Source organism: Nocardioides sp. NPDC047086, from assembly GCF_040643685.1.
GTDB lineage: Bacteria > Actinomycetota > Actinomycetes > Propionibacteriales > Nocardioidaceae > Nocardioides.
Map to the genome: position 1 here is coordinate 55459 of NZ_JBEYUV010000019.1, position 44160 is coordinate 99618.

Annotated in this window: 38 protein-coding genes (1 of these 38 only partly in view); 8 read left to right on the top strand and 30 right to left on the bottom strand. The window is 69.0% G+C overall.

The window, feature by feature from the left end:
* From ABZ796_RS15315 to pafA, 9 genes are all read right to left on the bottom strand, one after another.
* Window positions 1-273, bottom strand: partial view of a ferrochelatase gene (locus ABZ796_RS15315; protein WP_357337917.1) — the start only. 834 nt of this gene lie to the left of the window's left edge; only the first 273 of its 1107 coding nucleotides appear in the window; it begins with the start codon at window positions 271-273; its stop codon lies off the left edge, out of view.
* A gap of 148 nt (window positions 274-421) precedes the next feature.
* Entirely contained in the window at window positions 422-3202 is a 2781-nt protein-coding gene (locus ABZ796_RS15320) for a DEAD/DEAH box helicase (RefSeq protein ID WP_357337919.1), read from the bottom strand.
* A gap of 30 nt (window positions 3203-3232) precedes the next feature.
* Entirely contained in the window at window positions 3233-4117 is an 885-nt protein-coding gene (locus ABZ796_RS15325) for a YegS/Rv2252/BmrU family lipid kinase (protein WP_357337920.1), read from the bottom strand.
* Between the two features lie 17 nt (window positions 4118-4134).
* Window positions 4135-4980 (bottom strand): twin-arginine translocase subunit TatC, encoded by an 846-nt coding sequence (gene tatC, locus ABZ796_RS15330; RefSeq protein ID WP_357337921.1) that lies wholly within the window; start codon window positions 4978-4980, stop codon window positions 4135-4137.
* A gap of 8 nt (window positions 4981-4988) precedes the next feature.
* Window positions 4989-5282, bottom strand: coding sequence for a twin-arginine translocase TatA/TatE family subunit (tatA, locus tag ABZ796_RS15335; RefSeq protein WP_357337923.1), 294 nt, complete (start codon window positions 5280-5282; stop codon window positions 4989-4991).
* Window positions 5283-5321: 39 nt separating this feature from the next.
* A complete protein-coding gene (locus ABZ796_RS15340; protein WP_357337924.1) occupies window positions 5322-6329 on the bottom strand; it encodes a WYL domain-containing protein in 1008 nt (335 codons plus the stop codon).
* A complete protein-coding gene (locus ABZ796_RS15345) occupies window positions 6326-7309 on the bottom strand; it encodes a WYL domain-containing protein (RefSeq protein ID WP_357337926.1) in 984 nt (327 codons plus the stop codon). The genes ABZ796_RS15340 and ABZ796_RS15345 overlap by 4 nt, the downstream gene beginning before the upstream one ends.
* Window positions 7310-7333: 24 nt before the next feature.
* Window positions 7334-8314 carry an FKBP-type peptidyl-prolyl cis-trans isomerase gene (locus ABZ796_RS15350; RefSeq protein WP_357337928.1) on the bottom strand — a complete coding sequence of 327 codons (981 nt, stop codon included), beginning with the start codon at window positions 8312-8314 and terminating at the stop codon, window positions 7334-7336.
* Window positions 8315-8410: 96 nt separating this feature from the next.
* Window positions 8411-9772, bottom strand: a complete 1362-nt coding sequence (gene pafA / locus ABZ796_RS15355) for a Pup--protein ligase (RefSeq protein WP_357337930.1) — start codon at window positions 9770-9772, stop codon at window positions 8411-8413.
* Between the two features lie 167 nt (window positions 9773-9939).
* On the opposite strand from pafA, the gene ABZ796_RS15360 reads away from it, so the two are divergent.
* Window positions 9940-11451 (top strand): SulP family inorganic anion transporter, encoded by a 1512-nt coding sequence (locus ABZ796_RS15360; protein WP_357337931.1) that lies wholly within the window; start codon window positions 9940-9942, stop codon window positions 11449-11451.
* Here the strand turns inward: ABZ796_RS15360 and ABZ796_RS15365 are convergent.
* A complete protein-coding gene (locus ABZ796_RS15365; protein WP_357337932.1) occupies window positions 11445-12386 on the bottom strand; it encodes an endonuclease/exonuclease/phosphatase family protein in 942 nt (313 codons plus the stop codon). The two genes, ABZ796_RS15360 and ABZ796_RS15365, sit on opposite strands and share 7 nt — an antisense overlap.
* Before the next feature lie 99 nt (window positions 12387-12485).
* On the opposite strand from ABZ796_RS15365, the gene ABZ796_RS15370 reads away from it, so the two are divergent.
* Window positions 12486-12926: a VOC family protein gene (locus ABZ796_RS15370; RefSeq protein WP_357337934.1), complete on the top strand. Its 441-nt coding sequence runs from the start codon at window positions 12486-12488 to the stop codon at window positions 12924-12926.
* A gap of 66 nt (window positions 12927-12992) precedes the next feature.
* On the opposite strand, the gene prcA is transcribed toward ABZ796_RS15370, so the two are convergent.
* The 4 genes from prcA to dop all read right to left on the bottom strand — a co-directional run bounded on the left by prcA (window position 12993) and on the right by dop (window position 16586).
* Complete coding sequence (prcA, locus tag ABZ796_RS15375) at window positions 12993-13847, bottom strand: proteasome subunit alpha (protein ID WP_357337936.1); 855 nt, start codon at window positions 13845-13847, stop codon at window positions 12993-12995.
* A 76-nt stretch (window positions 13848-13923) separates the two neighbouring features.
* Window positions 13924-14757: a proteasome subunit beta gene (gene prcB, locus ABZ796_RS15380; RefSeq protein WP_357337937.1), complete on the bottom strand. Its 834-nt coding sequence runs from the start codon at window positions 14755-14757 to the stop codon at window positions 13924-13926.
* A 3-nt stretch (window positions 14758-14760) separates the two neighbouring features.
* Window positions 14761-14958, bottom strand: a complete 198-nt coding sequence (locus tag ABZ796_RS15385; RefSeq protein ID WP_008356645.1) for a ubiquitin-like protein Pup — start codon at window positions 14956-14958, stop codon at window positions 14761-14763.
* 116 nt (window positions 14959-15074) lie between these two features.
* Window positions 15075-16586, bottom strand: coding sequence for a depupylase/deamidase Dop (gene dop / locus ABZ796_RS15390; RefSeq protein ID WP_357337940.1), 1512 nt, complete (start codon window positions 16584-16586; stop codon window positions 15075-15077).
* 191 nt (window positions 16587-16777) lie between these two features.
* On the opposite strand from dop, the gene ABZ796_RS15395 reads away from it, so the two are divergent.
* Window positions 16778-17404, top strand: coding sequence for a GNAT family N-acetyltransferase (locus ABZ796_RS15395; protein ID WP_357337941.1), 627 nt, complete (start codon window positions 16778-16780; stop codon window positions 17402-17404).
* Window positions 17405-17410: 6 nt separating this feature from the next.
* A complete protein-coding gene (locus ABZ796_RS15400) occupies window positions 17411-18031 on the top strand; it encodes a class I SAM-dependent methyltransferase (RefSeq protein ID WP_357337943.1) in 621 nt (206 codons plus the stop codon).
* Between the two features lie 144 nt (window positions 18032-18175).
* Here the strand turns inward: ABZ796_RS15400 and ABZ796_RS15405 are convergent, their stop codons facing one another.
* Both ABZ796_RS15405 and ABZ796_RS15410 read right to left on the bottom strand, forming a co-directional pair.
* Complete coding sequence (locus tag ABZ796_RS15405; RefSeq protein WP_357337945.1) at window positions 18176-18517, bottom strand: hypothetical protein; 342 nt, start codon at window positions 18515-18517, stop codon at window positions 18176-18178.
* A 68-nt stretch (window positions 18518-18585) separates the two neighbouring features.
* Window positions 18586-19626 carry an aldo/keto reductase gene (locus ABZ796_RS15410; RefSeq protein ID WP_357337947.1) on the bottom strand — a complete coding sequence of 347 codons (1041 nt, stop codon included), beginning with the start codon at window positions 19624-19626 and terminating at the stop codon, window positions 18586-18588.
* 236 nt (window positions 19627-19862) lie between these two features.
* On the opposite strand from ABZ796_RS15410, the gene ABZ796_RS15415 reads away from it, so the two are divergent.
* Window positions 19863-20798, top strand: coding sequence for an arginase family protein (locus ABZ796_RS15415; protein WP_357337949.1), 936 nt, complete (start codon window positions 19863-19865; stop codon window positions 20796-20798).
* Window positions 20799-21643: 845 nt separating this feature from the next.
* Here ABZ796_RS15415 and ABZ796_RS15420 read toward each other — a convergent pair.
* From ABZ796_RS15420 to ABZ796_RS15460, 9 genes are all read right to left on the bottom strand, one after another.
* Window positions 21644-22231 (bottom strand): PIN domain-containing protein, encoded by a 588-nt coding sequence (locus ABZ796_RS15420; RefSeq protein WP_357337950.1) that lies wholly within the window; start codon window positions 22229-22231, stop codon window positions 21644-21646.
* Entirely contained in the window at window positions 22231-22785 is a 555-nt protein-coding gene (locus ABZ796_RS15425) for a helix-turn-helix domain-containing protein (protein WP_357337952.1), read from the bottom strand. Before ABZ796_RS15425 ends, ABZ796_RS15420 begins: the two co-directional genes overlap by 1 nt.
* A gap of 106 nt (window positions 22786-22891) precedes the next feature.
* The gene (locus ABZ796_RS15430; RefSeq protein WP_357337954.1) at window positions 22892-24010 is read right to left on the bottom strand and encodes a Wadjet anti-phage system protein JetD domain-containing protein; all 1119 of its coding nucleotides are present in this window, start codon (window positions 24008-24010) and stop codon (window positions 22892-22894) included.
* A 20-nt stretch (window positions 24011-24030) separates the two neighbouring features.
* A complete protein-coding gene (locus tag ABZ796_RS15435) occupies window positions 24031-27435 on the bottom strand; it encodes an ATP-binding protein (protein WP_357337956.1) in 3405 nt (1134 codons plus the stop codon).
* On the bottom strand, window positions 27428-28018 hold the full coding sequence (locus ABZ796_RS15440) for a DUF4194 domain-containing protein (RefSeq protein WP_357337957.1): 591 nt from the start codon (window positions 28016-28018) through the stop codon (window positions 27428-27430). Before ABZ796_RS15440 ends, ABZ796_RS15435 begins: the two co-directional genes overlap by 8 nt.
* A complete protein-coding gene (locus tag ABZ796_RS15445) occupies window positions 28015-29448 on the bottom strand; it encodes a DUF3375 domain-containing protein (RefSeq protein WP_357337959.1) in 1434 nt (477 codons plus the stop codon). The genes ABZ796_RS15440 and ABZ796_RS15445 overlap by 4 nt, the downstream gene beginning before the upstream one ends.
* A gap of 366 nt (window positions 29449-29814) precedes the next feature.
* On the bottom strand, window positions 29815-31578 hold the full coding sequence (arc, locus tag ABZ796_RS15450; RefSeq protein ID WP_091041342.1) for a proteasome ATPase: 1764 nt from the start codon (window positions 31576-31578) through the stop codon (window positions 29815-29817).
* A 148-nt stretch (window positions 31579-31726) separates the two neighbouring features.
* A complete protein-coding gene (locus tag ABZ796_RS15455; RefSeq protein ID WP_357337961.1) occupies window positions 31727-32728 on the bottom strand; it encodes a tRNA (adenine-N1)-methyltransferase in 1002 nt (333 codons plus the stop codon).
* Window positions 32729-32776: 48 nt separating this feature from the next.
* Window positions 32777-33949 carry a site-2 protease family protein gene (locus tag ABZ796_RS15460; protein WP_357337963.1) on the bottom strand — a complete coding sequence of 391 codons (1173 nt, stop codon included), beginning with the start codon at window positions 33947-33949 and terminating at the stop codon, window positions 32777-32779.
* Window positions 33950-34026: 77 nt separating this feature from the next.
* Between ABZ796_RS15460 and ABZ796_RS15465 the strand changes: the two genes are divergently transcribed.
* Window positions 34027-34917 (top strand): PD-(D/E)XK nuclease family protein, encoded by an 891-nt coding sequence (locus tag ABZ796_RS15465; protein ID WP_357337964.1) that lies wholly within the window; start codon window positions 34027-34029, stop codon window positions 34915-34917.
* Between the two features lie 64 nt (window positions 34918-34981).
* Window positions 34982-37255 carry an acyltransferase family protein gene (locus tag ABZ796_RS15470; RefSeq protein ID WP_357337966.1) on the top strand — a complete coding sequence of 758 codons (2274 nt, stop codon included), beginning with the start codon at window positions 34982-34984 and terminating at the stop codon, window positions 37253-37255.
* A 3-nt stretch (window positions 37256-37258) separates the two neighbouring features.
* Here ABZ796_RS15470 and ligD read toward each other — a convergent pair whose 3' ends face one another.
* On the bottom strand, window positions 37259-38233 hold the full coding sequence (gene ligD / locus ABZ796_RS15475; protein ID WP_357337968.1) for a non-homologous end-joining DNA ligase: 975 nt from the start codon (window positions 38231-38233) through the stop codon (window positions 37259-37261).
* A gap of 103 nt (window positions 38234-38336) precedes the next feature.
* Here ligD and ABZ796_RS15480 point away from each other — a divergent pair, with 103 nt between their 5' ends.
* Window positions 38337-38873, top strand: coding sequence for a sigma factor (locus ABZ796_RS15480; RefSeq protein ID WP_357337969.1), 537 nt, complete (start codon window positions 38337-38339; stop codon window positions 38871-38873).
* A gap of 4 nt (window positions 38874-38877) precedes the next feature.
* On the opposite strand, the gene ABZ796_RS15485 is transcribed toward ABZ796_RS15480, so the two are convergent.
* From ABZ796_RS15485 to ABZ796_RS15500, 4 genes are read right to left on the bottom strand one after another with little or no spacing between them, the layout of a single operon-like run.
* Window positions 38878-40326, bottom strand: a complete 1449-nt coding sequence (locus ABZ796_RS15485; RefSeq protein WP_357337970.1) for a transcription antitermination factor NusB — start codon at window positions 40324-40326, stop codon at window positions 38878-38880.
* Window positions 40310-41230: a methionyl-tRNA formyltransferase gene (gene fmt / locus ABZ796_RS15490; protein WP_357337971.1), complete on the bottom strand. Its 921-nt coding sequence runs from the start codon at window positions 41228-41230 to the stop codon at window positions 40310-40312. Before fmt ends, ABZ796_RS15485 begins: the two co-directional genes overlap by 17 nt.
* Complete coding sequence (gene def / locus ABZ796_RS15495; protein ID WP_357337972.1) at window positions 41230-41775, bottom strand: peptide deformylase; 546 nt, start codon at window positions 41773-41775, stop codon at window positions 41230-41232. Before def ends, fmt begins: the two co-directional genes overlap by 1 nt.
* A 55-nt stretch (window positions 41776-41830) precedes the next feature.
* Complete coding sequence (locus tag ABZ796_RS15500) at window positions 41831-43900, bottom strand: primosomal protein N' (RefSeq protein WP_357337973.1); 2070 nt, start codon at window positions 43898-43900, stop codon at window positions 41831-41833.
* Window positions 43901-44160: the final 260 nt, after the last annotated feature.

Consider the following 44160-nt stretch of genomic DNA (forward strand, 5'->3'; position numbering starts at 1 on the left):
ATAGGGGTCCCAGTTGCGGTTGCCCCAGTAGACCGGCAGATCGATCCCGTGCTCGGCCAGATCGCTGCGCAGCGCCGCCAGGAAGGCCCGGTTCTGGTCGTTGATCGGCGACTTCCCGCCCCGGTCGAAGTAGTGCTGCCCCACCTCGACCAGCCGCTCCCGCGGGATCCCCCGCCCCCGGGTCACGTTCTCCAGGAACGGCACCACGTCCTCGGTCTTCTCCGGCCCCCCGAAAGAGACGAACAGCAGAGCATCATAGGGAGAGACATCCACCCGCCCATCGTATTTCCTCACGCCGAAGAGTCGAAATCTGGCGCCGAGAAGTCAGCCGCGCAGGCAGAGGCGTCACGTACGCAGGCCGAGCTGTCACGGCTGTGCCAACTCGGCCGACGTACCTGACGTCTCGGCGGGAGGGAACGGACTACTCCACGACGGAGGAGTACGCGACGACGCCGCGCTTGAGGAGATCCATGGTCTGACGGGCCGTACGGCGCAGGGGGACGTCGCCGGCGGCGTCGGCGACCTGGCCGCACATGTCGATGAGCTGCTTCATCCAACGTACGAAGTCGCCGGCGGCGAGATCGACGACCTCGAGGACGTCGTCGAGGTCGTCGCCCTCGGCCCAGCGGTAGGCGGCCCAGGCGAACCCGAGGTCGGGCTGGCGGAGGAAGTCGAGCTTGTGGTCGCGCTCGAGGGCGTCGAGCTGACCCCACAGCCGTACGGTCTCGGCGATGACGTCCTTGACCCGGCCGCCGGGGAGGCGGGGCGGGGTGGCGTCGTCGGCGCGACGGGCCTCGTAGACCAGCACCGAGAGCGCGGCGGCGAGCTCGGAGGGGGTCAAGTCGTCCCAGAGTCCCTCGCGGAGCGCCTCGGCGGCGACCAGGTCCATCTCGGAGTAGAGCCGCATCAGATGGGTGCCGCGCTCGGTGACCGTCTCGCCCTCGAGATAGTCGAGGGCGACCAGTACGTCGCAGACCCGGTCGAAGGTGCGCGCGACCGTGTTGGTGCGCGCCTCCACCCGGCGGCGCAGCGTGTCGGTGTCGCGCGAGAGCTTGAACCAGCGCTCCGCCCAGCGAGCGTGGTCCTCCCGGTCGGGGCAGTCGTGGCAGGGGTGCATCTTCAGCTCGCGCCGCAGCTCGGAGATCTGGGTCTCCACCGAGCTCTTGCGCTCCTTGCGAGCGGTCGGCGACCCCTCGTAGGGCACCGGTCGCAGGTCGCGGGTCTTCTCCCGCAGCCGGGAGGCCATGTCACGGCGCATCTGCGGGTTGCGGCCGTTGAACGACTTCGGCACCCGCAGCCGGGTCTGGGCGACGATCGGCACATTGAAGTCCATCATCGCCAAGCGGCGGGCCTGGCGGTCCTGGGTGATCACGTAGGGACGTGGCCCGTCCGGGTCGAAGCCCGGGTCGACGATGACCGCATAGCCGGCGAACTTGCCCGTCGGCACGTCGATCACGTCACCGATCTTGAGCTTGGAGAGCGACTCGATGATCTCCTCGCGGCGGTCGGCACGCCGCTCGCGGGAGGAGGACTTCTCGACGTCGGAGATCTTGCGGCGGATCGCGGCGTACTCCATGAAGTCGCCGCGGTCGCACCTCGCCGCCTCCTGGTAGCCCTCGAGCGCGTCCTCGGCCTTGCGCACCTGGCGGGCCAGCCCGACGACCGCCTTGTCGGCCTGGAACTGCGCGAAGGACTGCTCCAGCAGCTCGCGCGAGCGCGCCCGCCCGAACTGGTGCACCAGGTTGACGGCCATGTTGTAGGACGGCCTGAAGCTCGACCGCAGCGGATAGGTGCGCGTCGAGGCGAGACCGGCGAGCTCGCGCGGGTTGAGCCCCTGCTGCCAGAGCACGACGCCGTGGCCCTCGACGTCGAGGCCGCGACGTCCGGCGCGACCGACGAGCTGGGTGTACTCCCCCGGCGAGAGGTTGACGTGGGCCTCGCCGTTCCACTTCGAGAGCTTCTCGATGACCACGGTGCGGGCGGGCATGTTGATGCCCAGCGCGAGGGTCTCGGTGGCGAAGACGGCCTTGACCAGCCCGCGCAGGAACAGCTCCTCGACGACCTGCTTGAACGCCGGCAGCAGCCCGGCGTGGTGGGCGGCGACGCCGCGGGTCAGGCCGTCGATCCAGTCGTGGTAGCCGAGGACGTGACGGTCCTCGTCGGGCAGGTCGGCGCAGGCCTCCTCGACGTAGGCGAAGATCTCGTCGCGCTCCTCGGGTGTGGTCAGCCGCAGGTTGGCCTGGATGCACTGACTCACCGCGGCGTCACAGCCGACCCTGGAGAAGACGAAGTTGATCGCCGGCAGCAGGTTGTCGCGCTGCAGCGCGGTGATGACCTCGACTCGAGACGGGATCCAGACCCGGCGCCCGTTGCCCACGCGGCGGTTCCCGTTGCCCTTGCGTTTGTCCTTGGGCGTACGCCGGTCCGTCATCCGTCCGGCCGCCCAGTCGTCGCGCGCCAGCCTCATCAGCTCGCCGTTGACCGGGGCGCCCTCCTTGACGAACCCGGCCGCCGCGTCGACGTCGGAGGAGGCGAACAGGTCCATGATCCGCCGGCCGGCCATCACGTGCTGGTAGAGCGGCACCGGCCGCTTCTCCTCGATGATCGTGGTGGTCTCACCACGCACCGTGGTGAGCCACTCGCCGAACTCCTCGGCGTTGGAGACGGTGGCGCTCAGGGACACCACCGAGACCGACTCGGGCAGGTGGATGATGACCTCCTCCCAGACCGCGCCGCGGGAACGGTCGGCGAGGTAGTGGACCTCGTCCATGACCACGAACCCGAGGCCCATCAGGGTCTGCGAGCCCGCGTACAGCATGTTGCGCAGCACCTCGGTGGTCATCACCACGACCGGCGCCTCGCCGTTGACGACGTTGTCGCCGGTCAGCAGGCCGACCTTGTCGGATCCGTAGCGCTTGACCAGGTCGTTGTACTTCTGGTTGGAGAGCGCCTTGATCGGGGTGGTGTAGAACGCCTTGCGGCCGGTCGCGAGCGCCAGGTGGATGGCGAACTCACCGACGATCGTCTTGCCGGACCCGGTGGGTGCGGCGACCAGGACGCCCTTGCCCTCTTCGATCTCCTTGCACGCCTGGATCTGGAAATCGTCGAGCCCGAAGTCGTAGAGCGAGGCAAAGTCCCGGAAGACGGGAAAGTCCTTGTCACGCTTGAAAGCGGCGTACTTCTCCGCTGGCGAGGCGTCCATGGCCCCGAGCCTATCGACCGACGCCGACAATCAGGTGGGCGGCGGCACGAGTACGCCGAGAGCGGACGGCACGCACTCGACCTCCAGCGGCAGCGGCCCGAGGCGCTCCCCGTCGCTGTAGGCGATCACGCCCGGCGCGGAGGCGTTGATCCGGCGGGCACGGATGCGTTCGAAGGCCGGGTGGGTGAGGTGCTTGGCCTGACGTACGCCGGGGAAGACGCGCAGGAACTCCAGCCGCGAGACCGGCTTGATGAGGATGGCGTCCAGCAGCCCGTCGGCGGGGTCGCACTCCGCCGCGATCCGCAGACCTCCGCCGTACGACTCGGTGTTGGCGATCGCCAGCAGCATCGCCTCCTGCTCACGCACGACACCGTCGATCTCGAGCCGGTAGGGCACCGGCGTCCAGCTGCGGATCACCGCCAGCGCGGCGAGCGTGTAGCGAAGGTCGCCGTGCGGCCAACGCATCGCGTTGGCCCGTTCGTTGACCGCCGCGTCGAACCCGGCGGCCAGGACGGTCGCGAACCAGGTGTCCCCGCTGCGCCCCAGGTCGATGCGGCGGGAGTGGTGGCGTACGACGACGTCGGCGGCGGCCAGCGGGTCACCGGCCGGGATCCCGAGCGCCCGCGCGAAGTCGTTGCCGGTCCCGAGCGGAACGACGCCGAGGTCGACCTCGGTGCCGGCCAGCGCCTGGACGGCGACGTGGACCATGCCGTCACCGCCGAGGGTCACGACCGTGTCGACGCCCTCGGCAGCCGCCTTCCTGGCCAGCTCGAGAGCGTGGTCGGCGTCGTCACCGATCAGGTGCTCGACCACGGCCCCTGAGGCCGCCAGCCTCGCGGTGACGGCATCGAGGATCTGGTCGGCGTTGCCGCGGCCGGCGGTGGGGTTGGCGAGCAGGGCGATCTGGCGCGTCACCCGCCGAATCGTACTGGTCAGATCACCGACGGGACGTCCGGATCCCCGATCCTGTCCTCGCGCTTGGCGGCCTTGCGCTTGTCGTGGGACCGGGTGATGACCTCGGAGATCCCGAAGAGCAGGACCATCGGGATGGCCATGATGCTCATCGTGAAGGGGTCACCCGACGGTGTCGCCACAGCGGCGAAGACGAAGGAGCCGACGATGATCCAGGCACGGTACTTCCCGAGCGCGGCGCCGGGCAGGACCCCGATCCGGTTGAGCAGGATGCAGAAGACGGGGATCTCGAAGGCGATGCCGAAGACCAGCAGCGTCCGGCTGAGGAAGCTGAGGTACTCGCTGAACTCGACGATGTTGGTCAGACCGTCGGGGACGAAGGCGAACAGGATCTCCAGGCCCTTGGGGAGGGTGACGTAGCCCAGCACGACGCCGACCAGGAAGAGCGGTCCGGCGACGGCCACGAAGATCCGGGACATCCGCTTCTCGTGCGCGTGCAGGCCCGGCATCAGGAAGGCCCAGATCTGGTAGAGCCAGATCGGCGCGGTGCCGATCAGCGCCGCCAGACCGCACAGCTTCAGGTAGAGCATGAAGCCGCCCGCGGCACCGTTGACGGAGCTCAGCGAGGCAGCGCCGCCCTCCTGGTCCATCATCTTGACGGCCTGGAGGTAGGGGTCCATGACCAGGTCGAAGAGCTGCTCGAAGAAGAACAGCGAGACGACGAAACCGACGATCAGGGCCAACGACGCCTTGATCACCCGCGCGCGGAGCTCACGCAGGTGGTCGGAGAGCGCCATCCGGCCGTCGTCGCCGATGGCGTGCTTGGGGGTGCCGCGCAGGAGCGCGACAACACCGGCGATGGACAATGTCGGCCTCAGTTGCCGGAGAGGCGCTCGCGCTCGGCCTTGATCTCGGCCTCACGACGCTCGAGCTCGGCGATGCGCTCCTGCTCGGAGGCGGTGAGCTCGGCCGGCTTCTCGACCTTCTCGCCCTTCTCCTTCTCGTCCTCGTCGCGAAGACCCTTGGTCTCGGTCTTGAAGATGCGCAGCGCCTGACCGGTGCCGCGAGCGAGCTCGGGAAGCTTGGCGGCGCCGAAGACGAGGATCACGATCGCCAGGATGATGAGCCACTCGGCTCCCTGCGGCATACCGATCAATGGAGTGAACATGAACTACCTCATCTACGTCTTAGGGGGAACGCTTGAAGTCTACGCGTCCGAACGGTACAGGCCGAGTGCCTGCCGCGCAGCCGCGGCAAACGATTCGGTGAACGTTTCCTCATCGAGGATCTCAGCATAGGGAGCCAGCCGGAGCAGCAACCGGGTGAGCCAGCGCTGGTCGTAGACCCGCAGCCCCACCTCGAGCCCGCCGCCCGGCACCTCCACCGGGTCGATCACCGCATAGTATTCGCCGACCCAGCGGGCCTCGGGCGCCAGTCGCACCCGGACCACCGTCCCGGAGTCCGTACGCAGCGCGATCCCGCTCTCACCGTCGAGCTCCGCACGCTCGCCCGTCTCCGGCGCAACCGCTATCGGGGTGTCGAGCACCTCGGCGCCCCGGATCCGGTCGAGGCGGAAGCTGCGCGGCGCCTCGGCCGTGTGGCACCAGGCGTCGAGATACTCGATGTCGCGGATCGAGACCAGCGCGCGCGGATCGATGACCCGCGAAGACTCCTCGTCGCGCGCCGGGACCCAGTAGTCGATGCGAACCTGACGGCCCTGGTCGATCGCGGTCGCGATCGCGGCATGGATCTGGACGAGCGAGGTGTCGATCGACTCCTCGCCGGGGTCGACGCGCGCCGCGGCGCCCTCGGCGGCCGCCTGCTCGAGCTTGGCCAGCGTGCGGTCGACGACCTCCTTCGTCTCCGCACTCACCGCTCCGCCGCGCAGCGCGCGAAGCGCGACGATCACGGCGGTGGCCTCGATCGGGGTCAGCCGAAGCTGGCGATCGAGATAGTCGGCGTTGGAGATCCGGATGACCCGGTCGCCGTCGGGCTCGGTCAGCGCGTCGATGTCGACGTCGATCAGGTCGTCGGGGTAGCCACCGGGCAGGCCGCACATGAAGAGCACCTGCAGGTCCTTGACCAGCTGCTTCTCCTCGACACCGAGATCGGCGGCCGCCTTGTCGAGGCGTACGTCGTCCTCTTGGGAGTAGAGGTAGGGCACCAGCGTCAGCAGCCGCCCGACCTGTCCCTTGGCACCCGTGTTGGCGCTCATCGTGAGACCCCGTCCAGGCGCGCGACCAGCCGCTCCAGCCGGGCCCCGACCTCGCGGCGCAGGTCCTCGGGCTCCTCGACGTAGGCGTCGGGGCCGTGTCCCAGCACCGCCCCGACCAGGTCGGCGGGGACCCGGGTCAGCACGACACGGTCCCAGTCGTCGCGACCATCGGGACCGCTCACCCCGGACTCGGTGGAGTCGGCGGCCCTGCGCAGCGTGTAGCCACTCCCCTGACGCAGCAGCAGCACGGCCTTCCCCGTGGGCGGTGCCGGCGCCAGGTCTCGTGCGATATCGCGTACGTCCACCTCGGCCGGCACCTCGAAGGCATCGAACTCGCCGACCGCCCGAGCCTCCCCCAGGACGCGGGAGAGCCGGAAGATGCGGGTGTCGTCGCGGTCGACGTCATGGCCGACGGCGTACCAACGGCCCGAGTAGCGCACCACGCCCCACGGCTGCAGCCGCCGGTGGGAGGGCTCGGCCGCACGTGACCCGCGGTAGTCGAACTCGACGACCTGCCGGTCCTGGGTCGCGGCCACGAAGACGTCGAAGGAGCCCTCCTCCGCGGCCAGCCGCGGCTGCACGATCTCCAGCGCCGAGACGTCGGTCTCGAGCCCGGCGGCGTTGAGCTTGCGTACGGCTTCCGTGGTCGCCTCCGCCATCGAGGCGTTCTCCCAGACTCTGGTGGCCAGGGCGACCACCGCGAGCTCGTCGGCCTCGAGGGTGATCGGCGGCAGCGCGAACTGCTCGGGGCTGACCCGGTAGCCGATCTCGTCCTCGAAGAAGGAGTCGATCACCCCGGTCTCGATCGGCACACCGAGGCTGCGCAGCTCCTCCTTGTCGCGCTCGAACATCTTCTCGAACGCCTCACCGTGGGACGACGGGTAGAGGACCTCGCGGATCCGCTCCTTCGACACGTTGTCACGCTGCACGAGCAGCATGATGAGCAGGTTCATCAACCGCTCGGTCTTACCCGCCGCCACGGTGTTCTCCCCCTAGAGACTCTTCTACTGCGGCGCCGGGGTGGCTTCGGCCTTGACGACGTCGATGACGAAGTAGAGCGTGCTGTTGGCCGGGATCCCCGGCGTGCCGCCCTGGCCCGGCTTCTCCTCTGCACCGTAGCCCAGCTCCGGCGGGATCTGCAGCAGAACACGGCTGCCGACCTTGACGCCCTCCAGGCCGTTGGTCCAGCCCGCGACCACCTGGTTGAGGGCGAACGGCACGGCCTCCTTGCTGAAGCTCTCGTCGAAGGGCTTCTTGGCGCCGTAGGTCATGCCGAGGTAGTTGGCGGTGACCGTCTGGTCGGTGGTGATCTCCTCGCCGTCGCCCTCGGTCACGATGACCCGCTTGAGCCCCTCGTCGGCCTTCGGCTTCGCGATGCCGCTGAAGTCGAACCCGGTCGGCTTGCCGTTCTTCTCCACGACCTTCGGGAGCTCGGAGGCGTCGACGTCGTGCGGCGTCTTGTCGGCGGCCGGCTTGACCACGTCGACGACGACCAGCAGCGTGTCGTGGTTGCCGATGCCCATCTGCGGGTTGCCGCCCTCGCCGAGCAGGTCGGCCGAGCCGACGATGGCCTCGATCCGGTCGCCGACCTTGGCGCCCTTCAAGATGGTGCTCCACGGCTTCTCCGCCGGGAGCTCCTCGCCCTCGGCGGCCTGGCTCTCGTAGGACCAGTCCTTGTCCAGGGTGGTGGCGTTGCCGATGTAGATCTTGGCGAACACGCCGCGGTCCTCCGGGATCTCCTCACCCTTGCCCTCGGTCAGCGTCTTGACCTTGGGGTCCTTGGGGTAGGCGATCGCGGACTTCCACTTCAGCGTGGGCGCCTTGTCGACCGCGGCCGAGACCGTGACGCCGTCGAAACCGGAGACGGTCTCGTCGCCGTACCCCGTCTTCTCCTCGCCGCCGCAGGCGACCAGAGCCGGGATGAGCAGGGTGACGGCCAGCGCGCTCAGCGCGTGGCGCAGACGAGGCCGAGGAGCAGTGGGCACAGTGCAAACCTTCGTGACGTGAATAGATAGACGACAGCGGAGCACACCATATCCGCCCGGTGGTTACCCCGCAGCGAAGCCACCCCGGCAGGTGTTCTACATGCCGTCGATCAGCCGCTGCACGCGCTCGTCGTACGCCTTGAGCGGGTCCTTGCACAGCACGGTGCGCTGGGCCTGGTCGTTGAGCTTGAGATGGACCCAGTCGACGGTGAAGTCGCGGCGGCGCTCCTGCGCCTTCTTGATGAACTCGCCACGGAGCCGAGCGCGGGTGGTCTGCGGCGGCACCGACTTGGCCTCGAAGATCTTCAGGTCGGTGGTCGCCCGCTTGACCGCGCCCTTCTTCTCCAGCAGGTAGTAGAGGCCGCGGTTGCGGTGGATGTCGTGGTAGGCGAGGTCGAGCTGGGCGACGCGCGCGTGGCCCAGCGGAAGGCCGTGCTTGGCACGGTAGCGGTCGATCAGCTTCCACTTGATCACCCAGTCGATCTCGCGGTCGACCAGGGAGAGGTCGTCGGACTCGATCGCCTTCAGGCCGCGCTCCCACAGGTCGAGGGCCGCGATCATGGTCGGGTCGGTGATCTCGCGGCGGTCGACGAACTCGCGCGCCTTGGAGAGGTATTCGTTCTGGATGTCCAGCGCGCTGGCCTCGCGACCGTTGGCCAGGCGCACCTTGCGGCGGCCGGTCAGGTCGTGGGCGATCTCGCGGATGGCGCGGATCGGGTTCTCCATCGTCATGTCCCGCATGACGACGCCCTCCTCGATCATCCGCAGCACCAGGTGGCAGCTGGCGATCTTGAGCATCGTGGTGGTCTCGGACATGTTCGAGTCGCCGACGATGACGTGGAGGCGCCGGTACTTCTCGGCGTCCGCGTGCGGCTCGTCGCGGGTGTTGATGATCGGCCGGGACCGCGTCGTCGCGGACGAGACGCCCTCCCAGATGTGCTCGGCACGCTGGCTCACCGCGAATCCGGCACCCCTCGGGGTGTGGGTCACCTTGCCGGCACCGACGATCAGCTGGCGGGTGACCAGGAACGGGATGAGCACGTCGGCGAGCTTGGAGAACTCCCCGGCGCGGCTGACCATGTAGTTCTCGTGGCAGCCGTAGGAGTTGCCGGCCGAGTCGGTGTTGTTCTTGAACAGATAGATGTCGCCGGCGATACCCTCGTCGTGCAGCCGCTGCTCGGCGTCGAGGAGCAGCCCCTCCAGGATCCGCTCCCCCGCCTTGTCGTGCGTGACGGTCGAGATCACGTCGTCGCACTCCGGCGTGGCGTACTCGGGGTGGGAGCCGACGTCGAGGTAGAGCCTCGCGCCGTTTCGCAGGAACACGTTCGAGCTGCGGCCCCAGCTCACCACCTTGCGGAAGAGGTAGCGGGCCACCTCGTCCGGGCTCAGCCGCCGCTGGCCGCGGAACGTGCAGGTCACGCCGTACTCGTTCTCGATGCCGAAGATGCGCCTGTCCATACTGAAACCCTAGACGGTCGGCGGTGACTCCGGAGGCGTTCAGAGGTACGACACGGCGAGCCGCGCCGCCCACCGGCACGTCGGCCGGCAACGGGCCTCGGACGGGTCGAATCTCACATCGCTCGCGAAGCCGGGACGGTGGCGGCCCGGCCATAGGATTGCGGCTCGTGCCGTCGCCCCAGCCCCCGTCCTCCCCGGCCGACCAGCCGGGCGTCCTTGCCGCGCTGCGTTCGCCGAGGCTGCTGCGTACCGAGGTGCTGGCGGGTCTCGTCGTCGCGCTCGCGCTGATCCCCGAGGCGATCTCGTTCTCGATCATCGCCGGGGTCGACCCGCGGGTCGGGCTGTTCGCCTCGTTCACGATGGCGGTGGCCATCTCGTTCCTGGGCGGGAGGCCCGCGATGATCTCCGCGGCCACCGGAGCGGTCGCGCTGGTGATCGCCCCGGTGATGCGGGACCACGGCTATGACTACCTGATCGCGACGGTGCTCCTGGGCGGGCTGATCCAGATCGCCCTGGCGCTGGCCGGGGTGGCTCGGCTGATGCGCTTCCTGCCGCGCTCGGTCATGGTCGGTTTCGTCAACGCGCTCGCGATCCTCGTCCTCGAGGCACAGATCGTCCACATGGTCGGCGTGCCCTGGGCGGTCTATCCGATGATCGCCGCCGGCATCGCCGTCATCGTCGGCTTCCCGCGGATCAACAAGATCATCCCCGCACCGCTGGTGGCGATCGTCGCGCTCACCGCCTTCACCGTCATCGGCGCGGTCGACGTGCCGAACGTCAGTGACCAGGGCGAGCTGCCCGACAGCCTGCCGACCTGGTTCCTGCCCGACGTACCCCTCACCCTGGACACGCTGCAGATCATCGCCCCCTACGCCCTCGGCATGGCGCTGGTCGGCCTGCTCGAGTCGCTGCTGACCGCCAAGCTCGTCGACGACATCACCGACACCCCCTCCGACAAGACCCGCGAGGCCGGCGCTCAGGGCCTCGCGAACCTGATCACCGGCCTGTTCGGCGGCATGGGCGGCTGCGCGGTGGTCGGCCAGACGATGATCAACGTCAAGGTCTCCGGCGCCCGTACGCGCCTGTCCACGTTCCTCGCCGGCGTCTTCCTGCTCGTCCTGGTCGTCGGGTTCGGCGACATCGTCGGGCTGATCCCGATGGCCGCCCTGGTCGCGGTGATGATCATGGTCTCGGTCAGCGCCTTCGACTGGCACTCGGTCCGGCCCGCCACCCTGCGGCGGATGCCGCTCTCGGAGACGGCGGTGATGCTCACGACCGTCGCCGTCACCGTCGGGACCCGCAACCTCGCGATCGGCGTCATCGTCGGGGTCCTGGTCGCGATGACTCTCTTCGCGCGCCGGGTCGCCCACCTGACCGCCACGCACCGGGAGCTCGTCGAGAATGCCTCCGGCCAGGTCACCGCCGTCTACCGGGTCACCGGCGAGCTCTTCTTCGCCTCCAGCAACGACCTCTACACCCAGTTCGCGTATGCCGAGGACCCCGACGAGATCGTCATCGACCTCTCCGAGTCCCACATCTGGGACGCCTCCACGGTCGCGGCCCTCGACGCCATCACCCACAAGTACGAGACCAAGAACAAGTCCGTACGCATCGTCGGCCTCAACCGGTCAAGCGCCGACCGGCACGAGCGGCTGACCGGCCGGCTCAGCGGTCACTGACCCAGCGACACCTGCGCCACCACCGGCAGATGGTCGCTGCCGGACCGTGAGAGCACCTTCAGCTGCGTGACCTCGGCCCCCCGCGCGAGGACATGGTCGAGCTGCACGACGGGCAACGCCGAGGGGAAGGTGAAGCGGAAGCCGTGCTCCTCGCGCGATACCTGATCGGTGATGGGGGCGAGCCCCGGATCCATCAGGTTCCCGTTGAGGTCGCCGGCCAGCAGCACCTCCCGCGCCGGGTCCTCGGCGATCGCCTCGGCCAGCAGCTCGGCGCTCCGGTTGCGGCTGTTCGCCGCGAGCCCGCGCGGGCCCAGCCGGACGGAGGGAAGGTGCGCCACGTAGACGGCCACCTCGCCCTCCGGGGTCTGGACGACCGCTCGCAGGCATCGGTCCCAGGACGCCCCGATGCCCGCCGGACGGATGTCGACCCGCGTACGCTCCGAGATCGGGTGGCGCGACCAGAGCCCGACCGTCCCCTGGGTCGTGTGGTGCTCGAACGTGCGGCCCAGGGTCGCCTCGTACTGCGGGAGGTTCTCGGAGGTGACCTCCTCGAGCGCCACGATGTCAGGATCCTCGGCCAGCAGAAGATCGACGGTGTGCTCGACCTCGTGATTGTCGTCGGCGACGTTGTGCTGCACCACCGTGAGGTCGTACGCCGCCGGCTCGACGGGCATCAGCCGCGGGCCGAACACACCCACCCATGCCGCGAGCGGCGTCAGCGCGAGCAGCGCGGCGAGGGCCGAGCGCCGCAGGACCGCGGCAAGGACCAGCAGCGGAACCGCCAGGACGAGCCACGGCAGGAACGTCGCGACCAGCGAAGCCAGATTACCCCAGTGGTTCGGCACGAGCGCGTGCAGGCCGATCACTATCGCGAGCAGCACCGCGGCGAGCGCGAGCAGCCTCCCTCGTCGCCACGGCGACCTCTCAGCGTCCACGTCCAGCGACCCTAGCCAACCGGTCGTGACCATGTAGAGAACGGCGTGCCGGCCTCGTTCACCAGGCAGAGACACCCAACAGACACGAGGATGAGAGTCATGACACAGCAGCTGCGCTTCGACCACATCGGCGTCACCGTCGCCGACATCGACAGGGCCACCGAGTTCTTCGTCGGCCTCGGCCTGGAGATCGAGGGCCGAACCTTCGTGGAGGGCGAGTTCATCGACACCGTCTGCGGCATCCCCGGAGCCCGCTGCGAGGTCGTCATGCTGCGGCCCCCGGGCGGCGGCACCGCCCTCGAGCTCGCCCGCTTCGTCCGGCCCGACCACACCCCCGGCTCACCCGGGGCGATGGCCAACGAGCTGGGGCTGCGCAACGTCTGCTTCGAGGTCGACGACCTCGACGCCGAGCTGGAACGGCTGGCCGCGGACGGCTACGGGCTCGTCGGAGGCGTCGGCGTGCACGAGAACATCGTGCGGATGGCGTATGTCCGCGGCCCGGAGGGGATCGTCGTCTCGCTCTCCGACCGGATCGGCTGAGCTCCGGAGACAGATCGTGGGAGTGCTGAGGTCACCAGGTGACCCAGCACTCCCACGTTCTTGGACTCAGTCGAGCGGCGGGGCGATCGGCGGCTCGCCGCCGTCGTCGGCCGGCGGGGCCAGCGGGGCCTCGTCGACCGGCTTCTCGGCCGGCTTCTCCGCAGGGTTCTCGGGGGCCGGCTCCACGGCGGCCGGCTCGGCTGCAGCGACCTCCGCGGTGGCGACGGCCGAGCCGAGGATCTCGACCAGCGTGGCTGGCCGGATCCTGCGGAACTTGCGCGGCTGGGTGCGGTTGCGGTCGAGGACCGCGACCTCGAGGTTCTTCGCCTCGATCTCCCGGTCCTCGGTCTCCGTGTGGCCGAGCGCGGCCACGGCCAGCTTGATGGCGTCCTCGAGCGAGGCGCCCTCGGTGTAGCGCTCCTTGAGGTAGCCACCGACCGCCTCGGCGGCACCGCCGATGGCGGCGAAGCCGTGCTCGTCGACGACCTGACCGTCGTAGGTGAGCCGGTAGAGCTGGTCGTCCTCGGCGGAGTCGCCGATCTCACCGACGAAGAGCTCGACCTCGTAGGGCTTCTCCCCGCCCGAGGAGAAGATCGTGCCGAGGGTCTGGGCGTAGGCGTTGGCCAGGCCACGACCGGTGACGTCGCGCCGGTCGTAGGCGTAGCCGCGCATGTCGGCCAGCCGCACCCCGGCGATGCGGAGATTCTCGAACTCGTTGTAGCGACCGACCGCGGCGAAGGCGATCCGGTCGTAGATCTCGCTGACCTTGTGCAGCGCCGCCGAGGGGTTCTCGGACGCGAACACGATGCCGTCGGCGTACTGCAGCGAGACCAGGGCACGGCCTCGTGAGATGCCCTTGCGTGCGAAGTCCGCACGGTCGCGCATCAGCTGCTCGGGGGAGACGTAGAAGGGAGTGCTCATCGGCGTCCTCGCTTCGCTCGAACCGCCGACAAGCACGGCTCATAACGGTATTGAATTGTTCGCTCGCTACGCTCGCTCACTTGGCCTCCAGCTCGGCGATGGGACCGTCGGGCCGCTGGAGCCTCCCGGCGATGACAGCCTCCGCGACCGCGGCGACCTCGGCGTCGGGCAGGGTGTGCCCACCGTCGGCGGTGATGACGTGGACCAGGGGGAACAGCTTGCGGGACACGTCGGGACCGCCGGTGGCCGAGTCGTCGTCGGCCGCGTCGTAGAGCGCCTGGACCAGGACCGCGACCAGGGTGTTCTCGTCGAGGTCGGGCCGGTAGAGCTTCTTGAGCGCGCTCTTGGCGAACAGCGAGCCGGAGCCGACGCCGGAGTATCCGGTCTGCTCGTAGCGGCCGCCGGTGGGGTCGTACCCGTAGATCTTGCCCACGCCCGCGTCGGGGTCGAACCCGACGAAGAGCGGCACCACGACCAGGCCCTGCATGGCCATCGCGAGGTTGCCGCGCACGAGCGCGGAGAGGCGGCTGGCCTTGCCCTCGATCGAGAGCGTGGTGCCCTCGATCTTCTCGTAGTGCTCCAGCTCGGTCTGGAAGAGCTTGACCAGCTCGATCGCGAGCCCCGCCGAGCCGGCGATGCCGACCGCGGAGTATTCGTCGGACGGGAACACCTTGCGCATGTCGCGCTCGGCGATTAGGTTGCCCTGGGTCGCTCGCCGGTCACCGGCGATGATCACGCCACCGGGGAAGGTGGCCGCGACGATCGTGGTGCCGTGCGGGGCGATGTCGCCCAGGTTGCCCGGGACGGGGTGGTGCCCCGGGAGCAGCTCTGGGGACTGGGCGGTCAAGAAATCGGCAAAGGACGAGGTGCCCGGCGTCATGTAGGCCGCCGGGATGCGGGACTCCGACATCTGCTACTGCCCGCCCTTCTGGATGAAGGACTTCACGAAGTCCTCGGCGTTGGTCTCCAGGACGTCGTCGATCTCGTCCAGGATGTCGTCGACGTCGGAGTCAAGCGCTTCCTTGCGCTCGTTCACATCGGTCTCTGGCGCGGTCTCGACGGACTCCTCCGTCTCGGAGGACTTCTTCGGCTGCTTCTGCTCCTGTGCCATGTCTTCAACCTATCCACTTGCACCGACAAACCTGAGGAAACAATGCCCGATTTCGCTACGGGAGGAAGCAGAAGTCGAACGTTGGACCGAGATGTGGCACGAGTCGCGATCGACGCTCAGGAACCGGTCAGCCGGTTGAACAGGTCGACGGCGGTGTCGGAGGAGTCGAGCAGGCCACCGACGTGCTTCTTCGTGCCGCGCAGCGGGTCGATGGTCGGCACCCGCTGCAACGACTCGCGCCCGGGCAGGTCGAAGATGACCGAGTCCCAGCTCGCGGCGGCGACGTTCTCGGAGTACTTCTCCAGGCAGCGGCCGCGGAAGTAGGCCCGGGTGTCGGTCGGCGGCTCGTGCATCGCCTTCTCGACCAGGTCGTCGGTCAGCAGCCGCTCGATCCGACCGGCACGCACCAGACGGTGGTAGAGGCCCTTCTCGGGACGGATGTCGGCGTACTGCAGGTCGATGAGGTGAAGCTTGGGGTCGTCCCACTCCAGACCGTCACGGTCGCGGTAGCCGAGCAGGAGCTTGTACTTGGCCACCCAGTCGAGCTCGGTGGCGCACTCCATCGGGTCACGCTCGAGCCGGTCGAGCACCGACTCCCAGCGCTCCAGGACGTCCTTGGTCTGGTAGTCGGCGTCGGAGCCGTAGCGCTCCTGAACGAACTTCTTGGCCAGGTCCAGATACTCCATCTGGAGCTGGACACCGGTCAGCTTGCGACCGTCCTTGAGCGTGATCAGGGTCTTCAGCGACGGGTCGTGGGAGACCGCGCGCAACGCCGAGACCGGGCCGTCGACGCTGAGATCACGGGTGATGTAGCCGTCCTCGATCATGGCGAGCACCAGCGACGTACTCCCGACCTTGAGGTAGGTCGAGATCTCGGCGAGGTTGGCGTCGCCGAGGATCACGTGGAGGCGGCGGTACTTCTCCGGGTCGGCATGGGGCTCGTCGCGGGTGTTGATGATCGGGCGCTTGAGCGTGGTCTCCAGCCCGACCTCGACCTCGAAGAAGTCGGCGCGCTGGGAGATCTGGAAGCCGTGCTTGGGCCGCTCCTGGCCGATCCCGACCCGCCCGGCGCCGGCGAAGACCTGCCGGGAGACGAAGAACGGGGTCAGGTGCTTGACGATGTCGGCGAACGCGGTCGAGCGGCGCATGAGGAAGTTCTCGTGCGCCCCGTAGGAGACACCCTTGTTGTCGGTGTTGTTCTTGTAGAGGTGGATCTGCGGGTTGCCCGGCAGCCGCGCGGCCGCGCGGGAGGCGTCGAGCATCACCTGCTCGCCGGCCTTGTCCCAGCGCACCGCGTCCAGCGGGTTGGTCACCTCGGGGCAGGAGAACTCCGGATGGGCGTGGTCGACGTAGAGCCGGGCGCCGTTGGTGAGGATGACGTTGGCCAGCCCGAGATCCTCGTCGGTGAGCTGGCTGGGATCGGCCACCTGCCGCGACATGTCGAAGCCGCGCGCGTCGCGCAGCGGCGACTCCTCCTCGAAGTCCCAACGCGCTCTCCTCGCCTTCAGGGTCGAGGATGCGTACGCATTGACGACCTGACTCGAGGCCACCATCGGGTTGGCCTGGGGCTGTCCGGCCACGGAAATTCCGTATTCGACCTCCGTGCCCATCACCCGTCGTACGCTCATGCCTGCAAGGCTACCGGCCACGTGCACGAAGGCACGTGAGCATCCACCCGCCACGCTGAGGTTGGCGGCAGTTGTTCGGCTGGACGGAACCAGGAGGATTCCCGCACGTGAGACGCTATGCCTGCTCGGCCTCCTCCCGTGGTGGTGGAGGCGGCGCAGACGGCGGATACGGGTCATGGTGAGGTTGGACCATGGGCACTCCTGAGATCCGGCGGGCCACCGCCGACGACCTCGACGACATCTTCTCGATCTGCCTGCTCACCGGCGCATCGGGCGAGGACGCCACCGAGTTCTACGACGACCCGCGGCTGCCGGGGAACATCTACGCCGCTCCCTACATCGTGCTGCGTCTCGGGCTCGGGTTCGTGGCCGTCGACTCCGAGGGCGTGGTGGGCTACGTCGTCGGCACCCCGTTCACCCGCGCCTTCGAGAAGGAGTGCGAGGAGGACTGGTGGCCCGCGCTGCGCGTGGTCAACCCGGATCCCGGCCCCGACCACGACCGCACCGACTGGAACGCCCGCCTGCGCTCGCTGATCCATCGGCCGGTGCGTACGCCCGGCGAGCTGTTGAGCGAGTTCCCGGCACACCTGCACATCAACCTGCTCCCCCGCGCACAGGGCCAAGGAGTCGGCAAGGAGCTCATCGGGATGATGCTCGGCGCCTTCCACGTAGCCGGCGTACGTGGCGCGCACCTCGGCGTCAGCACGGCCAACACCCGAGCCGTCGGGTTCTACCGGCGCGTGGGGTTCACGACGATCGCCGAGTCCGAGGACACCCTCCTCCTCGGGGTCCAGTGGACCGGCGAGATGGAGGAGTGAGCGTTCATGGGGCTCTGGGAGGCGCGGGTGGTGCCACGCATCGTGGACCGCGCCTGCGGCATCCCGCAGCTCGAGCCGCTGCGCGAGCGGGCCTGTGACGGTCTCCGCGGTCAGGTCGTCGAGATCGGCTTCGGCAGTGGCAGCAACATCGGCCTCTATCCGCCCGAGGTCACCGAGATCGTCGCCGTCGAGCCCTCCGACGTGGCCTGGGAGCTCTCCTCCTCGCGACGCTCGGGGTCATCGGTCCCGGTGAGCCGCGTCGGTCTCGACGGTGCCCGGCTCCCGCTCGCCGACGCATCGGTCGACACGGGGCTGGTCACCTTCTCGCTGTGCACCATCCCCGACGTCGCGGGCGCGCTGGCCGAACTGCGCCGCGTACTGCGCCCCGGCGGCATCATCGGCTTCGCCGAGCACGGCCTCTCCCCCGACCCCGGTGTCGCCCGCTGGCAGCACCGCCTCGACGGCCTCCAGCAGCGCCTCTTCGGCGGCTGCCACCTCACTCGCGACATCCCGGAACTCCTGGCCGACCAGGGATTTCAGGTCGAGCTCCTCCAGCAGGACTACCTCCCCGGCCCGGCCCCCTCCAAGCCGTGGGGATACGTGTCCGCAGGGCGCGCATCGGCGTGACGCGGCTCCCACCACGGCGCCCTGAGGGTCGCTCGGTCGGGCCGTCTGTTCGTCAAGGTATACAGACGAACTGGCACTTCCCTAGCGGAGTCCCGCACGGGAAGTGCCATGTTTCCTGCATACCTCGACGAACAGACCCCCACCTCAGCGCTTGCGCGTACGCAGCGCGTGGGCGACGTTGACGCCGACGAGGCCGACCCAGGAGATCACCAGGGCGCCGAGGTTGTCGGTGACACCGAGGGTGATGCTGATCGGGATGCCGGCCACGGCCGAGCCGGCGCCGAGCACGAACTGGAAGACCGAGGCGCGCGACTCGTTGCGCTCGGCGAGGGTGCGGGCGGCGGCGGTGGCGCCGACCCGGTCCTGAACGGTCTTCTCGATCCGGTCGGCGAAGCCGGCGACCATCTCTGCGTCGAACGCATCACCCAGCTCATGGCGGGTCTCCAAGCCCGCCTCGATGTCCTTGCGACCCATCTCATCTGCCACGTCTGCGACGATACCGCCGCACGGCATGCCCGCGACGCCGAATATCGGAGCCCCCACCGGGACCTCGGTCACGATCTGCGCCGCTGGGAGCTGTCGGCCGGGGCAGGGGGACGGTAGCCCCGGTCCGCCTCGTCGACCGTGGTTCCGGGCGGCACGATCTCATCGATGCGGTCCAGGATGTCGGGGCTCAGCGTCACCTTCCCCACATCGAGCTGCGACTGCAGCTGCTCCAGGGTGCGCGGGCCGATGATCACCGAGGAGATGACGGGGTGCTGGAGCACGAAGGCCAGCGCCAGGTGGATCAGGGAGATCCCGGCCTCGTCGGCGAGCTCCTGCAGCTGCAGGACCTTCTGCAGCTTGAGCGCGTTCTCGGGGAGCGTCGGATCATGACGAGCGGGCTGACGCCGTGCTCGGCTGGACACGACCGGAGCGTCCCCGCCGTGCCGACCCGAGAGCCAGCCGCCGGCCAGAGGGCTCCACGGCAGCTGGCCGAGGCCGTAGCGCTCCAGGGTCGGGAACAGGTCCCGCTCGTTGTGGCGCACCAGCAGCGAGTACGGAGACTGGTCGCTCACCGGCCGCTCCCGGTTGCGCCTCTCGGCGGTCCACTGCGCCTCCACGATCTGGGACGGCAGGAAGGTGGTCGTACCGAAGTAGCGGATCTTTCCCTGGTGCACCAGGTCGGAGAGTGCCGAGAGGGTCTCGTCGATGTCAGTCTCGGGACGCGGTCGATGGATCTGGTAGAGGTCGATGTGATCGGTCCGGAGCCGGCGCAGCGAGCTCTCGACCTCGCGGATGATCCAGCGGCGCGAGTTGCCCTGCTGGTTGGGGTCGGTGTCCGACATCGGCCCGTGGAACTTGGTGGCCAGGAAGACGTCGTCGCGGCGCCCGGCGAGGGCCTTGCCGACGATCTCCTCCGACTCGCCCCGCGAGTAGACGTCTGCGGTGTCGACGATGTTGATGCCGGCGTCCAGGGCCGTGTGGATGACCCAGATCGAGTCGTCGTGGTCGGGGTTCCCGTTGGTCCCGAACATCATGGTCCCCAAGGTGAGCGGGCTGACCCTGACGCCGGTACGTCCCAGCAGACGGTAGCTGGAGGTCTCGATGGTCATGTGTTCTCCTCGTTCCTGCGACAGCGGGAGCCGGCGCGCCCGCCTCAACATGATTCAATGCACTGAATTACTCGACAACTATGCGGAGCGTTGAAGTAACCGACGAACTGGTGACTCCCGTCACACCCGAGGCCCCGCCAGCGGCGCGGCGTACACTCGCGCGGCCACGCGGCCCTCGTCTCGGTCCAGTCGCTCTGAGGGACGTGCGGGAGACCTGGCCCTGACATGCTGAACGCATGGAGAACACCTCGCTCGCTCCCGTCGGCACCCTCTTCGGCGTTCCCGCCCGCCCGGCGGACGCAACCAGCTCGGTCGCCGTCATGGGCGTGCCCTTCGACATGGGCTACCACCCCACCCGGGTCGGCGCACGCTCAGGCCCGGCCCACGTGCGCACCCACTCCGCACTCGTCGCCGAGCACCTGGACGGCTTCGACGTCGACTTGCTGGGCGAGCTCGGCGTCGTCGACACGGGCGACGCGAAGGTGCTGCCGGGCAACGTCGAGCAGAGCTTCGACGCGATCGAGGCCGGAGTCGCCGCGATCCTCGCCGCCGGCGCGACCCCGCTGACTTTCGGCGGCGACGGCGCCGTGACCCTGCCGCAGCTGCGCGCGCTCAAGAAGGCGCTCGGACGCGAGTTCGCTGTGCTGCACCTCGACGCCCACACCGACGCCTACGAGGGCATCTACCCCTACGAATACAACAACGCCAACACGTTCGTGCACGCGGTCCGCGAGGGGCTCATCGATCCGGCAGGATCTCTGCACGTCGGGATGCGCGACAGCGCCTACGACGGACGGCCCGGCATCGTCGGCGTGGCGACCGGTCTCGGCTACGAGGTGATCACGATGGACCGGATCGTCGCGATGGGCATTCCCGCGCTCGTCGCTCACCTCCGGGAGCGGCTTATCGGCGTGCCGATCTACCTCTGCTGGGACATGGACGTCTTCGATCCCTCGGTCTCCCCGGGCGTCGTCACGCCGTCCTGGGGCGGCATCACAGTGCGCGAGGGTCTGGCGATCCTGCGCGGTCTGCGCGGGCTCGAGTTCGCGGCCTTCGACATCAACACGGTCAGCCCGCCCCACGACCACCTGGGCATCACAGCGAGCCTCGCCGCGCAGGTGGCGATGGAGTGCCTCTTCCTCCGCCACACCGCCGGCGCGGCGGAACGCTAGCGTCTCGTCAGGTTGATCCGTCGAAGGGGTCTGCCCGATTTTTGAATGAACGGCCACAGGGCCCGCTGCCAGGAAGGCAGCGGGCCCTGCGTACGTGCTCTGCTACAGGTATTGACCCGTGTTGGAGACCTGCTCGATCGAACGGCCGGGCTCGGTGCCCTGCTTGCCGGTGATGAGCGTGCGGATGAAGACGGTCTGCACCAGGGCGATTCTCGGGCCCCGCCAAGCGTGGGGACACCCTGGGACGTGGCCGGATATCCGGCCTGATGTGGACACTGTCCACAACCATCCCACCGCTTATCGATAGACCACCCCGGCTATCCGGCACTCCTGTGCGAGCAGATCGGTCGGCGGGCGTAGGCACCTATGACCCCCTCACCGACCGCAGCCCAGAATCCTCGCGACTCGGGCATGTGCCCGCCGAGCGTGTGCCACTCCAATCCCGGGCTCTCGGCACGCAGCGCGGAGAGCCCTGCCGCTGCCAGACCACTGCGCCGATGCACCTCATGCGTCCACGGCTGCTCCACCCAGCCAAGCCGGCACCGAGGGCAGACCTGGTAGTCCACCGCGAACACTTCATCGCCAGCGATCCACGCCGTTCGCTCGCGCCATGTGGATCGCTCCCTCGACCACGTATCTGTCCACGGCGCGACATCTCCCATCTGGTCGCTCTGCCGAGGCGACCAGAACAGTCGCATGAGTCGTCGAGAGCGCCTAAGGCGCTTGCCGGTCAACGGCACGACCGCACGTACGACCCACCTGTTTGGCGTCCAGTCAACGTGCTCTCTGGCTATGCCGGCGAGCGCGCGCCCGGCGTGACATGCGTCCTCAGGCGCCACGTCGCGTCATATCTTGTCGAGCACGGCAGCGCCAAACCGCGGAACGAACTGCCCAGAGGCGAACGCCTGGGCAAGCGCTGCTGGCGACCGCGGCGCCCGGACGTGCCGACCTGCCATCGCGACCAATGCGGAGATCACCGTGTATTCGTCCCTGGCGAGCTGGTCCAACAGAAAGCGATCTGGATGCTGAACCTCAATCCCAGATGGCAGCGACCGGTCAGGGAAGTCTCGCAGGTTCAGCGTCACCAGGCGAGATGCACCCGATCCGACGGCGGCGGCCAGGACGTGGCGATCCTTGGTGGCGTTCGTCATCTGCCCGACCAGCGGGACCCACACCTCCGTCGTCAACCGGGCGTCCGGAAACGCCCGATTCATCTGTTCACGGGCATGCTCGGCGGCCACATGGCACGCGTCCTTGTCCCGTCCCTTTTCGACGTCGAGCCGGACCTGGTTACGGATCATCTCGTCCTCGATCTCGTGCTCCCACACCGGACGGAACACACCCGTGTCCGCGCACGAGAGCAGCAGATCCCGCAGCGCTCGGGGAACGAGGACGCAGGCGTCGAGCACCGCCGTTGGGCGGGCCGATGCCATCAGAAGTCGTCCTCGTCATACCCCTCGGCCGGCACCATCGCAGCCAGCGCATCCGCACGGGTCTGGCGAACTTCGTCCTCGTACGTCAAGACATCGGCGAGCCGGAAGCGATGCCGGTTGCCCACCATGCGATGTGGCAGGCGCCCACTCTTGGCCAGCTGCACAACGTGCGGCCTGGAGACGTTGAGCAGATCAGCGGCCTGCTGACTGGTGAGCTCGCGGTCCTCGGCCACGCGCACCGGGTCCACCACCGCAGCGGTATGACCGGCGTCGACGGCCAGGACGATCGCACGGACCGCATCCAGGAACTCGCCCTCGATAACGATCGACGACTCCCCCGCTGAGAGTTGCACCGGCCCCTCGCCGTGAATCAACGCGTTGCGAAGCGCAGCGAACTGTGGCGCGGAGATCTGGTTGACCAGCACCACCGCACCCTGAAAAGCCGACGACGGCCCCTCGCCTCGGCCCGCGCCAGCGATGAGCCTGAGCATCGCCTCCGACGCATGGACATCCCGCCCACCGTCATTCGCCTCCACTGCAGCTGTGTTCGACATACCGCCTCCTTCCAGCCCCACCAGTCTAACCGAAACAACCGAAAGACACATGGGGCTGCGGCAGGCTCGCGCATTCATGTGGTGCCGCGTTCGGCAAGCGCCAGGGTCACAGTTCGCTGACCTGCGCACCTACCCAAGCCCAGTCGACCCGCTCTTGCTCGAGCCGTACGTTGGTCCCGAACCGGTCTTCGACGAGGTCCTGATAGAGATGCCGTTCATCAGTGGTAAGTCTGGTCAAGGCCGCGCGGGTGGGTCGGTCCTCGACAACCCACCTGTCCCGATGAGCCATCAGGGTCTCGCGGTCCATCAGGACCGAGCGCGTCTGGGGAAGCCAGGCACGCAACCGATCGAGGATGGCGAAGCCGTGGGTGTCGAGATCGCCCCAGTAGTCGACGGTGACGTCGGCGAGCCAGGGCAGCCTGCCCACCTTGTCGACGTCGAACCCCTTGCCCCACAGCACGACTCCGCGGTGATGAACATCGACGGAGAGGTACGTGATCTCGTTCTCGATGACCAGAGCCGATCGGGGCGCGAGGCTCAGGTCGGCCAGTTCGTCGGCACGGACCGCCAGCTCGCTCATCGACGAGGGCAGGCCCAGGCCCGGCGAGACCCGTAACCGCACCAGTTCCGGCTTGGCGCGCAATCCCAGCCCCTTCAGGAATCCTGGGGCGGTCGAGGAGACACCGAGCATTCCCGCGAGAACGCTTCGGTGTCGTTCGGCGAACTTCGTGTCGACGCCGGGAGCAGTGATCTCGCGCAGATAGCGGCCCGACCCGCGGTGCGAGTCGAGCCAGTTGTACGCCGCCAGCAGGCGCTCCCACTCTGCGGCCAGATCGATGGCTCGGTGAGGGTGAGCGAGCGTCCAAGCACGGACCGCCTCGATGTCGCCGGTGAGCGCCAGCATGTCCGCGAACCGGGCGACCTCCGCTCGGACGCCCAGCAAAGACCATGCCTGCTCATAGGTCGCAACCACAGCCCGGTCGGGGACCTGGTTTCGGCCGAAATGCCGACCACCGATGCTCGTCCAGATCAGCTCATACCGGCTACCGCCTCGACGGCCGCCATCGAGCTTCGCCACCCAGGAGCGTACGGCTTCCAGGTCGTCTCCGATCTCAGCAGCTTTGGGACCACGAAGGGAAACATCCACGACCGGGAACGACTGCCCATCAGCAAACGCGCGGAGCAGCGATCCGTCGCTCCAGCGCCGCCGGACCTTCGCGGTCACGTCTTCCGGTGTTGACCAGGTCACCTGGCGCGTCCATCCCGTCGCTCGCGGTACTCCTCGATCGTCATCGTCTGCAGCCTCGATGCGGTGCCGGTCGGGTTGTCGACGAAGCCAATGGCGGAGACGTACGGCTCGATCACGTGCACCTTCTGCAGAGGGGTCACGATCAGCAACTGGAGACCGAGCTTGGCGAACAGGGAGAGTGCGTAGCGGGTGGAGACGTCGGATCCGCGCCCAAAGGCCTCGTCGATCACGGCGAAGCGGAAGTCGCGTGACTTCTCCACGCCCCACTCCAGACCGAACTGGTAGGCCAACGAGGCAGCCAGGATCGTATACGCGAGCTTCTCCTTCTGGCCGCCCGACTTCCCGTCCGAGTCGGAGTAGTGCTCCCACTCCTCGTCCGTCTCAGCGTCGCGTTCGGAGGCGGAGAAGACGAACCAATTGCGTACGTCCGTGACCCGCCGCGTCCACGCCTTGTCGGAGTCGGCGTAGCCCTCCCTGCCGCGGAAGCGCTCGATGATCCGTTTCACGTCAAGGAATCGCTGCTCGGAGTAGTGGTCGTCGGCACCGGAGATTGCGTCGTCGGTGGCGCTGCGCAGGTCAGATCGGAATACAGCCACGTCCTGGTTGACCGTCGGCTGCTTCTCCAGTCTGATGTAGCGACCCGGGTTGTACGGGATCGCGCTGAGCGCCTCGTTGATTCGCGCCACCCGGTCGTCGATCTCCTCGGCCTGGCGCCGCAGCCAGGAGTTGAACTGGGCGAGTTCCCGGATGGTGTTGGTGTTCAACTGGCGCTTGAACTCGTCCTCGAACCGCGGCAGGTCGTCGCCCGCAACCCGCTCATGGAACGCAACGAAGTCGCCGCGGGCATCAACCACGGCGTCCATGTCGGCACGCAGCTCAGGCCATCGGCGCAGCACCTCGCTCATGTATTGCCCCAGGCTCTGGGCGAACCCACCCAGCTCGCGGTTGAGCCGGTCGATCCGCTTGGTGAGGTCCTCCGAGAGCCCCTCCCCCGCTCGGCCGCAATCGCTCGACCGGGTCGGCACCTCCCTGCCCAAGCGGACCGTCAAGGCGTCGTACGCCTCGCGCGCCCCCGCCAGGTCAGCGGCCGGTTGCCCGCTGACGAACTCGTCGTCCTTCGCCTGGTCGCGGCTGGCGCGATCCTTCTCGCCCTGGAGCCGCGCGAGCCGGCCGGTCAGGTTCTCGATCGTCTCGGCGACCTCATTGGCGCGGTCGGCGTTGCGGTCGAGAGCGTCCTTGATCTCCTGGAGCCTCTCGGAGCCGGCCTCCAGTCGGCCCCGCTCGGCATCCGCGTCCTCGGCACGCTGCTCGGCGTCGGCGACATCGATGTCCGACCAGGTCGGATATCCCTCGAGGCGGGCAAACGCCGCCACGCGGGACTGGTGGGCATCCCGCTCGCGGGTTGCCGTCTCGAGCTGCTCCCTCGCTCGGGAAAGGACGCTGTCGATGTCGGCCAGCTCACCGCGCAGCGCTGCGATCTTGCGCTCGTTGGCCCAGCCGAGGACCCAACGGCGCGGGTCGTCGACCCGGTGCCGGTCATCCTTCTCGTGCCGATCGCCCGAGCGCACCTGACCCTCACGGGTGACCGCGCGGCGCTCCGTACGGAACTCATCGAGAGTCAAGGCGCAGCGGTAGTCGGCGCGCTTGGTGAGCTCGTCGAGCACATAGTCGCGGAACGGGCCGTCCTTGACCTCCATGCAGTCGGCGAGCCACATCGCGTCGGTGCTGTGCCGCTGCAGCGGCACCCGGCGCGAGGAGACCCGCTCAAAGACGAGTTTGGCGCCGATCGCGGCTCCGCCACGTCCGGTGAAGGTGAGGCGCCGCCCGTTGACCCACCGGGTCACCTCGTCGTAATGCTCCTGGGGCACCAGCAACGAGAGCGCGAACCCGCGCAGGACCCGCTCGGCGGCACCTCGCCATTCCGCGTGCTTCTCATGTACGTCGAGCAGTTCACCGGCGTAGGGCAGGTCCTGCGGGGACAGGCCGAGATCGGCGCAGAGCTGGCCGCGAAGCTCGATCTGTTGGCCGGGCAGGTTGCTCGTGCGGCTGGTAAGGCTGGTGATCTCGTCATCGACATCGGTTCGTTTCGTCTCGATCCCGCTGACCTCGGTGATGAGGGCCGCGAATGTCGCATCGAGCTCGCGCTTGCGTGCCGCCATCCCTGCCTTCTCAGCGGTGACCTGAGCATTCAGGTCGGCAAAGCCCGCAGCGTCCGAGACTCGCACAAGCCCAGCGGCCGTGACCGCCTCATCGAACCGGCTGCGGCGTTCAGACCGCTTGGCGGCCTCGGAGCGAGCCTCCCTGGCCACCCGCTCCAGGTCCGCGATGCGATTGCCACCGGCACGCTCGCGCTCGCCGATCAGGTCCTCCCGCTCGCCGGCGAGCTCGGCAGCGACCCCTTTGGCCACCTCCTGCGCCTCGGACAGCTGCTCGGCGTGGCGATCCAACGTCTCGATCTCGCTGGCCAGAAGCCCCGAGCGGAGCTCGGCGATGAACGATCGAACGGCATCGCGCTGCGCCTCCAGGCCGGCCCGCTCAGCAAGCGCTGCATCGTACTTCGCTGTGGTCGTGACGATCGGTTCCAGCGCTTCGAGCTGCTCGCGGGCGCGCTTGACCGCATCGTGGGCCTTGGTCAGGTCGTCGAAATGACCGATGATCTCGCGCACCCGCCCGCTGGCGTCGCTCGGCTCAAGCATATGGTCGCGAACGAACTCGTTGAGGTTGCCGACCGACTTCATCGACACCGTCTGGTGAAACAGTTCCAGGGCCTGCTCGGAACGGATCCCGAGGTGGCGACGGAACGCGGTGGAATACTTCGGGAACTCGTCGACCACCTCGGCTCCCGCGGCGCGCAGCCGTTTGCGCAGATCCTTGAGGTCGTTGCCGAAGTCGTCGAAGTCGCCCTTGATCGACAAGGCCTTGGTCGCGGTTACATAGAACCGGTATGGCTGTCCGGTCTGCTCCCGCTGCTGGAAGACCTGTGCGAGGGTGACAGTCTCGTCGAATCCCTCGTTGGTGAACACCCCCAGCACCACCGAGTAGGTCTTCGAGCCCGTGCGCAGCCCGATCGCACGCGAGCGCCCCGAGGCCTCGACGCGTTCGGACTTGTAGTGGCCCTCGACGTAGGAGCGCAGCGTACGTTCCTTCGCCTCGGCCCCGGCCGCCTTGTTGTAGGAGATCCGGTGGGCCGGCATCAGCAGCGTCGTCAGCGCGTCCACGATCGTCGACTTGCCCGATCCGATGTCGCCGGTCAGCAGCGATGTCTCCGCCCCCGGCGTGAGCCGCCACACCTGTCGGTCAAACGTGCCCCAGTTGAAGACCTCGATGTGGTCGAGCCGATAGCCGGCGCGGCCACCGCCCGCCTCGCTCAGCTCGACAGTCGAGAACAGTCCCTCACTCATCATCGCCTCCCGTTCCCGACTTCGCCCCGGCGTACTGCTTCAGCTTGCCGGCAAAGTCCGAGAGCGTCTGAGCATCGACGTACGCCTTCAGGATCCGGCGCACCTCCCAATGGTCGCGCTGCCCGCGCAACGGGCGTAGGAACCCGAGCTCCACCGCCTTCGTGATCGTGCGCTCTGCCTGATCGACCGTGCGAGCCTCGTTGGAGGAGTCCGCCAGGAACACCCGGAGCATCTCCACGATCTGCTCGCGGGTCAGCACCAGCCGACCTTCGCTCCCCGAGGTCTCGAACTCCAGTAGCCGCTTGCGCAGCAGCACCAGCAGCAGCGAGAGGTTGTAGGTCAGCGCCCGGCGACGCACCAGCCGCGGCAACGCCTCCTCACCCTCGACCTCCGGTCTGGTACGCAGGTAGGCATAGCCCTCGGTGTCGTCGATGACGACCTCAACCCCGACTGTGGCGAAGTGGTCGCGTACGCCACCACCCGACCGCTCCAGAGTCAGCCAGGTGTCCTCGTCCGACTCCCGGTAGACCACGCCTTGCATCAGCCGAATGATCGCTGCCCCGATCGCGTGCTCGTCGCTCATGCCCGCCTCACCGTCACCTTCGGCAGGCGTAGGCGCTTGGTGCGTTCGGGGTCGTCGGGATCGGCATAGGTCACCACGGTCTGGTCACTCTCGTCCATCTCGATGGTCAGGTCGTCGTCGGAGAGAGCGAGATAGCCGACGATCTCGGCCGCGCCCTGGTCGATGGGATACATCTCGATGATGTCCTCCAGCAACGCGGAGGCTCGCGCCGGCAGCACTGCGCGAATGTTCCCCGCCAGCCGTGCGGTATCGATGTAGGTCTGGGTGAAGAGCAGGTCGGCATCGAGGTCCTCGTCGGTGGCAGGTGGGATCAGGCTCTCCACCTCCGCGGCCGCCGGCGGCTCGTAGAGCGGGCGCTCGAACGGCAGCGCGAACTCGATCCCCGGCTCGTCCACCTCCATCCCGAACGACGGTGGCAGCGCGCGCACCTCGAGCGCTGTCGCCTCCACCGCCCGCACCAGATCGAGCACCCGTCGGTTCTCCAGCCAGACCTGATCATCGAGAAAGCGTCGCAGCTGCTCAGAGATCTGCCGCACCGTACGCTGCGCCCGTTCCGCCGCCTCCGACCAGTCGTGATGGATCGAGCGCACTCGCCGATCGGCCTCGACCGCGTCGAGCCGGCTCACGGTCGCGAGCAGCCCGGACAGCTCCTCCTGCCGTGATTCGGAGAGCAGGAAGTCGTAGAACGCCTGGAAGCTGCGCCCCTGGTCGGATCCGGCAATGTCGGCGCGCGATCCGACCAGGTCGGCGAGCAGCTCGCCCTTCGAGCCGTCCCAGGCCGCGATTTTCTCCCGCGCGGCACGGTCGAGGCCTCGGAAGTTGTCCTCCACCTCACGAAAGTCGCTGAGCAGCTCCCGCGCGGTCGCGGCGAACTGCTGATAACGATCCCGCACGCTGGTCTCGTCCATGATCACGACCTCGCCCGCCTCGACGGCGGCGATCTCGGCATCGATCTGATCGCGCTGCCGGCGCAGGTCCGCCAAGCGTACGTCCGGGTCGGTCTCGGAGCCATGCACGATCTGTCGCAACAGCTCTACTACCGTGTGCAGCCGGGACTCGGTGCCGACAAAGGCGCGCGCCTGCAGCGAATCGACCCAGGCGTACGCCTTCTCGAAGGCCGGGGTGACCTCGTAGTGGACTTCGTCGACGCCCGTCGGGTAGAACCGTCGGAGGAAGCCAACCTCGGTTGCGGCCCAATCCTCCAAGTAGGCACGCGCGGCCTTGGGAAATCGGGGCTGATCCAGGCCGGCATTGATGGCATAGAGATCGTCATCAAGCGCTCCTGCCGCCTCGGCGGCACCGGTCGCACCCCGATTACCCTCGACGAAGAACTTGCCCAGGAACGAGAGCACGAGGGTCGCATTCGCCGCCCGCAACAGACGCCATGCGGGGTGGCGCTCCCGCAGGGTCTCGAGTCGCTCGAATTCCATGCGCTCCCTTCGGTCATCAACACTCTAGGGGCCGCCACCGACAGATTTCCCGACATCCAGGAACCACTCACACCCTCGCGCCAGATTCCTCGACAGGTAGCCAGGCCGCGCGCAACGACGGCGCCTTCTCCGCAGAGAAGGTACGGCGGATGGGCCGTCCGCACGCTTATGTGTGGACGCCGTCCGCACGCTTATGTGTGGACGCCGTCCGCACGCTTATGTGTGGACGCCGTCCACACATAAGCGCAGAGCACTGTGCTCGAATATCGGGCGCTATCGCCCGCAAGACGCGCGCACGCCACCGATCAACAAGCATCCGCCCGTGACCAACATCGCAGGTCACGGGCGGATTATCAGGAGATCTACCTACAGGTACTGGCCCGTGTTCGACACCTGCTCGATCGAACGGCCGGGCTCGGTGCCCTGCTTGCCGGTGATGAGCGTGCGGATGAAGACGATCCGCTCGCCCTTCTTGCCGGAGATGCGGGCCCAGTCGTCGGGGTTGGTGGTGTTGGGGAGGTCCTCGTTCTCCTTGAACTCGTCCACGCAGGCCTGGAGCAGGTGCTGCACCCGCAGGCCCTTCTGGCCGGAGTCCTCACCGGAGTCCAGGAAGGACTTGATGGCCATCTTCTTGGCCCGGTCGACGATGTTCTGGATCATCGCGCCGGAGTTGAAGTCCTTGAAGTAGAGGATCTCCTTGTCACCGTTGGCGTAGGTGACCTCCAGGAAGCGGTTCTCCTCGGACTCCGTGTACATCCGCTCGACGACCGTGCGGATCAGCTCGTCGACGGTGGCCTGCTTGTCGCCGTTGAACTCGCCCACATCGGTCGGGTGCAGCGGCAGATCGGGGACCAGGTACTTCGAGAAGATGTCTCGAGCACCCTCGGCGTCGGGACGCTCGATCTTGATCTTCACGTCCAGACGGCCCGGACGCAGGATCGCCGGGTCGATCATGTCCTCACGGTTGGAGGCACCGATCACCAGCACGTTCTCCAGAGCCTCGACACCGTCGATCTCGGAGAGGAGCTGCGGGACGATGGTGTTCTCCACGTCGGAGGAGACACCGGTGCCACGCGTACGGAACAGCGAGTCCATCTCGTCGAAGAAGACGATCACCGGGGTGCCGGCCGCGGCCTTCTCACGAGCCCGCTGGAAGACCAGGCGGATGTGGCGCTCGGTCTCACCGACGTACTTGTTGAGGAGCTCGGGGCCCTTGATGTTGAGGAAGTAGGACTTGCCGTCCGCTCCCGTCTTCGCGGCGACCTTCTTCGCGAGGCTGTTGGCGACAGCCTTCGCGATCAGCGTCTTGCCACAGCCCGGAGGACCGTAGAGCAGCACACCCTTGGGGGGCTTGAGCTGGTGCTCGATGAAGAGGTCGGGGTAGAGGTAGGGCAGCTCGACCGCGTCCTGGATCTGCTCGATCTGGCCGGCAAGGCCACCGATCGACTCATACGAGATGTCGGGCACCTCCTCCAGGACGAGCTCCTCGACCTCGGACTTCGGCACCTTCTCGTAGACATATCCCGAACGTGGTTCGAGCAGCAACGAGTCACCCGCGCGGATGGCGTCCTGCAGGAGCGGCTCGGCCAGACGTACGACCCGTTCCTCGTCGGCGTTGGCGATCACCAGGGCGCGCTCACCGTCGGCGAGCAGCTCCTTGAACATCACCACCTCGCCGACCTTCTCGAACTCCATCGCGGCGACGACGTTGAGCGCCTCGTTGAGCATGACCTCCTGGCCATAGCGCAGCTCGTCCAGGTCGACGTTGGGTGATGCGGTCACCCGGAGCTTGCGCCCACCGGTGAAGACATCGATCGAGTCGTCCTCGTTGCGCTCGATGAAGGTGCCGAAGCCTGCTGGCGGCTGTGCCAGCCGGTCGACCTCCTCCTTGAGCTTGATGATCTGGTCTCGGGCATCCCGAAGCGTCACGGTGAGTCGCTCGTTCTGCGACGTCACGGCGGCCAGGGAGCGCTGCGCGTCAGCGAGCCGCGCCTCCAGGCCACGCGAAGATCCGGGCATCTCGGTCAGTCTGTGCCGCAGGTCGGTCACCTCAGCTTCGAGGAAACGGACATGACTCTCGAGCTCCTCGGGGCTGCGCCCCTCGGAATGGAATCCATCGGATGTCGACATCAGCACACCTCCTCTACTCCCATGACCCTACAAGGGTGAGGGGCAGGAGCGGAGAAGGATTTACCGGTGTTGGACACTATTCGTCGACAACGGCCGAGTTCGTGTCAACCCGTGGCACGCCGGAAACACGGAGTGCTGCGGAGCGGGCTCAGTCCAGCTCGGCGGCGTCCTCCGGCGCGGCGCCGGGAACGACCTCGGCGACGGGCTCGGGGGCAGGCATGTCGGCCGGCCGCGGACCCGTGTAGTCAGGTCCGTACGCCCCGGGAGCAGGTCGACGTGTCTTGCGCGGCGCGCGCTCGCCCGGGGCCAGCCTTCGCGCCGTCACCAGGAAGGCGGTGTGGCCGATCATCTTGTGACCCGGCCGGACCGCGAGACCCTCGACGTGCCAGTCGCGCACCAGCGACTCCCATGCCTGCGGCTCGGTGAACCCGCCGTGGGCGCGGACCGTCTCGACGAAGCGGGACAGCTGGGTGGTGGTCGCGACGTAGGCGCAGACCATGCCGCCCGGGTAGAGCGCCTCGGCCGCCGCGTCGACGCACTCCCACGGAGCGAGCATGTCGAGGATCAGCCGGTCGCAGCGGATCTGCTGGCGCGGCAGCTCCTCCTGGAGGTCTCCCAGGTTGAGCGACCAGCTCGGGTGGGACTCCCCTGCCGGGGTGCCGAAGAACTGGTCGACGTTCTTGCGGGCGACCTCGGCGAACTCCTCGCGGCGCTCGAAGGAGGTGACCTTGCCGAACGGCCCGACCGCACGCAGGAGCGAGCAGGTCAGGGCGCCCGAGCCAACCCCGGCCTCCACCACGGAGGCACCTGGGAAGATGTCGGCCATGGCGACGATCTGGGCGGCGTCCTTGGGGTAGACCACCGCCGCGCCGCGGGGCATCGAGACCACGAACTCCGACAGGAGCGGGCGGAAGACCAGGTACTCGCCGCCCGTCGAGGCGGTGACCGTGAAGCCCTCCTCGCGGCCGATGAGCTCGTCGTGGTCGATGTGGCCCTTGTTGGAGAAGAAGCGCTTGCCGGCGACGAGCTCGAAGTTGTGGCGGCGACCCTTGGTGTCGGTCAGCCGCACCCACTCGCCCTCGCGAAGCGGCCCGCGGTGAACGCCCGCCCGGGCCTCGGCCGGAATGTCTGGAATATCAGCGCTTGACACCCGCCGAGGCTACCCGTTCTCCGGGCCAACCCGGCAAACCGCGATCTCCTATGCTCCCGCGCGGAAGGCCGCGTCGACGTCGGAGGTGACCAGGACGCCGTAGATCGAGCCGTCGGGCTCGACCAGGAGGTATTCGGGCGCCGGGGTCTTCGAGATCGCCTGGATCAGGGTCTCCCCGTCGATGTCGGCCGGCAGGGTCAGGCCGTCCTCGAGCCGACGGGTGACCGTCGAGGTGGCCATCCACGGTCGACGGTCCTCCGGGGTCGCCAGCAGCGCGCCCTCGTGGACGAGACCGATCGGCTCACCGCCGCTGGTCACGGTGACGATGCTGCCGGCCTCGGCCTCCTGGGCGCGGCGTACGGCCTCGGCCAGAGGGAGGTCCGCGGGCACGGCCAGGGTGCGGCGGGCCAGGTCGCGGGCGACCAGGAGCGGGAGCCGCATGCGCGCCCTCGCCGACATGATCGCCGCGGACGCACCGCTCCAGAGGAAGACGCCGAGGATGACCGCGACGATGTAGCTCGTGAGGCGGGGCTCGACACCGAGGATCTGGCCCTGGATGAAGGGCCACAGCAGCACGACGACCGCGAGCACCCGGCCGGCCCAGCCGGCGACGATGCTGCCGCGGTTGATGTTGCCGGTCGCGCCCCACACGCCCGCTTTCAGGAGCCGGCCGCCGTCGAGGGGCAGGCCGGGGACCAGGTTGAGCACGCCCACGAAGAAGTTGGTGATCCACAGCCCGGTGACGAACAGCCCGATCAGGCCGCCGGGGGTGAAGAAAGAGACACCGAAGGCGACCGCGGCGACGGCGAGCGAGGCCAGCGGCCCGACGACGGCGATCCAGAACTCGTGAGCGGGCTTCTTCGCCTCGCTCTCCACCGCGGTCGCGCCCCCCAGGAAGTGGAGCATGATCACGCCCACGGGGTAGCCCAGGCGCTTGGCGACCACCGCGTGGGCGGCCTCGTGCAGCAGCACCGCACCGTAGAGGACGATCGCGAACGCGAAGCCCGCGACGTACGCCAACCAGCCCAGGCCCGGCTCCGTGGCCTCGATCTCGGGCCCCATCCACCAGGCGATCAACGCCGCGATGAGGAACCACGACGGCGTCACCAGGACGTCGCTGCCGGCTACGGAGCCGACCTTGATCGTGCCCGGGACCCGGGAGGTGGGCGCCGGCTCTTCGACCGGCTTGTCGCCGCCGGGGCGTGGGTCAGGGTCAGCCACATCCCGAGCGTACTTGAGCGGCGGTTGTCAGGTGGTGCCGACCCGGATTGTCGGTGCTTGCGAATAGTGTCGAGGTCATGAGCACCTCACCTGCCGAATCGCTGTCGACCCCGGTCGACGGCGTCAACGTGTTGGGGTCGCTCTCACCGAGCCGGGCGAGCGACTTCACCTCGTGCCCGCTGCTCTACCGGTTCCGCACGATCGACCAGTTGCCCGAGCCGCCCTCGGAGGCCGCCGCCCGCGGCACCGTGGTGCACAAGGTGCTCGAGGACCTCTTCGACCTGCCCCCGCCCGAGCGCACGCCCCGGCAGGCGAGATCGATGGTGGAGCAGGCGTGGGAGGACGTACGCAGGCTCGACCCGGCCCTGGCGACGCTGTTCACCTCCGAGGTCGAAGGGGCCGAGGCGGCTGAGGAGGGCTGGCTGGAATCGTGCCGGCAGGTGCTGCGGCGCTACTTCGACCTGGAGGACCCGCGCCGGCTGGAGCCCGCCGAACGCGAGCACTACGTCGAGGCCCTGCTCGACTCCAAGCTGCTGCTGCGGGGCTTCATCGACCGGGTCGATGTCGCCGCCGACGGCCGGATCCGCGTGGTCGACTACAAAAGCGGCCGCGTGCCCAGCGAGGCGTACGAGGCGAAGGCGCTGTTCCAGCTCAAGTTCTACGCCCTGGTGATCTGGCGGACCCGCGGCGTGGTGCCGGCGATGCTGCAGCTGATCTACCTCGGCTCGGGCGACATCCTGCGCTACGTGCCCGACGAGGCCGACCTGCTGGCGACCGAGCGCAAGGCCGAGGCGATCTGGCGGGCCATCCGCACCGCCCAGGAGACCGGGGAGTGGCAGCCGAGCCCGGGGAAGCTCTGCGGCTGGTGTGCTCACAAGTCACTGTGCCCCGCCTTCGGCGGCACTCCTCCCCCGCTTCCGCCGACCGAGGGCCCCGTCGCTGCGGGCGACGACCTCGATCTCGACTAGGAACCTAGGCGCGTCTACCAGGATCGGCCGGTTGCGGGAGTTATCGTCGCGACGAATGTGACCGATGCGCTCGGCTGAGGAGGTGCGGCTGCTCGTGGGCTCGACGGACTCGACGACCGGGAGCGCGACCCCGACTCGGCACCGTCCCGACATCCAGGGTCTGCGCGCGATCGCGGTGCTCGCAGTCGTCGCGCTGCACGTCGGCTTCGGGTCGCTGACCGGTGGGTTCGTCGGTGTCGACGTCTTCTTCGCAATCTCGGGCTTCCTGATCACCCAGCAGCTGATGCGCCAGGTACGCACCGAGGGCCGGGTCAGCCTGCTCGGCTTCTACGCGCGCCGGGCCCGCCGGATCCTGCCGGCGGCGACCCTGGTGCTGCTCGCGACCGTCGTCTACGCGGCCTTGTTCCTCGGCTTCGTACGCACCCGGGAGATCGCCCTCGACGCGCTGTGGTCGGCGGCCTTCGCCGCCAACTTCCGGTTCGCGTCGCTGGAGACCGACTACTTCTCGGCCGCGCTGCCGCCCTCGCCGCTGCAGCACTTCTGGTCGCTCGCGGTCGAGGAGCAGTTCTACCTGGTGTGGCCGCTGATGATCCTGGGCTGCCTGTGGGCGATGAGGTGGCGCGGCCGGAGTGCCGCGACGGATGCCCCCGCGAAGCCAGACGTCCGCGGACGCCGGCGGGTGCTGGTCATCGCGCTCGGCGTCGTCATCGTGGCCTCGCTGCTGGCCTCGGCGGTGCTGACCCGGACCAGCCCGGAGGCGGCGTACTTCTCCCCGTTCACCCGTGCCTGGGAGCTCGGTCTGGGCGCGATCGCGGCGATCGCGTTCCGTGACGACGGGCCGCAGGACGTCACCGCGCGGTGGCGGGCGCAGGTGCTCTCCGCGTTCGGGATGTTCTTCATCATCTGCGCCTGCCTGCAGTTCAACGACGCGACCCCGTTCCCGGGCACCCCGGCGCTCGTGCCGGTCCTCGGCAGCGTCTTCATCATCGTGGCCGGCACGCTGTGGCACGGCCCGACCGTGGTCGGCCGGCTGCTGTCGGTGCCGCCGCTGCAGGTCATCGGCAACTGGTCCTACTCGCTCTACCTGTGGCACTTCCCGGTGCTGGTCCTGGCCGAGCTGCAGCTGGGCCGCGAGCTGCGCTGGTGGGAGCAGGTGCTCCTCGTGGCGCTGGCATTCGTGCTGGCCGGACTCTCCTACCACTACGTCGAGGAGCCGTTCCGGCGCGGCATCCTCTGGCGCCGGCCGGCGTTCGGCCGGGCCGCCACGCTGGGTCCGGTGGCGCTCTACCCGCTGAGCATCACGCTGGTCGCGGTGACCTGCTTCGGCGCCAACACGTACGCCACCGGGACCGCCCGCGACGGCTACCAGCCCGCGATCACGCTGGCCGAGGCCGATTCCTCCGGGTCCTCCGGATCGTCCGGGCCGTCTCAGGCACCCGACCGGCCGGCGTCGAGTGCGGCACCGCCCGCCGCCAAGGCACAGGAGCCCGACCCGCTCCCGGCGCTGCTGAAGGCCTCGGTGCTCGCGGCCCGCAAGAACCAGGCGATCCCCACCAATCTGAAGCCGGGCCTCACCAATCTCTCCGACGACGTGGAGTCGGTGGGCGAGTGCAACTACTACTCGACGAACGTGCGCAAGCTGTGCCCGCGCGGTGACGCAGACGCCGAGAAGACGATCGTGGTCATCGGCGACTCCCACGCCCGCCACTGGACGCCCGCGGTCGAGGAGATCGCCGAGCGCTCCGGCTACCGCGCCTACATGCTGGCGATGCCGCAGTGCACCGTCTCGCTGGTCACGCCCGACAAGATCGACAGCACCGAACCGATGACGTCGTGCGACGACTTCCACGACTTCATGCTCTCCTCGGTCAAGAAGCTCCGCCCCGACCTGCTGCTGATCTCCTCGCGCCCGATCAGCGCCGCCTACCACGACTCCTCAGGCCGGCACACCGACCGCCAGGACGTACGCCGCGCCGTCTACCGCGGCTACCAGCGCCTGCTGTCCCAGGTGAAGCCCGCCGCCAAGCGCACGGTGTGGCTGCGCGACGTACCGGCGCTCGAGTTCGACCCGGCCACGTGCCTGAGCAGCAACAAGACGCTCTCGCCCTGCACCTACAAGCCGCTCGAGAGTCAGCAGGACGGCGCCGACCTGCAGATGCAGGCGGCCAAGGCGGCTCGCGTCGAGACCGTCGACCTCGACGACCTCTTCTGTGACAGTGTCGGCATCTGCACCACCGTCGTCGGCGACACGATCACCCACCGCGACGGCCACCACCTCACCGCGACCTACTCCAAGGAGCTCGGTCGCACCCTGGGCGAGCGCCTCGAGGTCTGGTGAGACTCACCCGGCGTCGGGCTCGGATGGCTCCGGTGGGGTTTCCGCGCCGTCGCGCTCGTCCCGGTCGGCCCACTCGAGCAGCGGCTCGATCGAGAACGGATGATCGTCGATGTCGGCGTGCAGGTCACCGATCTCCGCGAACCGGGCCGGCACCGTACGCATCGTGAACTCACGCGGGTCGACGTCCTTGGTCTCCTCCCAGGTGATCGGGGTGGAGACCCGGCCGTCGGCGACGCCGCGGATCGAGTAGGCACACGCGATCGTGTGGTCCCTGGTGTTCTGGTTGAAGTCGACGAAAAGCTGCGCCGGGTCGCGGTCCTTGCGCCACCAGGCCGTGGTGACCAGCTTCGGTGCCCGGCGCTCGACCTCGCGGGCGAACGCGTGCGCGGCGCGGCGTACGTCACCGAAGCCGTGCTCGGCCGGGATCCGCACGTACACGTGCATCCCCGAGCCACCGCTCGTCTTCGGGTAGCCGACCGCACCCAGCTCGTCGAGGAGCTCGCGGACGACGCCCGCCACCGTCTGCACGGTCGAGAACGGGCACTCGGGACCGGGATCGAGGTCGATGCGCCACTCATCGGGCTTCTCGGTGTCCTCGCGGCGACTGTTCCAGGGGTGGAACTCGACCGTCGACATCTGCACGGCCCAGATCACCGCGCCGAGCTCGGTCACGCAGAGCTCGTCGGCGGTGCGGCCCCAGCGCGGGAAGTAGAGGCGTACGGTCTCGACCCAGTCAGGAGCGCCCTGCGGAAGCCGCTTCTGGTGCACCTTCGGCCCGGCCAGTCCCTTGGGGAACCGGTGCAGCATGCACGGACGCTCCCACAGCACGTTGACGATGCCGGGGCCGACGGCGAGGTAGTACTGCGCCACGTCGAGCTTGGTCGCACCCGTCTCCGGAAAGTAGACCCGGTCGGGGTTGGAGATCCTGACGACGCGGTTGTCAACCTCGATCTCCACCGACGGCGATGCCTTGGCCATGCCCGCCAGCGTAGGCGCTGAGAGGATGAGGTGAGCAGAAACTCGCTCATCGAAATCCGCATTGGGGTGTCACGTGAGTCTCGCGCCGAGACGTCGAAGGGATGTGAGCACATCGACCGCGAGGACCCCCGCCGAGGAGTTCGCCGACTTCGTCCATGCGACAGGCGGCGCGCTCTACCGCACCGCGCTGCTGCTGACAGGTGACCACCACCTGGCCGAGGACCTGACCCAGACGACGTACGCCCGGGTCTTCGCGTCCTGGCGGCGGGTCAGCAGGGCGGACAACCCGGTGGCCTACGCACGACGTGTGCTCCTCAACGGATTCATCTCCCACCGACGGCTCCGGCGCAACGCCGACCTCGACGCTGCCGGACGATCCGGGCAGCGATGCCGACCCCAGCGCCCGGATCGATCTGCTTGCCGCCCTCCAGCGGCTGTCGCCGACCGACCGGGCTGCCTGGCGATCCGCCCGGCGAAGGACTACCAGGAGTGGAGCACGAACCCCGAGAAGGCAGGCCCCGGCTCCGGGGCCTACCTCACCGAGGTCCACGGCGACATCTTCATCACCGTGCAGAGCGGAAAGGGTACGACCGACGCCGAGCTCCAGGCGCTCGCCGGATCGCTCCGCTGGGTCGGCTGACCCCTTACGCAGTACGTCGCAGCAGCGCCAGGAACATCGCGTCGGTGCCGTGACGGTGCGGCCACAGCTGAACGGTACCGTCGATCGGCCCGGCGCTGTCGGGCACGTTGCCGACCGTGGCCAGGATGGGCTCGAGGGTGACGTCGGACCGGCCCTCGAGCACGTCCTGCACCACGCCGTTCGTCTCGGCGAGCACCGGTGAGCAGGTCGCGTAGAGCACCACCCCTCCCGGCCGAGTCAGGTCGATCGCCCGGTCGAGGAGGGAGCGCTGGAGGCCGACGAGCACGTCGAGGTCGGCGCTCGCGCGCCGCCAACGTGCCTCCGGCCGGCGGCGCAGCGCGCCCAGGCCGGTGCACGGAGCGTCGACGAGGACCCGGTCGAACGTCCCGTCCTTGAACGGCGGCCTGGTGCCGTCACCCGCCACGACTCCTGCGGACCCGTCCACCTGCGAGCCCGAAGTCCGGTCGGTCAGGTTGGCGAGGACGAGCCCGGCGCGGTGCGGCTGGCGCTCGTTGGCGACCAGCGCGGCGCCCTGCTGTGCGGCGAGAGCGGCCAACAGGGCCGACTTCCCACCCGGGCCGGCACACAGGTCCAGCCACGACTCCGCCCGGGCCTCGTCGTGGTCGAGTCCCGCCTCTGCCAGCGCGATGGCGACCAGCTGCGATCCCTCGTCCTGCACCCCGGCGCGTCCCTCGGCGACGGCGGTGATCGCGGCCGGTGAGCCGGCGTCGAGCGTGGCCCCGAAGCGTGAGAACGGCGTGGGCACGCCACCGAGCTCGTCGACCGTCGCCCGCCCCGGACGGGCGACCAGCGTGACCAACGGCGGCACGTTGTCGGCCGCGAGCAGCGCGTCGACCTGGTCGCGGCCGACGGCCTCGGCGAGCCGCTCGACGACCCAGCGTGGATGGCTGAAGGCGACCGCGGCCCAGCCGTCGTGGTCCTTCTCGCGCGCGGGGGCCACCTCGGCGACCCACTCCTCGAGCGACTTGCGGGTGACCTTGCGCAGGACCGCGTTCACGAACCCCGCCGGCCCCTGCCCGGCCTTGGAGCGGGTCAGGTCGACGCTGGTCGAGATCGCGGCATGGTCGGGCACTCGCATGGAGAGGACCTGGTGGGCCCCCAGCCGGAGCACGTCGAGCACCTTCGCCTCGACCTTCGCCAGCGGTCGGTCGATGCAGGCCGCCAGCACCGCGTCGTAGGTCCCCTGCTGCCGCAGCGTCCCCGAGGCCAGCTCGGTGGCGAAGGCCGCATCGCGACCTTCCAGCCCGAGGCGACCGAGGACGTGGGGCAGCACCAGGTTGGCGTACGCCTCATCGACCCGCACGGCCTTGAGCACCTCGAACGCGGCGAGCCGAGCCGGATCGACGGGCTTGGTGGCGCCCCGCGGCTTCCCCTGCGGTCGCCGGCCGGCCCCGGGACGCCTTCCCTGCTGTGCCCTATTCGAAGGTGACACCGGACTCCAGACGTACGCCGCGGGCCCAGTCTGCGGCCGGCATCTCCTTCTTGCCGAAGGCCTTCACCCGGCCGAGCCGGATCGCCGTGGTGCCGGTGCCGACCAGGATCGCGTTCTTGCGGACGACCAGCTCGCCGGGAGCCGCCACCTCCTCGGTCACCGTGACCGGGCCGACCTTGAACCGCTCTCCGTCGAGCAGGGTCCAGGCGCCCGGCGCCGGGGTGCAGGCGCGGATCTGCCGGTCGATGGCCACGGCGTTCTGCGTCCAGTCGATCCGGGCGTCCTCGACGGTGATCTTGTCGGCGTAGGAGACCCCGTCGGTGGGCTGCTCGCGCGCCTCCAGGGAGCCGTCCTCGATCCCGTCGAGCGTGGACACCAGCAGCGCGGCGCCGCCGACGGTGAGCTTCTCGAAGAGCGAGCCGGCGGTCTCGTCCGGAGCCAGCGCCTGGGTCATGGTGCCGAAGACCGGACCGGCGTCCATCGCCTTCACGATCCGGAACGTGGTCGCCCCGGAGATCTCCTCGCCGGCCCAGACCGCACGCTGCACCGGGGCGGCGCCGCGGTAGGCGGGCAGGAGCGAGAAGTGCAGGTTGACCCAGCCGTGGGTCGGGATGTCCAGCGCCGACTGCGGCAGCATCGCGCCGTAGGCGACCACCGGGCAGCACTCGGGCTCCAGCGCCTTCAGCGCGGCCTGGAACTCGGGCTCGCGGGGGTGCTCCGGCTTGAGCACCGGCACCCCCAGCTCCTCGGCCCGCTGGGCCACCGGCGAGGGCACCAGCCGCTTGCTGCGCCCCTGCGCGGCATCGGGGCGGGTGACGACACCGACCAGCTCATGACGGGACGCGGCGATCGCGTCCAGGGAGGGGACGGCGACCTCGGGCGTACCGGCGAAGACGACCCTCATCAGAACCCGAACCCGTTCGTCGCGTGCGGCGAGATCTTCACGGTCGGCTTCTCCAGGCCGAACCACTCCGACTCCCGGATCTCCTTCATCGCCGCCTTGCGCGCGGCCTCGTCGAGCCGGTCGATGAAGAGGATGCCGTCGAGGTGGTCGGTCTCGTGCTGGATGGCCCGGGCGAGCAGCTCGGAGCCCTCGATCGTGACCGGCTCACCGTGCATGTTGAAGCCCCTGGCCACCACCGAGAGCGCGCGGCGGCAGTCGAAGGTGATGTCGGGCAGCGACAGACAGCCCTCTCCCCCGTCCTGCGTCTCCTCCGAGAGGGTCAGGTCGGGGTTGATCAGGTGACCCACCTGGCCGTCGACGTACCAGGTGAAGACCCGCAGGCTCACTCCGATCTGGGGAGCGGCCAGCCCGGCGCCGGGCGCCTCCAGCATGGTGTCGGTCAGGTCGGCAACGAGCTTGTGCAGCTCCTTGTCGAAGTCGACGACCTCGATCGCTGGCTTGCGCAGCACGGGGTCGCCGAAGAGTCGGATGGGCTGGACTGCCACTGTTCTCCTAGGTGGTCGAGCTTGTCGGGACCACAATACGTGGGCTGAGCCCGGGTCAGAGCGTCGGCGGATCCACCTGGACCCGCACCGGGTCGAGCTTGCGCGCCGACCGCACCCGCTGCAGCTCGCCGAGCGCCTCGGTGAGCTTGGTGCCGAGGGATCTCGGCACGCGTACGACCGCGCGCAGCCGCGGCTCCCCGGTCGAGGTGGGTTCGGCCGGGACCGGGCCCAGCACCTCCGCTCCCGGCGGCAGCGCCAGCAGCGTCAGTGCGTCATCGAGGGCTCCGGGAGTGCCGGTGATGGTGGCCAGCCGGGAGGCCGGCGGAAGGTGAGCCTCCTGTCGCGCGGCCGCCTCACGCTGGGCGAACCCGGGCTGGTCCCAGCGCACCAGCGCCTGCAGCACCGACAACGCCGGGTCGCCGACGACCAGCACCCGCCCACCCGGTCGCACCAGTCCGGCGGCGTTGCTCCAGCGGCGCAGCGCCTCCTCGTCCGTACGCAGATCCGGCCGCCCCAGGAGCAGCCAGGTGTCGAGCAGCAGCACCGCGGCGTAGCCGCCCTCGGCGACCGGCTCGGCGCCGATGGTCGCGGCCACGATCGCCGGTGTGCCCGGCACCGTCTGCCTGACCGCACCCGCCGAGGAGGTCACCACCCGCACCCCGGCGAAGGAGCGCCCCATCTCCTCCGCCGTTCGCGCCTCGCCGATGATCGGCGCCCGCAGCCCGAACCCGCCGCACGATCCGCACGACCACGCCGTCTCGACGTGTCCGCACCAGCCGCACGTCGGTGGCGCGGCCGGCCCGCCGAGCTGCAGCGGCCCCTGGCAGGCCGAGCACCTGGCCGGCGTACGGCATCGGTCGCAGGCCAACGAGGCCGCATATCCGCGCCGTGGCGTCTGCAGCAGGACGGGTCCGGTGGCGAGCGCACCCCGGATGATCTCGTGGGCCTCGCGAGGCACCCGCGAGGCGCGGGTGAGCGGGTCCTTCTCGAGGTCGAAGTCGGTGTCGCCGGTGATCTCGATGCTCACCCGCTCACGGGCCAGGGCCCGGGTCGGCCGGATCTCCTGCGCCCAGCCGGTCTCGGCGAGGAACCCGGCCTCCACGGTCCGCGCGAAGCCACCCACGAGCGCGGCCGCCTGCTCCTGCTCGGCCCGCAGCAGGAGTACGTCACGGGCATGGGGATAGGGCGAGCGCTGCTCGGCGAGCAAGTCGTCGCCGTCGTCCCAGATCACCACGAGCCCCAGGTCGTGCACCGGCGCGAACGCCGCCGCCCGGGTGCCGATCGCCACCTTCACCGCGCCCCGAGCCACCCGCAGGAACTCCCGGTAGCGCGCGGCGGGCCCGGCGTCGGCGGCCAGCACGGCATGCTGCCCCTCCCCCAGCACCTTCGTCATCGCGGTGTCGAGACGGGCGAGGTCCTTCCAGTCGGGCACCACGACCAGCGCGCCGCGCCCGGAGGCCAGCGTCGCCGCGGTGGCGTGAGCGATCAGGTCGGCGTGGTCGGTGCCGGCCGCGGCGTGCCAGACCGCGCGCGGCCCGCCGCCGGAGGCGAGGTGTCGTAGGAACGCGGCCGCCGGCTCATGACCGGCCCAGGCCGCCGACGCGGCAGCAGCGTCGAACGGCCGCCCCGCCGGGGAGGGTGCCGAGGGCTCCTTCTCGGTCGATGCGTGCCGGGGCGGGATCGCCAGCCGCAGCACATCGGCGCGGGCTCCCGCATAGCGACGGGCGACGGACTCGCTCAGCGCGGCCACCTGCGGGGTCAGCACCGCCTCGGGGCTGACGACCCGCTTGAGCGGCTGCAGGTTCGCGTGCTCGGAGGCCTCCGCACGCGCCACGACGAAGCCGTCGACGTCCTTGGGACCGAACCGCACCTTCACCCGGACCCCGGGCTGCGCCTCCTCGGCCATCGAGGCCGGGACCGCATAGTCGAAGGCCCGGTCCAGGTGGGCCATCGGCAGGTCGACCAAGACCTTGGCGACAGGGTCGACCTCGGCGATCGACGCCTCCGCGGCCTTCCGCGCCCGCGTGGCCGCGGCCTTCGCCCGGCCTTCCTTCACCCGGTCGCGAACCAGCCCGGGCAGCTCCAGCTCGGCTGCCCCGGCTGCCTCCTGCGGTCCCCGTCTCACAACCGATATTCCTACCAGCCCGCGCCCACATCCGAGCCTTGCCCCGGCGCTTGCGCCGGGCGAACGCGAGGAGATCGAGCGAGCGCAGCGGGTGAGCTTGCGAACCCGCGAAGCGGGTCGAGATCGACATGGACGCCGGCTCGTCCTGACCACAAACCGCGCCGAGTCGGCGCGTTTTAACGCGCCGACTCGGGAAGAAGGGGGCGGCTCAGGCGCCGGCGGCAGCCATGAGCGCGTCCGCGCGGTCGGTGCGCTCCCAG

Bases quoted from the DNA above. Each gene is read 5' to 3' on its own strand.
- ligD (WP_357337968.1), bottom strand. From the start codon at position 38,233: ATGGCCAAGGCATCGCCGTCGGTGGAGATCGAGGTTGACAACCGCGTC.
- ABZ796_RS15340 (WP_357337924.1), bottom strand. From the start codon at position 6,329: ATGAGCGCCAACACGGGTGCCAAGGGACAGGTCGGGCGGCTGCTGACG.
- prcA (WP_357337936.1), bottom strand. From the start codon at position 13,847: ATGAGCACTCCCTTCTACGTCTCCCCCGAGCAGCTGATGCGCGACCGT.
- ABZ796_RS15320 (WP_357337919.1), bottom strand. From the start codon at position 3,202: ATGGACGCCTCGCCAGCGGAGAAGTACGCCGCTTTCAAGCGTGACAAG.
- fmt (WP_357337971.1), bottom strand. From the start codon at position 41,230: ATGAGGGTCGTCTTCGCCGGTACGCCCGAGGTCGCCGTCCCCTCCCTG.
- ABZ796_RS15440 (WP_357337957.1), bottom strand. From the start codon at position 28,018: ATGAGCGACGAGCACGCGATCGGGGCAGCGATCATTCGGCTGATGCAA.
- prcB (WP_357337937.1), bottom strand. From the start codon at position 14,757: ATGTCGGAGTCCCGCATCCCGGCGGCCTACATGACGCCGGGCACCTCG.
- ABZ796_RS15445 (WP_357337959.1), bottom strand. From the start codon at position 29,448: ATGGAATTCGAGCGACTCGAGACCCTGCGGGAGCGCCACCCCGCATGG.
- arc (WP_091041342.1), bottom strand. From the start codon at position 31,578: ATGTCGACATCCGATGGATTCCATTCCGAGGGGCGCAGCCCCGAGGAG.
- ABZ796_RS15415 (WP_357337949.1), top strand. From the start codon at position 19,863: ATGGAGAACACCTCGCTCGCTCCCGTCGGCACCCTCTTCGGCGTTCCC.
- ABZ796_RS15420 (WP_357337950.1), bottom strand. From the start codon at position 22,231: ATGGCATCGGCCCGCCCAACGGCGGTGCTCGACGCCTGCGTCCTCGTT.
- tatA (WP_357337923.1), bottom strand. From the start codon at position 5,282: ATGTTCACTCCATTGATCGGTATGCCGCAGGGAGCCGAGTGGCTCATC.
- ABZ796_RS15370 (WP_357337934.1), top strand. From the start codon at position 12,486: ATGACACAGCAGCTGCGCTTCGACCACATCGGCGTCACCGTCGCCGAC.
- ABZ796_RS15395 (WP_357337941.1), top strand. From the start codon at position 16,778: ATGGGCACTCCTGAGATCCGGCGGGCCACCGCCGACGACCTCGACGAC.
- ABZ796_RS15385 (WP_008356645.1), bottom strand. From the start codon at position 14,958: ATGGCACAGGAGCAGAAGCAGCCGAAGAAGTCCTCCGAGACGGAGGAG.
- pafA (WP_357337930.1), bottom strand. From the start codon at position 9,772: ATGGACAGGCGCATCTTCGGCATCGAGAACGAGTACGGCGTGACCTGC.
- ABZ796_RS15435 (WP_357337956.1), bottom strand. From the start codon at position 27,435: ATGAGTGAGGGACTGTTCTCGACTGTCGAGCTGAGCGAGGCGGGCGGT.
- ABZ796_RS15470 (WP_357337966.1), top strand. From the start codon at position 34,982: ATGCGCTCGGCTGAGGAGGTGCGGCTGCTCGTGGGCTCGACGGACTCG.
- dop (WP_357337940.1), bottom strand. From the start codon at position 16,586: ATGAGCGTACGACGGGTGATGGGCACGGAGGTCGAATACGGAATTTCC.
- ABZ796_RS15400 (WP_357337943.1), top strand. From the start codon at position 17,411: ATGGGGCTCTGGGAGGCGCGGGTGGTGCCACGCATCGTGGACCGCGCC.
- ABZ796_RS15410 (WP_357337947.1), bottom strand. From the start codon at position 19,626: ATGACCATCGAGACCTCCAGCTACCGTCTGCTGGGACGTACCGGCGTC.
- ABZ796_RS15465 (WP_357337964.1), top strand. From the start codon at position 34,027: ATGAGCACCTCACCTGCCGAATCGCTGTCGACCCCGGTCGACGGCGTC.
- ABZ796_RS15425 (WP_357337952.1), bottom strand. From the start codon at position 22,785: ATGTCGAACACAGCTGCAGTGGAGGCGAATGACGGTGGGCGGGATGTC.